Raw genomic sequence first — 55,103 nt, forward strand, 5'->3', positions numbered from 1 at the left:
TTCCGTGGTCGTGATGACCGTGCGCCGTTCCGTGGTGGCGATGACCGTCGTCCTTCGCGCGATGGTGACCGTCCCTTCCGTGGTCGTGATGACCGTGCGCCGTTCCGTGGTGGCGATGACCGTCGTCCTTCGCGCGATGGTGACCGTCCCTTCCGTGGTCGTGATGACCGCGCGCCGTTCCGCGGGGGTGATGACCGTCGTCCGCAGCGTGATAGCGGTGACCGTCGTCCGTTCCGTGGCGGCGATGACCGTCGTCCGCCGCGTGATGGTGACCGTCGTGATGACCGCGCGCCGTTCCGTGGCGGCGATGACCGTCGTCCGCAGCGTGACGGCGGTGATCGTCGCCCGTTCCGTGGTGGTGATGACCGTCGTCCGCCGCGCGACGGTGACCGTCGTGATGACCGCGCGCCGTTCCGTGGTGGTGATGACCGTCGTCCGCAGCGTGACGGTGACGAGCGTCGTCCGTTCCGTGGTGGTGATGACCGTCGTCCGCAGCGTGACGGCGCAGACCGCCGTCCGTTCCGTGGTGGCGACGACCGCCCCCGCCGTGACGACGACCGCGGCGACCGCTCCCGCTTCGGCGACGGCTCCCGGCACGCCGGCGCTCGCTTCGGCGAGGCCGCCCGCGACGACTGGGAGGACCGGGACCCGTACGGCACCCGCTCCGTCCGTCCGCGCCACGACGACCCCGAGATCGACGAGAGCGTCTCGGCGCGCGACCTCGACCCGGCAGCCCGCGCAGAGCTCAAGACGCTCAGCAAGGACAACGCGGACTGGGTCGCGAAGCACCTCGTCATGGCGGCGCTGCTCGTCGACGAGGACCCGGAGACGGCGAACCTCCACGCCCTGAGCGCCGCTCGTCGTGCCGGCCGTGTCGCGGTGGTCCGGGAGACCGCGGCCATCACCGCGTACCGCACGGGCGACTTCGCGACGGCGCTCCGCGAACTGCGCACGTACCGCCGCATCTCCGGCAAGAACGACCAGCTGCCGATGATGGTCGACTGCGAGCGGGGTCTCGGCCGCCCGGAGCGCGCGCTCGAGCTCGGCCGGTCGATCGACCGTGCTGCGCTGGACACGGCGGTGCAGGTGGAGCTGGCGATCGCGATGTCCGGCGCACGGATCGACCTGGGCAACCCGACGGCGGCGCTCGGTGAGCTCGAGATCCCCCAGCTCGACCCGACGACGGCGTACAGCTGGTCGCCGGCCCTCTACAGTGCTTACGCGGCCACGCTCGAGGAGCTCGGCCGCCAGGACGAGGCCGACGAGTGGTGGGCGCGGGTCGACCGGGCCGCCGCCGCCCTGGCCGAGATCGCCGACGAGAACGCATGGGAGACTGTCGATGTGGTCGAGGAAGAAGTCGAAGGACACGACGAGCACGACGCCGTCGTCGGTGACGAGTCCGTCGCCGGTTACGAGCACGGAGCCGGAGCGCTCGACGACACCGACCAGCTCGGCGACGACGTCGACCCCGACGACGACCTCGGCGAGATCGACGACGACAACCCCCGCGACGTCGACGGCTCAGCAGCCGACTGACGTCCCGAAGCCGCCGAGGGACGGTGTGGACGTCGTCCTCACCGACCTCGACGGCGTCGTGTACCGCGGGCGGAACGCGATCCCGCACGCGGTCGAGGCGCTCACGCGCGCGTCGCTGACGGCTCGGGTCGGCTACATCACGAACAACGCCTCCCGCCGTCCGTCTGACGTCGCCGAACACCTGCAGGGCTACGGGCTCGAGGTCTCGGTGGACGATGTCGTGACCTCGTCGCAGGCGGGTGTCCGTCTGCTCGAGACACTTGTGCCGGCCGGGTCCACCGTGCTGGTCACCGGCGGCCTCGGGCTGACGAGCATCGTCGAGCAGGCGGGCTTCACCGTGACGACGAGCGCCGACGATGCTCCGGCAGCGGTCATCCAGGGGTTCTCGCCGGACCTCGGGTGGACGCACCTGGCGGAGGCCTCGTTCGCCCTCGCCGACCCGGACGTGCCGTGGGTCGCGACGAACATGGACTGGTCGATCCCGGTGGAGCGTGGGATCGCGCCCGGCAACGGCACGCTCGTGTCCGCGGTGCACCAGGCCGTCGGGCGGATGCCGGTGGTGGCCGGCAAGCCGGAACGTCCGATCTTCGACGCCGCGATCGCCCGGTTCGGCGGGGAGCACCCGCTGTTCATCGGTGACCGCCTCGACACGGACATCAAGGGTGCGAACGACGCGGGCATCCCGAGCGTGCTCGTGCTGACGGGGATCGACCAGGCGAAGCAGGTGCTCGCGGCGGACCAGCGCTCGCGGCCGACCTACGTCCTGCAGGACCTCCGCGGACTGTCCGAGCCGTACCCGGTGACGGTGCGGCGTCAGGACGCGGACGGCACCCGGTACGTGTCGGTCGGCGACGCCACGGTGGCGATGCACGGGCACGTCGTCCGGGTGCTCGACAACGGCTCCCCGATCGACCTGCTCCGGGCGGGCGCGGCGCTCATCTGGGAGTCCGGGCTGGCGATCTACGGCCTCGACGTCGACCCGAAGCTGTACGGCGGCGAGTAGCGTGACCGACGTGCCCCACCCGCAGCAGCAGCCCGAGCCGCAGCGGCGCGAGCACCCGACGCCGCAGCCCGAGCCGCAGCAGGTGGACGACTTCGCGGCCCGCACGGCGGCAGCCGAGGCCCTGCCCCTGCCCGAGCGAGCCGATGCCTTCGCCGCGCTGCACGACGACCTGCGCACCCGACTCGAGGGCGGTCAGGCGCCGCAGGGACACAGCTCGGGTCGCGCTGCCGGTGCCTCGCAGGTGTGGGGGAGCGCACGCGGCGACGGCGGCACCGGTGCCTGAGCACGACGCGCACCGACCGGTCCGCCTGGACGCCCTGCTCGCCGCCCGCGGGCTCGTGCGCTCACGGACCGCCGCGGCGAAGCTGGTCCAGGCCGGCCGTGTGTCGGTGGACGGGACGGCCGTCGTGAAGCCCTCGGCCCCGGTCGCCCCGGACGCCGAGCTCGTCGTCGACACCGAGGACGAGTGGGTGTCGCGTGCGGCCCGGAAGCTCGTGCGTGCCCTCGAGGTCTTCGACGTCGACCCGAGCGGGCGCGTGGTGCTCGACGTGGGCGCCAGCACCGGAGGGTTCACGCAGGTGCTGCTCCACCACGGTGCCGCCCGCGTGGTCGCCCTCGACGTCGGGCACGGCCAGCTCGACCCGGTGATCGCGATCGACGAGCGGGTGCGTGTCGTCGAGGGGTGCAACGCCCGCGACCTCACCCCCGACACCTACACGGCACTCGACGACGCAGCACCCCGCACGAGCCTGGTCGTCGGTGACCTCTCCTTCATCTCCTTGCGCATCGTCCTCCCCGTGCTGGCGGACGCCGTGCCCGCCGACGACTTCGTGCTGCTCGTGAAGCCGCAGTTCGAGGTCGGTCGGGGCGGCGTGCGCGAGGGCATCGTGCGCGACCCCGCGCTCCGGAACGACGCGCTCATGAACGTGCTCTGGTCGGCGTGGGACGCGGGCCTCGGCACCGTCGGCCTCGCCGCGTCGCCCATCGTCGGGACGCACGGCAACCACGAGTACCTCGCGCACTTCCAGCGTCGTGTCGGGGGTCATCCGGCAGGATGGGGGAACCCGACAGCGTGGATCGATCGGGCCACCGAACTCACCGAAGGGGCTGCATGAGCGACGACGACCGGCACATCCTGCTCGTCTCCCACACGGGGCGACAGGACTCCATCGACGCCGCCGTCGAGGTCTGCGACCTGCTCCACGCCGCCGGACTCACCCCGGTGATGCCGTTCGACGAGTACGCCGACGTCCGGCGGGCCGAGGCGTCCGTCGGCCAGGTCCACATCCTGGGCGTCGACGTGCAGGCCGACCAGCTCGAGATCGTCATCGTCCTCGGCGGCGACGGCACGATCCTCCGTGCCGCCGAGCTGGTGCGCGGGACGGGCGCCCCGATCGTCGGCGTCAACCTGGGACACGTCGGGTTCCTCGCCGAGAGCGAGCGCGACGGGCTGCGCGCCACGGTCGAGCGTGCACTGACGGGGGACTACAAGGTCGAGGAGCGCGTGACGCTGCAGGTCGACGTGGTCGTCGGGCACGAGGTCGTCTACTCGTCGTGGGCACTGAACGAGGCCACGATCGAGAAGGCCTCGCGCGAGCGCATGCTCGAGGTCGTGACCGAGGTCGACGGCCGTCCGCTGTCGTCGTTCGGCTGCGACGGCGTCGTCGTGGCCACCCCGACCGGGTCCACGGCCTACTCGTTCTCCGGCGGCGGCCCGATCGTCTGGCCGGACGTCGACGCCCTGCTCATGGTGCCGCTCAGCGCGCACGCCCTGTTCTCGCGACCGATCGTCGTCGGGCCGGACTGCACGCTCGCGATCGAGGTCCTCCGACGCACGAGCGGCGTCGGTGTCCTGTGGTGCGACGGCCGTCGGACCCACGACCTGCCGCCGGGTGCCCGGGTCGAGGTCCGTCGTTCGCAGGACCCCGTCCGGGTCGCACGTCTGAAGGACGCACCCTTCACCGACCGTCTGGTCGCCAAGTTCCAACTGCCCGTCGCCGGGTGGCGCGGCCCGGCGACCGAGGACGACGCATGATCGAGGAGATCGTCATCTCCGACCTCGGCGTGATCGGCGAGACCACGCTCGAGCTCGGGCCCGGCTTCACCGTCGTCACCGGCGAGACCGGTGCCGGCAAGACCATGATCGTGACGGCGCTCGGGCTGCTGCTCGGTGCCCGGGCGGACGCCGGCTCGGTGCGCCGGGGTGCGTCGAGCGCGGTGGTCGAGGGACGCTGGCACGTGCCGGACCACGCCGCCGTCGCCGAGCGTGTCGAGGACGCGGGCGGAACCGTCGAGGACGGCGAGCTGATCCTCACCCGCACGGTCTCCGCCGAGGGCCGCAGCAGGGCGACGGTCGGTGGTCGCAGTGCGCCGGTCGCGGTGCTCGGCGAGCTCGCTGACCAGCTGGTGACCGTGCACGGGCAGTCGGACCAGATCCGCCTGACGTCGGCCTCGGCGCAGCGTGCAGCCCTCGACGGCTTCGGCGGCAAGGGGGTGCAGCGGGCACTGGACGCCTACGTCGCCGCCTACGACACCTGGCAGGCGCACACCGGCGAGCTGGAGACGCTCGTGCGCGACCGCGACGACCGGGTCGCCGAGGCCGAGCGGATCCGTGCCGCGTCGGACGAGATCGAGTCGGTCGACCCGCAGCCCGGCGAGGACGTCGAGCTCGCCGAGCGCGCCGAACGCCTCGGCAACCTCGAGGAGCTCCGGCTGGCCGCCGGTACCGCCCACGAGGCCCTGTCGAGCGAATCGCTCGACGGCGTCGCCGACGTGGTCGGCCTGGTCGAGGCGGCACGTCGGGCCGTCGAGCGCGTCGCCGGCTCGGACCCGGCCCTGCAGCCCGTGCTCGAGCAGCTGACCGAACTCGGGATCCAGGCCTCGGACGCGTCCGCCGGCCTGTCCAGCTACCTCGGCTCGCTCGAGCCCGACGCCGGCCACGACCTCGAGCTCGTCAACGAGCGTCGGGCGCTCCTGGCCGGCCTGACGCGCAAGTACGGCGAGACCGTCGACGACGTGATCGCCTACGGCCAGCGTGCGAGCGACCGGCTCCTGGAGCTCGACGGCGACGACGACCGCATCGTCGCGCTGCAGCAGGCGGTCGAGCAGGACGAGCAGGCCCTCGCACAGGCGGCCGCAGCGCTCACGGCGGCCCGGACCAAGGCGGCCGGCGACCTGGCGAAGCGTGTCACCGCCGAGCTGCGGACGCTGGCGATGGCCGGAGCGACGCTCGTCGTCGAGGTCACCGACGGCGGCGAGTACCGTCGGCACGGGCGTGACCAGGTCGCGATCCTGCTCCAGCCGCACTCCGGCACCGACCCGCGTCCGATCGGCAAGGGCGCGTCCGGTGGTGAGCTGTCCCGCGTGATGCTCGCGATCGAGGTCGTCACGGCGGGCAGCACGACCGTCCCGACCTTCGTCTTCGACGAGGTCGACGCCGGTGTCGGCGGCGCGGCGGCGATCGAGATCGGGCGGCGGCTCGCGAAGCTCGCCGAACGCACGCAGGTCATCGTCGTCACGCACCTCGCACAGGTCGCCGCCTTCGCGAACAACCACCTCAACGTCGTCAAGGACGCCAGCGGCGCCGTGACCTCGTCGAGCGTGCGGCGGCTCGAGGGCGAGGACCGGCTCCAGGAGATGGCGCGCCTGCTCTCCGGCCTGGGCGACAGCGCGAGCGGCATCGAGCACGCACGAGAGCTCCTCGACGTCGCCGGCCAGCGCGCCTAGCCGAGGGTCCGGCCTGGAGGCACGCCCCACCTCCGCCCCGCAGCATCGCCCGCAACACGCAACGGAGGCGGCTGCTCGCAGCGGTACAACGCTGCGCACCGTCGCCGACGTTGCGTTCCGCGGAAACGGGGGACGGCGCGGGGACGGCGGGGGTGACCGACCGGCGGGCGCAACGCCCGCGGCGAACGCAGGTCGCGCCTCCCGGCAGTTCTGACGTACGATGGAACCCCGTGGCGGACACTCTCAGCGGCGGAACCAATTCTTCGACCTCGACCCCGAAGGTCACGAAGCAGATCTTCGTGACCGGCGGGGTCGTCTCGTCCCTCGGCAAGGGCCTGACAGCGGCCAGCCTCGGCAACCTGCTCACGGCGCGCGGCCTCAAGGTCGTCATGCAGAAGCTCGACCCGTACCTCAACGTGGACCCGGGCACCATGAACCCGTTCCAGCACGGCGAGGTCTTCGTGACCGACGACGGCGCCGAGACGGACCTCGACATCGGGCACTACGAGCGCTTCCTCGACATCAACCTGTCGCAGGCGGCGAACGTCACGACCGGACAGGTCTACTCGACCGTGATCGCCAAGGAGCGGCGCGGCGAGTACCTCGGCGACACGGTCCAGGTCATCCCGCACATCACCGACGAGATCAAGCGCCGGATGCGCGAGCAGGCCGAGAACGACCCGCAGCCCGACGTGATCATCACCGAGGTCGGCGGCACGGTCGGCGACATCGAGTCGCAGCCCTTCATCGAGTCCGCGCGCCAGGTCCGTCACGAGCTCGGCCGCAACAACGTGTTCTTCGTGCACGTGTCGCTCGTGCCGTTCATGAGCGCCTCGGGTGAGCAGAAGACCAAGCCGACGCAGCACTCCGTCGCCGCGCTCCGCTCGATCGGCATCCAGCCGGACGCGCTCGTGCTCCGCTCGGACCGCCCGGTGTCGGAGTCGAACAAGCGCAAGATCGCCCTGATGTGCGACGTCGACGAGGACGCCGTGGTGAACGCGGTGGACGTCCCGTCGATCTACGACCTCCCGACGCTGCTGCACGATCAGGGCCTCGACCAGGTCATCATCGACGCGCTGAAGCTCGACGCGCACGACGTCGACTGGTCCGCGTGGAACCCCGTCCTCGACGCGGTGCACGAGCCGAAGAAGCACGTCACCATCGCGCTCGTCGGCAAGTACATCGACCTGCCGGACGCCTACCTGTCCGTCACCGAGGCCCTCCGTGCGGGCGGCTTCGCCCACAACGCGAAGGTCACGCTGAAGTGGGTCGTGTCCGACGACTGCACGACGCCCGAGGGTGCCGCGAAGCAGCTCGGCGACGTCGACGGCATCTGCGTGCCCGGCGGGTTCGGCGTGCGCGGCATCGAGGGCAAGCTCGGCGCGCTCCGCTTCGCGCGTGAGCAGGGCATCCCGACGCTCGGCCTGTGCCTCGGCCTGCAGTGCATGGTCATCGAGTACGCACGCCACGAGGCCGGCCTGACCGACGCGTCGAGCACCGAGTTCGACCCGGAGACCTCGACGCCGGTCATCGCGACGATGGCGGAGCAGGTCGACATCATCGCCGGTGGCGACATGGGCGGCACGATGCGCCTCGGCCTCTACCCGGCGCACTTCACCGACGGGTCGCTCGCGGCCGAGCTGTACGGTGCGTCCGAGGCATCGGAGCGTCACCGTCACCGCTACGAGGTGAACAACACCTACCGCCAGCAGATCGCGGACGCCGGCCTGGTGTTCTCGGGCACCTCGCCCGACGGCACCCTGGTCGAGTACGTCGAGCTGCCGCGCGACGTGCACCCGTTCTACATCGCCACGCAGGCGCACCCGGAGCTGCGCTCGCGTCCGACGAACGCGCACCCGCTGTTCGCCGGGCTGGTGGACGCGGCGATCGCGCGGCACGAGGCGTCCAGCCTGTTCGACCCGGCCGAGGAGTCGGCGGAGGTCGTCGCGTAACGCGACCGGACGGCTGACGGGAGGCGCGGTGCCAGCTGGCACCGCGCCTCCCGTCCGTCCCGGGAAGGGCTGACGGGGGTGCGTGCCAGGATGGGCAGGTGACTGACGCTGACGCTCCGATCGCCGACGAACACGCCTCGTACGAGGTCACCGACTCCACCGTCGTGTACGAGGGAGCGGTCTGGGACGTCCGCCGTGACCACGTCGACTACGACGGGCACGACATGGTGCGTGAGTACATCGACCACACCGGGGCCGTCGCCGTGTTCGCGGAGGACGACGAGGGCCGCGTCCTCGTCATCCAGCAGTACCGGCACCCGGTGCAGCTGCGCGACTGGGAGCTGCCGGCCGGCCTGCTCGACCACGAGGGCGAGGACCACCTGACCGCCGCGCAGCGGGAGCTCGGCGAAGAGGCCGACCTCGAGGCGGACCACTGGGAGCCCCTCGTCCGGTACAACACCTCGTCCGGCGGCAGTGACGAGTTCATCCAGGTCTACCGGGCCCGTGGGGTCCGCGCGACGGCCTCGGCGTTCGAGCGTGAGGCGGAGGAAGCCGACATCGTGACGCGGTGGGTGCCGCGTGCCGAGCTCGTCGAGGGCATCCTGGCCGGGCGCCTGCGGAACTCGGCGCTCGTGGTCGCGACCCTCGCGGTCGACGCGATCGAGCGGGGCGCGGGCGAGCGGAGCACGACGGCGTGACCGCCGACAGCGGGCTCGGTGCCCTGCTGCGGGACGGGCACTGGACGCACGAGCCCGTCGCCGTCGAACCCGTCGTCGACCGCGCTGCACTGCTCGTGACAGCGGAGGAGGGCAGCGACGCCTGGCGGACGACCTCGTACGGGTTCGTCCACGACTCGGAGCATGCGCTCCTCCGACCCACCGACCGCGCGTTCGCCGTGGAGGTCTCGTTCGTCCTGGACTTCGCGGAACAGTTCGACCAGGCCGGGGTGTTCCTGCGGGTCGACGAGCAGGAGTGGGTGAAGGCGGGCGTGGAGTTCTCCGACGGGCTGCCGCAGGTCGGAGCCGTCGTGACGCACGGCACGTCCGACTGGTCCGTCGCACCCGTGCCGTCCTGGACCGGGCGGGTCGTGACGGTTCGGGCGAGCCGGTCCGGTGACGCCGTGACGATCCGGGCCTGGGCCGACGGCGAGGAGCCTCGGCTGGTGCGGGTCGCACACCTCGACCCGGACGCCGTCGTGTCAGCCGGCCTGTTCTGCGCCGCACCCACCCGGGCCGGGCTCACGGTGACCTTCACCGCCTGCCGCGTCGGCGAGCCGGACGCCGGGCTGCACTGACGACCTCCGCAGGGCGGTCCCGCACTAGTTTTGTGGGGTGATCCCGCTCGACCGTGCCACCGACACCTACCTGCGGCACGTCGCCGTCGAGCGTGGGCTCTCGCAGCACACGGTCGCCGCCTACCGACGGGACCTCGCCGTCTTCGCGGAGTGGCTCGCCTCGACGCCGGCGGTCGACTCCGCGGGCGCGGACCGGGCCGGGGGAGCGGAGGCGCTGACGGACGTCGCACGCCTCGCCCGCGCGGACGTCGCCGGGTTCGTCACGCACCTGACCTCGCGCCCGGAGCAGCCGCTCGCGCCCCGGTCGGTGGCCCGGATGCTCAGCTCGGTGCGGTCCTTCACCGCGTTCGCCGCAGCCGAGGGCTGGCTACCGCTCGACCCCGGCACCGCCGTCCGTCCGCCGAAGGCACCGTCGCGACTGCCGAAGGCGATCTCGGTGCACGACATGGAGCGGCTGCTCGGCGCCGCGGGCACCGCGGACGACGACCCCGTGCAACTGCGGGATCGGGCGCTCCTGGAGCTGCTCTACGCCACGGGGGCGCGCATCTCCGAGGCGGTGGGGCTGTCGGTGGACGACGTCACCACGCTGTCCGACCCGGAGGACGACGCGGGCGACGGGCTCGCGGTCGTGAAGGTCACCGGCAAGGGGAACAAGCAGCGCATCGTGCCGCTCGGCAGCTTCGCGCGGGCCGCGGTCGACGCGTACCTCGTGCGGGCGCGGCCCGTGTTCGCGGCGCGTGGGGCGTCGACCCCGGCGCTGTTCCTCGGGGCACGCGGCGCCCGGCTGTCGCGGCAGAGCGCCTGGCTCGTGATCCAGGCGGCGGCGGAGCGGGCCGGGATGGCTTCGCACGTGTCACCGCACACCTTCCGGCACTCGTTCGCGACGCACCTGCTCGAGGGCGGCGCGGACGTGCGCGTCGTGCAGGAGCTGCTCGGGCACGCGAGCGTCGCGACGACGCAGATCTACACGCTCGTCACGGCGGACATGCTGCGCGACGTGTACCAGACGGCGCACCCGCGGGCGCGGCGGTAGCGGCCGCCGGGCTCAGAACAGGTGGAACTGTGCCGACGCGGCGACCACGCCCGTGGCGACCGCGACCACGAGTGCGCTCGCCGCAGCGCTCCGCCAGAGCACCCGCCAGCCGCCGGTCGCGCCGGGACGGACGATCGCGAGGACGCCCGTGACGACGGCCAGCGTGCTCGCGATGCCGACGGGGTTCCACACGACTGACACGGCCGCGAGCAGGACCGCGACGAGCGCCGCCGCCCCGACCCGCTGCACGGAACCGCCGGACGCCCAGGACCCGGTGCGGACCGATGCGCCCTCGACGGAGAACGACGGCCCGGCCGGTGCGACGACGACCGGTGCGACGGGCTCCTGCCGTGCCGGGAGCACCCGCGTCGCCCCGCCCCACGCGTGGCCGTCCCACCACCGGAGGCGGTGGGCGTCCTGGGGGTCCGGGAACCAGCCGGCGGCCGGCAGCGTCACGGGGTGCTCCTCGAGGGTGCGGTGGATGGTGCACGTCCACGCTACGCAGCCGGGAGGCACGGCCACAGTCCCACAGCGGGTGTCGGCAACAAGGGGGACCGGCCGCACCTGCGCTACGGTCGGTCGGTGATCACCGCCGACGCCGAGACCCTGTCCGCCTTCTGGGCCGCCCGCCGCGACGAGGCACCGGAGCTGCCCGAGACCGTGCCGGAGGCGTGGGCGTTCGGCGCGACGCCGGACCACGCGGACGGCCTGCTCGACCTGGTGCTCCGCGGCATCAAGGACGGCACGGCGTCGTCGATGTGGGACTACGAGGCGACGGGTGACGCGCTGCCCGAGGTCGGCGAGCTCAGCGTCATCCTCGACGGGCGGGGCGAGCCCCGAGCCGTGATCGAGACGACGGACCTGCGGGTCGTCCCGTTCGACCAGGTCGGCGAGGAGCACGCCCGCGCCGAGGGTGAAGGTGACCGCACCCTCGCGTACTGGCGCGCAGCGCACGAGCGCTACTGGCGTGAGCACTCCGAGAACCCGCGCGGGTTCGAACCGGACATGCCCGTCCTGTGCGAGCGCTTCCGCCTGCTGTGGCCGAGACCCTCGGCGAGCTAGTTCCATGCCCTCGAGCGGCTCCTGTGTCGGCGCTTGTGCGGACACCCGTCTTGGGGTCGCCACGCTGCAATTATGAAGCCATGCTGTAGGGCATGGAGTCGACGACGATCTACCGAACTGAACCGATGGCTACAAGAGCGCTCGGCGCGGAAATTCGGCACGATCACGGTCGTTTCGTTGCTCTCTTGGAGCGGGTGAGCGGCCTGCAACTCGATGCATTCAAATCGGTCGACTGCGAGGTTCGAAGGCTGGTCGAGAGCGACGAGAAGAAGCGGAAGTCTGTTCGTATCGATGTCGAGCTCCAGTTCGGGACCCAAGGTGCGGGAAATACGCGTCTGGTGGGAATCGAGGCGAAGCTCGACCACGAGTTGACCCCGACCCAGGTCGACGAGCAACTGTCGGCCCTAGGCAAGGAGGGGGCGTTGTTCGTCCTCGTCCCACGGAAGAGTCTTGCTCCCGCATGGCTCGAGCAGCGCGAGCGTGTGTGGCGGATCGACTGGGAAGAAACGATTGCCTGCTTCGCGGAACCGCGTTTGCGTTTGGAGGACATCAACGGCGAGGGTCGGCTCCTCAAGACCACTGCGGAGGCTTGGCTGACAGCGTTGCATCTTGACGAACGGCTTGAGGACTGGGACGTAGAGGTACGACGCGGAGGCAGTGGGATGCCATCGGTCGTGTTCGAATCGAAGGCCCTGCCGGATGGCAAGTGCATCCGGGGCCAAATTCAGGTCGTTGGCCGCAGGATGCCTGATCACGAGGATGACATCAGGTTCGAGGGTTTCCTCGGAATCTCCGTGAACGGAACGGACAAAACGGACTTCCCGTACTTCAGACGGGCAGCCACGCCTCCCGCGTGGATCGGGCATCTCGAACGGCTCCACACATCTGTACTCGAGGGTAGCCACGACATCGCCCAGTTCAGTCAGCGCGCCCCGGGGGGTAGCAAGAAGGACCGAGGCAAGTGGAAAGCGGGACTTATCGAGCGGTTCATGAAGAAGCGATCGTGGCTGGCGAAGGGCTACACGGACTGGTCGCTCGGCCCGAAGACTGTCGACCACACGAAGGAACAACTTCCGGGACTTGCCGACCTGATCGTACGAGTTGCACGCGGTTGGGAATCGGCCGAACGGGCCGCTTGATCAGAACGCGGGGACGGGCGCCGCGTCGACCTCGTCCATGACGGCCCTCGTCGCTGCGAGCAGCCGGGCGTTGAACTCGACGCCGAGCTGGTTCGGCACGGTGACGAGCACGGTGTCGGCAGCGCGGACCGCGGCGTCGGCGGCGAGCTCGGCCACGAGCTGCTCCGGCTCCCCGATGTACGAGCGACCGAAGCGGGCGAGCCCGCCGTCGAGGTGCCCGACCTGGTCCTGCCCCTCGACCTGCGCCCGCACGCCGAAGTAGTGCCGCGACTCGTCGTCGGTGATCGGGATGATGCTGCGCGACACCGAGACGCGCGGCGTCCGCTCCCAGCCCATCTCGCTCCACGTCGTCCGGAAGCGCTCGATCTGCTCGGCCTGCAGCTGGTCGAACGGCACGCCGGTGTCCTCGGTGAGCAGGGTCGACGACATGAGGTTCATGCCCTGCTCGGCCGTCCACTCGGCGGTCGCGCGGGTCCCGGCACCCCACCAGATCCGGTCGGGCAGCGTGTCCGAAAGCGGGGACACCGACAGCGACCCTGCCGATCCGGTCATCTGCGGGTTCGCGTGCGCCATCGGCTCGCCGGCGATCGCGCGGCGGAACACGTCGGTGTGGGAGCGTGCCATGTCGCCGCCGTTGGTGTCGTGCGCCTCGGGCACGTAGCCGAACTGCTGGTACCCGGCGAGGGCGGTCTCGGGTGACCCCCGCGAGACGCCGAGCTGCAGTCGGCCGCCGGAGATGAGGTCGGTGGCCGCGGCTTCCTCGGCCATGTAGAGCGGGTTCTCGTACCGCATGTCGATCACGCCGGTGCCGATCTCGATGCGGCTGGTCCGGGCGGCGATCGCCGAGAGCAGGGGGAACGGCGCGGCCTGCTGCGGAGCGAAGTGGTGCACGCGGAAGTACGCGCCGTCGACGCCCGCCTCCTCGGCTGCGACGGCGAGGTCGATCGCCTGCACGAGGGCCTCGCGGCCGCTGCGGACCCGGGAGCCCGGCACGTCGCGCCAGTGCCCGAAGGACAGGAACCCGATCTTCGTCATACCGATGCGAACGCATGCTGCTGCGGCTGCATTCCGACACGACTACGGTCGTCGGCATGGACGATCCCCGCACCGCGCTGACCGACGAACGGCGGCGCAACGAGCGGCTGCTCGCCGACGTCGAGCGCAGCATGCGGGACGTCAGCGATGCGCGCCAGGACGCCAACTCGGACGACGAGCACGACCCCGAGGGCGCGACGCTCGCTTGGGAACGCGGCTCGCTCGGAGCGGTCCGGGACGCTGCTCGGGAGCGCATCCGCCTGGTCGACGCCGCGCTCGCGCGGCTCGACGCGGGTACCTACGGGCGGTGCGCCGTCGGCGGCGAACCCATCCCGGAGGCCCGTCTCGCCGCGGTCCCGTGGGCCGCGACGTGCGTCCCTCACGCGTGACGAGCCTCCAGGCCGGCGCGGACCGCTGACGGGGCTGCGGCCGGCGCGACACGGCCCCGTCTGCGCGAGACGGCGCGGGGCGCGTGAGACGCCGCCACTTCTGACGCCGTCTCGGCACGAGCGCGGCGTCTCGACGGAACGAGGGCGCCTGCAGATCGAGGCCCGTGACGGCCGGGAGGCGCGGCGCACCCCCGCCGGTGCCGCTCACGTCGCGTGGACCGGTTGCGCCGCCGTTTCCCAGCCGCGCGCCCTAGGTTGCCGCCATGGACGACACCCACGAGCGACCCGACGCGGTCGTGCGTGCCGACACCACGGCTCCCGAGACCGACGCCGACGACCGGCACCACCGCTTCCGGTGGTTCCGTCGGATGCGCGCGTGGATCCACGCGCGGCCGGGTGTGCACCTCTTCTACAAGGTGCTCGTCGGGATCGTCGGCGGGCTCGTCGTGGTGATCGGGCTCATCCTCGTGCCGCTGCCCGGCCCGGGGTGGCTCGTGGTGTTCATCGGCCTGACGATCCTGGCCAGTGAGTTCCACTTCTTCCACCGCATCATCACGTGGCTGCGTGCGCAGCTGCACCGCTTCTGGGACTGGGCGAAGGCGCACGGGCCGCAGTGGCTGCGGAAGGCCGCCGACCGCGGCAAGGCCGACGTCGACGCGGCGCACGCCGATGCGCACCGCAGCACCGGGGTCCGCGCGCAGCGACCGAACCGGGCGCGACCCGGTCACTGACCTCGAGCTGACACCAGCCCCGGGCGGCCCTAGTCGGCGGTGCGGACGGAGCCCGTCGCCGTGCGCTCGACGGCCTCGGCGGCACGCTCCTCGACCCCGGCCGCGCTGCGCGACGCGAGCTGCAGCACGAGGGCGATCGCCGCGGCGAGGACGATGAACGCGCCGTAGCCGGCGAGCACGGGGACGAAGCCGAACGCCGGCTCGACGAGGCCCGCGACGACGGCCGGCACGCCGAACGCCAGGTAGCTGACGATGTAGACCGACGACAGCAGCCCGGCGCGGTGCGTGGGGGCGGCGGTCGCGAGCAGCATCCGCAGCGGCGCCTGGAAACCCGCGCCGAAGCCGACGCCGGCGATCGCACTGCCGACGACGAGCCCGGGCAGCGAGTGCGCGAAGACGAACGACACGGTGACGACCGGACCGACGATGAGCGCGACGAGTCCGAGGAACAGGCTCCGGCGCGTGTCGAGGCGCTGGATCGCGAGCCCCGTGAGTCCGCCGACGCCGGTGACGACCGCGATCAGGGCCCCGGCCGCGAAGTGGTCGTGGATGCCGAACACCGCACCGAGGGCCGACGGCACGAGCGACAGGAACAGCCCGCCCAGCGCCCAGCTCGCGACGAGGGCACCGGCGACGCCGCGGAACAGCGCGCGTGACGCCCGGGGCACGGACACGGTCGGGCGGAGGGAGCGGAGTGCGCCCGGTCGGCGGGTGACCCGCTCGGGCACGACGACCAGGGCGGCGACGAGCAGCAGCAGGAGCGCGCCGAAGAGCACGTAGACGAGCTGCTCCGGTGCCGGACCCCACTCGACCAGGGCGCCGCTCGACACCGCGCCGGTGGCCAGGGCGAAGGGCGGGACCGCACCGTTCAGGACGCCGGCGAGCGACGGGAAGCGCTCGAGCGAGTTGTCGATGAGCGCCGCGCCGAGGGCCCCGATGAGCAGCCCGACCGCGACGCCCTGCACGATCCGGTCGACCACGAGGGCCGTGAACCCGTCGGCACCGGTGAACAGCACGAGCGACACGACGAGCAGCAACCCGCCGGCGACGAGCACGGGCTTCCGGCCGACGTGGTCCGACAGCCGACCGGCCACGAGCATGGTGACGAGGAGCCCGGCGACGTAGATCGCGAACACCCCCGTGAGCATGAGCGGTGTGAGGTCCCACTCGGCGGCGTAGACGGGGTAGATCGGGGACGGCACGGAGGACGAGGCCATCGCGACGAAGAGCATGGCGGCGAGGATCCAGAACCCCGCGACTCCGCGTGCTGACTGCATGGTGGTGCCTTCCCGTCGGATCGACTGCTGTACGACAGCATTCGTACAGCAGTCCATCAGTACGACGCAAGTCGTACTGTCCGGTCGGCGGTGCTACCGTCGTCGCATGCCCGCCGCGCCCGTGGACTCCGTCGTCACCCCAGAACGCCTGCCGCAGCCGACCGTCGCCGAGCTGGACCTGCCCGTCGTGCTCGACGCACTGAGCGACCCGATCCGGCTCACGATCCTGCACCGCTACCTGGTGGACGCGGCCGGCGGCGTCCGCAGCTGCGGCTGGGTCGGGGTCGACCGACCGAAGTCGACGCTGACGCACCACTTCCGTGTCCTGCGCGAGGCCGGCCTGCTCGAGCAGCACCAGGAGGGACTGACGCGCTCGAGCCGGGTCCGGATCGAGGACGTGCAGCAGCGCTTCCCGGGGCTGCTCGACCTGGTGGCCGCGTGGCAGGTCCCCGCTTCCGTCATGCGCGAGGAGGTCCCCGCGTGACCGGGCGGGCGCGGGCAGCAGCGGCACACGAGCTCCCCACGATCACGACCGACCCCGCGGTGACGACGGCGCTCGCCGCGGACCTCGACGCAGCGGGCTTCACCGTCGAGCGCATCGACGCACTCTGGGGCACCGAGGTGGCCGCGTCGCTGCACCGGGGCTCGCGGGTCGCCGCGCTCCGGGCGCTCGCCGCGCGGGACACCACGCCGCTGACCACCCTCGCGACACTGTTCGTGCTCGGCCTGCCGGTCGACCGGAGCGACGCCGAGCGGGCGTTCCCGTCCGCCGGGCTCGACCGGGTCCTGGCCGCGGGGCTCCTGCGCACCGACGCCGGCACCGACCGCGACGAGATCGACGACTCCGGGCTACCGGACACCGAGCACCGACGGGTCCACCCGACCGTCGACCTGCGGCCCTACGCCTTCGTCGACGACCAGGGCGCCGGCAGCTGGTGGATCGTCTCGGACCTCGGGGAGCTCGCGCTCGGCACCGCACTCGGCGAAGAGCACGTGCTCGGCATCGGTGGCGCGTCCACCACGCTCTCCGGGCTCCAGGTCCCGGTGCCGGTCCGCCGGGTGCTCGACCTCGGGACCGGGTGCGGGATCCAGGCCATGCACGCCCGTCGCTTCGCGGAGCAGGTCGTCGCCACGGACATCTCCCGCCGGGCGCTCGACATCGCCCGGTTCAACGCGGCGCTCAACGGCATCGACGGCATCGAGTTCCGGCTCGGGTCGCTCTACGAGCCGGTCGCGGGGGAGCGCTTCGACCGGATCGTGTCGAACCCGCCGTTCGTCATCACGCCGCGTCGCGACGACGTGCCCTCCTACGAGTACCGTGACGGCGGCATGGTCGGCGACGCGCTCGTCGAGACCGTGCTCCGAGGGCTCGCCGACCACCTCGAGCCCGGAGGCACCGCGCAGCTGCTCGGCAACTGGGAGTACCGCTGGGGCGTCGACGGGCTCGACCGGGTGCGCTCGTGGTTCGCGGACGCCGAGGACCTCGACCTGTGGGTCGTCGAACGGGAGCGCGAGGACCCTCCGGCCTACGCCGAGACCTGGATCCGCGACGGCGGCACCAAGCCCGGCACCGAGGCGTTCGACCGGCTCGTGGACGCCTGGCTCGACGACTTCGCCACGCGTCGGGTCACCGGCGTCGGCTTCGGGTACGTGGTCGTCCGGCGCGCGTCGGCCACGGACGCCGGTCGGCCGGGAGGCACGGCTCGCCTCCGCCGCGCCGAGCGGGTCGCCGAGGCGCTCGGTTCCAACCCCGTGGGGCTCGGCGCGACGGTCGCGCGGGTGCTCGACGCCGCCGAGTGGCTCGGCGCGCACGACGACGGGGCCCTCTCCGCCGCACACCTGCGGGTCGCCGGTGACGTCACCGAGGAACGGCACTACTGGCCCGGGAACGACGACCCGACGGTGATCACCCTCGTGCAGGGCGGCGGCTTCGGCCGACGCGTGGACGCGGACACGGCGCTCGCCGCGTTCGTGGGTGCCTGCGACGGGGAGCTGTCGGTCGCGGCCATCGTCGGCGCCATCGCGCAGATCACCGGCGTCGACGAGCGCGCGCTCGCGGCAGACCTGCTGCCGCGCGTGCGCGACCTGGTGCTGGACGGCCTGCTGCTCGCACCGACGTCCTGAGGCCGCCCCGCGCCTCCCGTCCGGTCAGTGCGAGCGGTGGTTCCGCCAGGTGTGCTCGGGGGCGTAGCCGAGGAGCTCGCGGGCCTTCTCGCTCGAGAGCAGGGAGCTCGTGCCGTCGATGTCCGTGCGGCGCTCGATGTCCGGCACGAAGCGCTCGACGAGCTCGATCGTCGGGGCGTCCATCACCGTGTCGGGGCTCGCGATGACGAACGCCTCGAACCCGGTCAGCTCGGCCTCGAGGGACTTCCGCACCGCCTGCGCTCCGTCGCGTGAGTCGATGTACGACCACAGGTTGAAGGTCTTGGCCTCGGGGGAGGCGTCCCAGGGGAACGACGGGTAGTCGGTCTCGTCCATCACGTTCGAGAAGCGCAGCCCGATCATCTTGAGCTCCGGGTCCCAGCGGGTGAAGTGGCGGGCCATCTCCTCCTCCACCGCCTTGCCGAGCGAGTACGAGGACTGCGGGCGGACCGCGAACTCCTCGTCGACGGGCAGGTACGGCGGGTGGTGCTCGCCCATCGGGATGCCGAGCAGGGTCTCGCTCGACGCCCACACCACGTTCCCGATGCGAGCGACGCGGGCGGCGTGGAAGACGTTGATCGACGCGGTGACGTTGTTCGTGATGAGCGCGACGTCGGGCACCTGACCCGGCGCGGGCACGGCGGCGAGGTGCACCACGGCGTCGACCCGGTCGTAGCGGTCGTCGATGCCGGTGAGCGCGCCGAGCACCTGGCCGTAGTCGCTCAGGTCGATGCGGACGAAGGGCACCCGCTCGGGCTTGTCGGGGGAGGGCACCCGGTCGAGCAGGACCACGTCGTACCCGTGCTCGTCGAGGTCGCGGACGACCGCCCGTCCGAGCTTGCCGCTGCCTCCGGTCACCACAACACGCGTCATCGCGTCACTCCACATCGTCGTCGGACGGCCTGGTCGGCCGGAGCCCATCCTGCCGTGCGCGCCTGCACCGGGACCAGGCACTGGTGGTACCTGTCCGAGCGGCGCGGCCCGGTACGGCTCCTCGATGTCGGGCGTCGGCCGCAGGGTGCCGTCAGGCCGAGGCGGGCGTGACGGACTGGGCGACCGCGAGCCGCGCGACGAGCTCGACGTGCTCGGCCATGTCCCGCGACGGGTCGTACAGCCACTGGATCTGCATGCCGTCCGAGATCGCCAGGAGCACGCTCGCCAGCTGCTCGGTGTCCACGTCGGTGCGGAGCCGCCCGTCCTGCTGCATCGCGCGGAAGTCCCGTGCGAAGTCGCCCCGGCTGCGCTCGTAGCGTTCGCGGAAGTACTCGTGCGCGGGGTGCTCGGCGTCGGTCGCGGCGGCGGCGGACAGGTTCACGAACATCTGCACGAGGCCGGGGACCTCGGTGTTGTGCCGGACGATCGCCGCGAGGAACGCGCCGGGGTCCTCGGCCGCGGTACCCCAGTCGTGCGCCAGGTCGACCTCGTCGCGACGCCGGAGGATCTCCACCCAGAGGTCGTCCTTCGAGTCGAAGTAGTGCAGCAGCCCGGCCTGGGTGAGACCGACCGCGTCGGCGATGTCCTTGATGCTCGTGCGCCGGAACCCCTGCCGTGCGACGAGGTCGAGCGCGACCGTGAGGATCTCCTCGCGCTTCGCGATCCCCTTCGCGTACGAACCCCGTCGTGCCATGGCGCGAGCGTACAGCGCGATACCGGCCCGAGAAACCTACTCGCGATAGGTTTTGCCTGCTACGCTGACGCCAGCCGCCGACGAAGGCGCGCGGAGGTCATGCCCCGGCGCCCGTCGCACAACGAAGGGACCGACCATCGTGACCACCGTGGACGACACCACCCGCGCCTCCCGTCCGACCGCCGCGTCGCCGCTGGCCGAGCGCATCGACGCGCTCCTCGGGCAGCTGACGACCGAGGAGAAGGTCCAGCTCCTGACCGGACGCGACTTCTGGACGACCTGGCCGGTCGAGAAGATCGGGCTGCGCCGGATCCTGATGTCCGATGGCCCCTCCGGCGTTCGCGGCGAGGTCTGGGACGAGCGCGACCCGTCGCTCAACCTGCCGTCCGCCACCGCGCTGTCGGCGAGCTGGGACCGGGCGATCGCGAAGCGCTACGGCGCCGCGGCGGCGGTCGAGGCGCGTCGCAAGGGCGTCGACGTCGTGCTCGGTCCGACCATCAACCTGCACCGCTCCCCGCTCGGCGGCCGACACTTCGAGGCGTTCAGCGAGGACCCGGTGCTCACCGGGGACCTCGCGGCGTCGTACGTCGACGGCGTGCAGGAGAACGGCGTCGCCGCGACCCCGAAGCACTACGTCGCCAACGACTACGAGACCGACCGCTTCACCGCCTCGACCGAGGTGTCGGACCGTGCCCTCCGCGAGCTGTACCTGCTCGCGTTCGAGAAGGCCGTGACCGAGGCGCACGCCTGGGCGGTCATGTCGTCCTACAACGCGATCAACGGCGTCACCGCGTCCGAGAACGACCTGCTCGAGACCCCGCTCAACTCGGAGTGGGGCTTCGACGGCATCGTCGTGTCCGACTGGACCGGCGTCCGCTCGGTCGACGCGGCGAAGGCGTCGCAGGACGTCGCGATGCCCGGCCCGAACCAGTGGTGGAGCGAGGGGCCGCTGCTGCAGGCGGTCGAGTCGGGCGAGGTCCCGGTGGAGGCGATCGACCGCAAGGTCCGGCGCATCCTGACCCTGGCTGCCCGCGTCGGCGCGCTCGAGGGCTTCGAGCCCGTCGCGGCCGAGCCCGTGCACGTCGAGGACGGCGTCGCGTTCGTCCGCGAGGCCGAGGCCGAGGGCACCGTCCTGGTGCGCAACACCGGGATCCTGCCGCTCGACGCCGCCGCGGCGTCGCGGATCGCGCTCCTCGGGCACAACGCCGACCAGGCCCGCACCCAGGGCGGCGGATCGGCGACGGTGGTGCCGGAGCACGTCGTCACGCCCATCGAGGGCATCCGCGCGGCCTTCCCCGGCGCAACGGTGGACTACGCCATCGGTGCCGTCGTGCAGGAGGGCATCGCCGAGTTCCCGCTGTCGACCATCACGAACCCCGCGACCGGCGAGCCCGGAGCGCGGGTGGCGTTCGTCAAGGACGGCGAGGAGCTCTTCGTCGAGGACCGCCGTGCCACCGCCCTGTTCTGGTTCGGCGGCGACGCCCCGATCCGGGAGTCCGACCGACTCGACGTCACCACGACCTACACGGCCGAGACGACGGGCACCGTGCGGATCGGCATCGGCGCCGCCGGCCGTTCGCGCATGTGGGTCGACGGTGACCTCCTGCTCGACGAGACCGTCCCCGTCGAGGGCGACCAGCTCGGCGCGGCGTTCCTCAACCCGCCCGCGCGTTCTGTGCCGGTGTCGGTCGAGGCGGGGCAGCAGCTCGCGATCCGGATCGAGCACGACATCGTGCAGGACGACGCGCTCGGCGGTGTGCTCGCCTACCAGTTCGGCACCGAGCCGAGCGACGCCGACCCCGCGGCGCTGATCGAGGCCGCGGTCGCCACGGCCCGCGACGCCGACGTGGCGATCGTCGTCGTCGGCACGAACAGCAAGGTCGAGTCCGAGGGCTACGACCGCTCGTCGCTCGCACTGCCCGGCCACCAGGACGACCTGGTCCGTGCCGTCGCCGCCGCGAACCCGAACACGATCGTCGTGGTGAACTCCGGTTCGCCGGTCGAGATGCCCTGGCGTGACGACGTCGCCGCGGTGCTCCTGACCTGGTTCGGCGGACAGGAGTACGGCAACGCGCTCGCCGACGTCCTGACCGGAGCCGCGGAGCCCGGTGGTCGCCTGCCCACCACGTGGCCGGTCATCCTCGCCGACGTCCCGGTGCAGGACGTCACGCCGGTCGACGGCAAGGTCGCGTACGACGAGGGCGTGCACGTCGGCTACCGCGCCTGGCTGCGCGCGGGCACCGAGCCCGCCTACCCCTTCGGGCACGGCCTCGGCTACACCACGTGGACGATCGACGGCGTCTCCGCGTCGCCGACCGTGACCGAGGGCGACACCGCGATCGTCACCGCGACCGTCGCGAACACGGGTGACCGCGCCGGGAAGCACGTCGTGCAGGTCTACGCCTCGCGTGCGGAGTCGTCGGTGGACCGTCCGGTGCGGTGGCTCGTCGGGTTCGCGCCCGTCCGGCTCGGCGCGGGGGAGTCCACCGAGGTGTCGGTCGAGGTCCCGGCGCGTGCCTTCGCGCACTGGGACGGAGCCTGGCGGTACGAGCCGGGGACGTTCGAGCTCCACGTCGGTGCGTCGGTCGTCGACCTCGCGGGTTCGGCGACCCTCGAACTGGAGTGAGCCGATTTCCGCACGCGCGCGGGTTCATTCAGTAACATGAACCCGCGCCAGTCGGCTGGTTACCGTCGGCGCGCGCACCACCGAGGGCTCGTCGTGTGAGCGAAGCGGCCTCCTGATCCGGTCGTGGAGCCCCTTCGAGCCCGGTGCGTCCAGAATGCGTCCCCGCGTCCGCGCGGGGGCGCATTCGTCGTTCCGGGGACAAAGGTCTGCGGGCGGGCCTCCCCGCTCCTGACCAGGGGTTGTCGCGGGTAGCTGACGGTCCGTCAATATCCGCGCAGCGATGATGACAAATCCTTCGAGAAGTGAAAGAGTGGGGCCACCATCCCGTGCGGATCAGGGACGAGATGGTCATCCGGACCGGGGCTCGTCGGACCTCACCAACCCGACTCGAGCCCCGGCCGGATGCCCCCTCGCCACGTGGCCGATCGCCGGTGGAGCGTCAGCCCAGGCGCGGGACGACCTCTTCCGCGACGATCCGCAGGATGCGCTCGTGCGCGGCGGCGTCACCGTTCGCCGGCAGGGTGATCACGAGCTCGTCGGTCGCCTGCACGGCCGGGTCCGCCGCCAACGTGTCCACGATCTCGTCCACGCCGCCCGACACGATCCTGCTGAAGCGGAACGGGGGACCGCTCAGGGGGCGGCCCTCGTCGTCCATCCCGCTCGCGTAGCCGGTGAGGAACTCCTCGTGCACCCGGCGGTCGTGCTCGTCGAGCAGCGGCACGACGATCCGACCGACGGCGACGCGCGGCGTCCGGCCCGGGTGCTCGCCGGCTGCCTGCAGCTCGGCGAACCGGTCACGGTAGGCGGCGAGCTGGTCGGCCTGTGCGCGCGCGAACGGGGCGCCCGTGTCCTCGGTGTTGAGCGTCGAACAGTGCAGCAGCAGGCCCTTCTCGGCCGTGCGGACCGCCGTGCCCGTGCTCCCGCCACCCCACCAGACACGGTCACGCAGGCCCGGGGACAACGGCTGCAGCGCCAGGTCCGCGCCGGCCGGGATGCTCTCGTAGCCCTTCCCCGCGGTGCCGAGCGGTTCGCCCTGCAGGACCTCGAGCAGCCGGGCAGCCCGGGCCTCGGCCTCGTCGCGGAAGCTGCGCTCGGACGCGCCGAACACCGGGTCGAGGATCGGACCGTAGCCGGCGATCCCGGTGCTGATGCCGAGCTGCACCCGACCGTCGCTGAGCAGGTCGACCGTGCTGGCGTCCTCGGCGAGACGGATCGGGTCCTCGTAGCGCATGCCGAGGACGGCGGTGCCGAACCCGATGGTGCTGGTGCGCTGCGCGGCGGCAGCGAAGAAGGTCATGGGGCTGGTGAGGAACGGCTCGAAGTGGCGACCGCGCACCCAGCCGGTGCCGTAGCCGAGCGACTCGGCCGTCTCGAACAGGCGCAGGCCGTCCTCCAGCGCGGCGGCCGCACCGGCGGTGCCGCCGTGGTTGGGGACGAAGGAGAGGAAGCCGAGTTCGCGCACGCCCCGAGTCTATGCGCGTGCATTCAATCGCGACAGGGCGGCGGACGGGAGGCTCGTGGCGGGCTCGCCACGAGCCTCCAGCCCGTCTCCGGGTCACCACCCACCTGGGAGGATGGACACATGACCGACGTCACCACCACCCCGCCGCTCCTCGCCGCCCTGCCGGCGGCGGTCCACGGCGTCGTCGACCCCGACGCGGTCTACCAGGCCTTCGCCGACTGGGCCGAAGCCGGCGGGCGACCGCTCTACCCGGCGCAGGACGAAGCGCTCATCGAGCTCGTCTCCGGGGCGAACGTCGTCCTCAGCACGCCGACCGGCACGGGCAAGTCGCTCGTGGCGGCCGGAGCGCACTTCGCTGCGCTCGCCGAGGGCAAGCGCAGCTGGTACACGGCGCCGATCAAGGCCCTCGTCTCCGAGAAGTTCTTCCAGCTCGTCGACCTGTTCGGCGCGCAGAACGTCGGCATGGTGACCGGTGACTCGAGCGTCAACGCGGACGCCCCGATCATCTGCTGCACGGCCGAGATCCTCGCGAACACCGCGCTCCGCCAGGGCCCCGCCGCCGAGGTCGACGTCGTCGTGATGGACGAGTTCCACTTCTACGGCGACCCCGACCGCGGCTGGGCGTGGCAGGTGCCGCTGCTCGTGCTCGAGCGCGCGCAGTTCCTGCTCATGTCCGCCACGCTCGGCGACGTCGCCACCATCGCCGACGACCTGTCGCGCCGGACCGGACGGCCGACCGCCCGGGTGACCGGGGTCTCGCGGCCGGTGCCGCTGGACTACGAGTACGTCATGACGCCGGTGCAGGAGACCGTCGAACGGCTGCTCGAGGAGGGCAAGGCGCCGGTCTACATCGTGCACTTCGCCCAGGCTGCGGCGCTCGAGCGGGCGCAGGCGCTGATGTCCGCCAAGGTCGCCAGCCGCGAACGACGGGACGCGATCGCCGAGGCCATCGCCGGGTTCCGGTTCAGCGCCGGGTTCGGGCAGACCCTGTCCCGGCTGATCCGGACCGGCATCGGGGTGCACCACGCGGGCATGCTGCCGAAGTACCGGCGGCTCGTCGAACAGCTGGCCCAGCGCGGTCTGCTGCCGGTGATCTGCGGGACGGACACCCTGGGCGTGGGCATCAACGTGCCGATCCGGTCCGTGCTGCTGACCGGGCTGACGAAGTTCGACGGCACGAAGATGCGACAGCTCTCCGCCCGCGAGTTCCACCAGATCGCCGGACGAGCCGGTCGCGCGGGCTACGACACCGAGGGTGACGTCGTCGCCGAGGCGCCCGAGCACGACATCGAGAACGCCCGGGCCGTCGCCAAGGCCGGGGACGACCCGAAGAAGAAGAACAAGGTCAAGAAGAAGAAGGCTCCCGAGGGGTTCGTCTCCTGGGGGCCGGCGTCGTTCGACCGGCTCATCGCCGCGGAGCCCGAGCCGATGGTGTCGCGGATGCGGATCACGCACGCGATGGTGCTCGCGGTCGTCGCCCGCGGGGGAGACGCCTTCGCCGACGTCCGGTCGCTCGTGTTCGAGAACCACGAGCCGCGCTCCCGGCAGCTCGCGATGGCCCGACGCGCCCTGTCGATCGCTCGCACGCTCATCAACGCCCGCGTGATCGAGAAGGTCGACGGGCAGTACCGGATGACCGTCGACCTGCCCGTGAACTTCGCGCTCAACCAGCCGCTGTCGCCGTTCGCACTCGCCGCCTTCGAACTGCTCGACCCGGAGTCCCCGACGTACGCGCTCGACATGGTGTCGATCGTCGAGGCGACCCTGGACGACCCGCGCGCGATCCTCGCGCAGCAGCAGTTCAAGGAGCGTGGCGAGGAGGTCGCCCGCATGAAGCGCGAGGGGATCGAGTACGAGGAGCGGATGGAGCTGCTCGAGGAGGTCACCTGGCCGAAGCCGCTGGACGAACTGCTGACGGCCGCGTACGAGGCCTACGCGGCCGAGCAACCGTGGGTGCTCGACTTCACGCTGTCACCCAAGGCCGTGGTGCGCGACATGTACGAGCGGGCGATGACCTTCGGCGACTTCGTGCGGTTCTACCAGCTGACCCGCTCCGAGGGGCTCGTCCTCCGGTACCTCTCCGACGCCTACCGGACCATGCGCCAGACCATCTCCGAGGAACAGCGCACGCCCGAGCTCGACGACCTGATCGAGTGGCTCGGCGAGGTCGTGCGGCAGACCGACTCCTCGCTCGTCGACGAGTGGGAGGCGCTGGTCAACGGCTCCGTCGCGGAGGCGGCCGCCGAACACGACGAGATCGCGCCGCCGCAGCCCGCGCGGCTCACCGGCAACCCGAGGGCGTTCCGGGTGCTCGTGCGGAACGCCCTGTTCCAGCGGGTGCTGCTCGCCGCGGCCGACGACGTCGCCGGGCTCGCCGCGCTCGACGGCGCCGCGGGCTTCGGGCAGGACGAGTGGGACGCCGTGCTCGAGGAGTACTACGAGGAGCACGACACGATCGGGACCGACGGCGACGCCCGGTCGATGGCGTACCTGGTGCTCGACGAGCACGGGTCGGGACGGACCTGGAGGGCGCGGCAGATCTTCGCCGACCCCGAGGGCGACAAGGACTTCGGGTTCTCGGCGACGATCGACCTGGACGCCTCCGACGAGACCGGTGAGGCCGTCGTGCGGGTCACGGAGATCGGCCGGTTCGACGGCTGGGCCGAGGTCGACGTCGACTGATGCCGGCCTCGCTCGGCGGTCACACGGAACCTCGCCGCCGCGGTCCGGGTACCTTCGACGCCAGCCCCGGACACCCGGGACGGGGCACCACGGAAGGACCCGTCATGCGCATCGGATCGAGCATCGCCCTGATCGTCATCGGAGCGATCGTCGCCTTCGCGGTCGACTACCAGATCGCCGGCATCGACCTGCGCCTGATCGGCTACATCCTGATGGCCGCCGGCGTCGTGCTGCTCATCATCAGCCTGGCGGTCGGGTTCGGCGGGCGTCGGACCACGACCACCACCCGGTCGGGCGTCGACCCGGCGTCGGGGGAGCAGATCACCCGGCAGGACCGCCGCGACGGCACCTACTGAGCGCACGTCCTGAGCGGACGACCACGGGCCCGGGCGAGGACATCGCCCGGGCCCGTCGTCGTGCGGCCCGTCGTCGCGCGGCCCGACAGGGCGTGCGGCTCGTCAGAACAGGGTGGCGGGCGGTTCGACCTGCACCGGCTCCGGAGCGGGCGGCACGACGGTGTCCGGCCAACCCGGTCCCGTCGGCACCTCGGTGTGATTCTGGAAGGCGGTCGCAGCGCCGCGGGCACGGACGTCAGCGGCCTCGTTCATCTCGTGACCGACGTGCCCGCGGACCCACTCGAAGGTGACCTTGCGGCCCTGCAGCTCGGCGTCGAGCTCCTTGATGATCTCGACGTTCAGCACGGGCTTGCCGTCGGCCTTCCGCCAGCCCTTGCGCTTCCACCCGGCGAGCCACTCGGTGCACGCCTTGATCGCGTACTGGCTGTCGCAGAGGATGTGCAGCGGCTCGCCGGTGTCCTTCGTGGCGCGGAGCAGCTGGAGCACGGCCGTCAGCTCACCGATGTTGTTCGTCGCCCGCGGCCACCCACCGGCTGCCCAGCGGTCGTCGTCGACGTACCAGGCCCAACCGGCCGGTCCGGGGTTGCCGAGGGCGGAGCCGTCTGCGGCGGCGACGATGGTCACGATGTGGCCTCCTGGGTGGTGCGGGGTGCGGATCGAGCGTAACGGACCCGCATCCGGCTCCGTGTCAGCGCGAGGCCGGGTCCAGGTTGATCCAGGAGCCGGCGAGCACCCACCCCTGGCCGTTCGTCTGCATGCTGGGATTGAGCCACCGCAGTTGGGACACGGTGATGCCGAAGCGCTCGGCGATCGTCGTCTGGTCGTCGCCCTCGTTGACCCGGTAGGCGACCGGAGTACCGGTCGTCCCACGGAGCGTCTCGTCGTCGGCGTCGAACGCGTATCCGTACGCCCCCGGGCGAGCCGTGCCGAGCGTGACGTGCAGGTCGGGCTCCGGGTTCGGGATCGACCACGACAGCGTGCCCACGGCCAGCACCTTGTGGACCCACGGCCGGTTGCTGTCGCCGCCGTCGGACTGGTCCGGCACCAGCACGACCGTGTGGAGCCAGTCCGGGTACGGTCCGGCGTCCGCCAGGCTGACGGTCGCGGGCGGCTGCCCGTCGGCCGCCCAGCGGGTGTCGGCCACCGCTCGGCTGTCCCCGCCGTCGCCGTACTGCGCCGTGCGCCGGAACTGCACCCCCATCGGCTGCGGCTGCGTGGTGCGGTAGTCCGACAGTTGCGCGTCGAAGGTGCCGTGGTCGTTCGCGACGACCCGGACGTGGATCGACGTGTCGCCGGTCTTCGACACCGCGTCGGTCTCCGCGACCACCGTGCCCGCCGGGACCGCCTGCGCCGCGGCGACGGGCTGAGCGGTGTCGCCCGAACCGTCGACGGGCCCCGGCGCCGCGGAGGCGCTCGGCGCAGCGTGCCCGGTCGGCTTCGGCAGCGGGGCGTCGTCGCCGAACAGCGAGCACCCCGTCAGCAGCAGCGCGCTCATCCCCACCAGTGCGACGGCCGCCGCGCCCCGTGCCCTCGTCCGATCCCTCGTCCGCCCCATCGTCCGGCCCCCTTCGTCGCGACGACGGTACCCGAGCGGGAACCGGATCACGCCCGTCGTGACCGAACCGGTACCAGGAGCCGCGGCCTACTGTGCGGGGCATGAGCGACAGCATCCCGAACGTGCCCGGCCCCGACGAGTCCGACGACCGTGCTCGGAACGACGAACTCCGTGACGCGGCGCACAGCGACGACGTCGACGGGGTGAGCGACCGCGAGCAGCGTGCTGCCGACACGTCCTACAGCCCGTCGAGCGAGCGGGAGACGGTCGCCTCGCAGACGCAGCAGCGCGACGACGCGGACCTCGAGGCAGACGGCATCGACCCGTCCCGCGTGGTGGCGGCACCGGGGACCGGCGGCGCGGACGACGCCGGCGACGTCGAGCCCGAGCCGGGCGACCTGCACCTGCCGTGGCAGTCGGAGGAGGACCGCCAGGGCTAGGAGCGCCCGAGCGGCGTCAGGACACCGCGTCCGGGTGCGACCCGGTCCGCTGTCCGTTCTCGAGCCCGTCGATCGCCGCCAGGTCCTCGGCGGTCAGCGTGAACCCGTCGACGTCGAGGTTCGACCGGATGCGCGACGGCGTCACCGACTTCGGCAGCACGACGACCCCCTGCTGCACGTTCCACCGTACGAGCACCTGCGCCACGCTCACCCCGTGGGACTCCGCGATGCGGGTCAGCACCGGGTCGTCGACGAGCCGGCCGCGTCCGAGCGGTGACCACGCCGCGGTCCGGATGTCGTGCTCCTCGTGGAACGCCATCAGCTCGTGCTGCGGCAGCCACGGGTGCCGCTCGACCTGGTTGACGGCCGGCACCTCCCCGGTCTCGTCGACCACGCGCTGCAGGTGCGGCACCTGGAAGTTCGAGACACCGACGCTCCGCGCGCGCCCTTGCTCGCGCAGCTCGACGAGCGTCCGCCACGTCTCGACGTACCGGTCGTTCGCCGCCGCCGGCCAGTGGATCAGGTACAGGTCCACGGTCTCGAGCCCGAGCCGGTCGAGGCTCGCGTCGAACGCGCGCAGGGTCGCGTCGCGCCCCTGGTGGTCGTTCCACACCTTCGTGGTCACGAACACGTCGTCGCGGTCCGGCCGGGAGGCACGGATCGCCTTCCCGACGCCCCGCTCGTTGCCGTACATCTCGGCCGTGTCGACGTGGCGGTACCCGGCGTCGAGCGCGGTCGCGACAGCGGTCTCCGCCCCGGCGTCGTCGACCTTGTAGACGCCGAACCCGATCGCGGGGATCGACCGGCCGTCGCGGAGGGGGAAGGAGGTGACCATGCACCCATCCTGCCCACCGAGGCGGGGGTGCGTCGTGCCTCCCGGCCGTCAGCTCGGGAGCGTGACCGGCTCGGTGTCGGGGAGAGGGCTCGCGTCGCGGCCGCGCAGGTCGGGCAGCCACCGCTTCGTCACGAGCGGCAGCACGACCCCCGCCGCTGCCATGACCGCCCCGACGGTCATGCCTCCGGTCGGGCCGTTCGCGTCGATGAGGAAGCCGGCGACAGCGGAACCGCCGGCCGCACCGATGAGCTGGCCGGTCCCCATCCAGCCGTAGGCCTCGGCCGTGTCGGAGAACTTCACCGTCGCGGACACCGAGCCGAACATGACCGCGAGGGCGGGCGCGATGCCGGCACCCGCGATCACGAGGGCCAGGCAGAGCCACCAGAAGTCGGTGCCGCCGACCGCCAGCGCGAGGCCGACGAACACGATCGACATGCGGGCCCACAGCGTGTTCTTCGAGATCGGTCGGTGCCCGAGCGCGAGACCGCCGGCGAGCGACCCGACGGCGAAGACCGCGAGGACGATGCCGGCGTTCGGGCTGCCCTCGCCGAAGACGCTCGTGACGCTGGCCTCGACCGCGGAGCACGCACCGATCAGCAGCAGGCCGGTCAGGGTCGCGACGATCACCGACGGGCGCTTCAGCACGACGCCGAACGCACGCTTCGAGCGGGGGATGCGCACCCGGCCGAGCTCGGGGGAGGCGATGAACCACACCCCGCCCACGACCAGGAACACCATCGCGACGACGATGGCCTGGACGGTGCCGACCTGCGTCGCGACGAACGTGGTGATGACCGGGCCGGCGACCCAGATGAGCTCCTGCGCACTGGCGTCGAGCGAGAACAGCGGGGTGAGCTGCGACGAGGTCACCATCTTCGGGTAGATGGTGCGCACCGCCGGCTGCACGGGCGGGACCGCCAGGCCGCCGAGGAACCCGACGACGACGTAGCCCCAGAGCGGCATCGAGACGAACGCGATCACGACCATGCTCGCCAGGGCGACGGCGCTCGTCAGGATCAGCACCGGGCGCATGCCCCAGCTGCCCATCCACCGGCTCGTGAGCGGGCCGGCGATCGCCTGGCCGATGCTCGTCGTCGCGAGGACGAGGCCCGCCGCGCCGTAGGAGTGGAACACGTGCTCGACGTGCAGCAGGTACGCGAGCGACAGCATGCCGAACGGGAAGCGCGCGGTGAGCTGCGCTGCGATGACGCGACCGACTCCGGGGGTCTTCAGCAGGGGTCCGTAGGCGCTCACGGGACGAGCGTACCGACCGGACGGATCGTGCCGTCACCCGTCCGGGGGTGCTGTGGACAGACGGGCTGCTCGCCGTGCTCGGAGGACGCTCCCGCGACACGCCGACGCGCCGATTCCACACATGTGGATCGACGCTGTCCACGGGTGTGGGGAAGTGTCGGTGGTCGGCCGCAGACTGGCGGAATCACGGGCCTCCCCGAGGTGTTCACATTGTGGAGGGGCTTGTGGAGAACTACACGGCTGTAACACTTCCTCTTGTGGTCGGTGACGCAGCCAGCCACTAGATGTAGTGTGGATGCCATCGCAGCGGCCCCTCCCGGACTCGTCTGCGCACAGGCATCAGCACCACCCTCCACAGCACGAAACACCCAGCAAGAACCAGGGGAGATCATGGCCGTCACCGTCTACACCAAGCCGTCCTGCGTCCAGTGCACCGCGACGTACCGCGCGCTCGACAACAAGGGCATCCAGTACGAGGTGCTCGACGTCTCCGCCGACGAAGCCGCACTCGAGCACGTCAAGTCGCTCGGCTACATGCAGGCTCCCGTCGTCGTGACCGACGACGACCACTGGTCGGGCTTCCGTCCCGACAAGATCGCGACGCTCAGCGCCGAACTCGCGTGAGCTGCGCGGGTCCCGTCACCGGGACCCGCGCCTCCGCCGGCCTGGAGGCGCCCAGCACCTCCCTCAGGCCGCCCCCGATCTGCTGTCCGCACCTCTCACAAGGAGCGCGCACATGAGTCGCCTCGTCTACTTCTCGAGCGTGTCCGGCTACACGGCCCGCTTCGTCGAGAAGCTCGGCCGTGAGGCGGACCGCATCCCGCTCTTCCCGAGCGACCCGTTCCTCCATGCGGACGAGCCGTACGTGCTCGTGCTGCCCACCTACGGTGGCGGCAACGGTCAGGGCGCGGTGCCCAAGCAGGTCATCAAGTTCCTCAACGACGAACGCAACCGCTCGCTCATCCGCGGCGTGATCGTCGGAGGGAACACGAACTTCGGCGAGGCCTACGGTCTCGCCGGGGACGTCATCGCCGAGAAGTGCGGCGTCCCGCTCTTGTACCGCTTCGAACTCTTCGGAACGCCTGACGACGTGCAGGCGGTCAACTCAGGATTGGATGCATTTTGGACGCAGCAGTTGCAGACGTCGATCTGACGTCGCCGCAGACGGGGATGGACTACCACTCCCTCAACGCGATGCTCAACCTCTACGACGCGGACGGGAACATCCAGTTCGACAAGGATCGTGAGGCTGCCAAGCAGTTCTTCCTGCAGCACGTCAACCAGAACACCGTCTTCTTCCACAACCTGAAGGAGCGGCTCGACTACCTGGTCGAGAACGAGTACTACGAAGCCGCGACGATCGAGCAGTACTCGCTCGACTTCATCCAGCAGCTCAACGACCTGGCGTACTCGAAGAAGTTCCGGTTCCAGACGTTCCTGGGTGCGTTCAAGTACTACACGAGCTACACGCTCAAGACGTTCGACGGCAAGCGCTACCTCGAGCGCTTCGAGGACCGCGTCGTGATGACCGCCCTCGGCCTGGCGCAGGGCAACGAGCAGCTCGCGATCGACCTCGTCGAGGAGATCATCGCCGGCCGCTTCCAGCCCGCGACCCCGACGTTCCTCAACACCGCGAAGGCCCAGCGCGGCGAGCTCGTCTCGTGCTTCCTCCTCCGCATCGAGGACAACATGGAGTCGATCTCGCGCGGCATCAACTCCTCGCTGCAGCTCTCGAAGCGCGGCGGCGGCGTGGCCCTGCTCCTCTCGAACATCCGCGAGGCCGGCGCCCCGATCAAGCAGATCGAGAACCAGTCCTCGGGCATCATCCCCGTGATGAAGCTGCTGGAAGACTCCTTCTCGTACGCCAACCAGCTCGGCGCGCGTCAGGGTGCCGGTGCCGTCTACCTGTCGGCGCACCACCCCGACATCATGAAGTTCCTCGACACCAAGCGCGAGAACGCGGACGAGAAGATCCGCATCAAGACGCTGTCGCTCGGTGTCGTCGTGCCGGACATCACGTTCGAGCTCGCGAAGAACAACGAGGACATGTACCTGTTCTCGCCGTACGACGTCGAGAAGGTCTACGGGATGCCCTTCGGCGACGTCCCGATCTCCGAGAACTACCGTGCGATGGTCGACGACTCGCGCATCAAGAAGACGAAGATCAAGGCGCGTGACTTCTTCACGACCATCGCCGAGATCCAGTTCGAGTCGGGCTACCCGTACATCGTGTTCGAGGACACGGTGAACAAGGCCAACCCGATCAAGGGTCGGATCAACATGTCCAACCTGTGCTCGGAGATCCTGCAGGTCAACACCCCGACGACCTTCAACGAGGACCTCTCCTACAAGGAGATCGGCAAGGACATCTCCTGCAACCTCGGGTCGCTGAACATCGCGCTGACGATGGACTCGCCGGACTTCGGCAAGACCATCGAGACGGCGATCCGCGGTCTGACCTCGGTCTCGCAGATGTCGCACATCTCGTCGGTGCGCTCCGTCGAGGACGGCAACGACAAGTCGCACGCCATCGGCCTCGGCCAGATGAACCTGCACGGCTACCTCGCTCGTGAGCGCGTCTTCTACGGCTCCGAAGAGGGCATCGACTTCACGAACATCTACTTCTACACGGTGCTGTTCCACGCCCTGCGCGCCTCGAACAACATCGCGATCGAGACGGGGGAGACGTTCGACGGCTTCCGCGACTCGAAGTACGCGTCGGGTGAGTTCTTCGACAAGTACACCGACCAGGAGTGGACCCCGGCGACCGAGCGCGTCCGCGAGCTCTTCGCGAACGCGAACGTGACCATCCCGACGCAGGACGACTGGAAGGCGCTGAAGGCGTCCGTCCAGGAGCACGGCATCTACAACCAGAACCTGCAGGCCGTCCCGCCGACCGGTTCGATCTCGTACATCAACCACTCGACGTCGTCGATCCACCCGATCGCGTCGAAGATCGAGATCCGCAAGGAAGGCAAGCTCGGTCGCGTCTACTACCCGGCGCCGTTCATGACGAACGACAACCTGGACTACTACCAGGACGCGTACGAGATCGGTGCCGAGAAGATCATCGACACCTACGCCGCTGCCACGCAGCACGTCGACCAGGGCCTGTCGCTGACGCTGTTCTTCAAGGACACCGCCACCACGCGCGACATCAACAAGGCCCAGATCTACGCATGGCGCAAGGGCATCAAGACGATCTACTACATCCGTCTGCGCCAGCTCGCCCTCGAGGGCACCGAGGTCGAGGGCTGCGTTTCGTGCATGCTGTGACGCCTTCGGCGTCGTGCATGCTGTAGCGCTGCCGCTCGCAGCCTGGAGGCGCGGGGCGGGCCCCGCCCCGCGCCTCCAGTCCGTCATCAGATCACCATCTCGAATCCGGAAGACAATCCCATGACCCTCACCGACCCGGTCCACGCCACGGGCAAGTCCATCCCGCTGATCAGCGCGGTCAGTGCCATCAACTGGAACCGCATCCAGGACGACAAGGACGTCGAGGTCTGGAACCGGCTGGTCAACAACTTCTGGCTGCCCGAGAAGGTGCCGCTGTCGAACGACGTGCAGTCGTGGAACACGCTCACGCCGGAGGAACAGCAGCTCACCATGCGGGTCTTCACCGGCCTGACGCTGCTCGACACCATCCAGGGCACCGTCGGCGCGATCAGCCTGATCCCCGACGCGATCACCCCGCACGAAGAGGCCGTCTACACGAACATCGCGTTCATGGAGTCGGTGCACGCGAAGAGCTACTCGTCGATCTTCTCGACGCTCGCCTCGACGCCCGAGATCGACGACGCCTTCCGCTGGTCCACGGAGAACCCGAACCTGCAGAAGAAGGCCCAGATCGTCCTCGACTACTACACGGGTGACGACCCCCTGAAGCGCAAGGTCGCCTCGACGTTGCTCGAGTCGTTCCTGTTCTACTCCGGCTTCTACCTGCCGATGTACTGGTCCTCGCGCGCGAAGCTCACCAACACCGCCGACCTGATCCGCCTGATCATCCGCGACGAAGCCGTCCACGGGTACTACATCGGGTACAAGTTCCAGAAGGCTCTCGAGGGCGCTTCCGAGGAGCGCAAGCAGGAGATCAAGGACTACACGTTCAACCTGCTCTTCGAGCTCTACGAGAACGAGGTGCAGTACACGCAGGACCTCTACGACGGTGTCGGGCTGACCGAGGACGTCAAGAAGTTCCTGCACTACAACGCCAACAAGGCGCTGATGAACCTGGGCTACGAACCGATGTTCCCCAAGGAGACGACGGACGTGAACCCGGCGATCCTGTCGGCGCTGTCGCCGAACGCGGACGAGAACCACGACTTCTTCTCGGGGTCGGGCTCCTCGTACGTCATCGGCAAGGCCGTCGTGACGGAGGACGAGGACTGGGACTTCTGATCCTGGTCTGTCTCGTGGGGGCGCCCCGCTGGCTTCGGCCGGCGGGGCGTTCTCGTTCTTACCGCGCAGCGAGCGTGTGCGGATGCCGCCCGCCGCCGAGAACGTTTCCGGACGGGTCAAATGAGACAGACGGTCACTGAGCGCGTCCCGCGTGCGATCGAGTCCGGTTCAGGACCGTCTGTCGGACACGGTGTGTGCTCCCCATCGCACCACTGCGCTTCTGGTGTCCGCCCTATCTGGTTGCAAAGGTGAGGTGTGTTCGAGCTGGTGAGACCGCGTGCGGAGTTGTTCCAGGAGTGGAGCGAAGCACATCGCGAGTGGGGTCCCGGGCTGCACGAAGACGGCTTCGGAATCACCTCGGACGATGAGGTGAACACGGTCGACGGCTTCCGCGACTGGGTCGCTCGGATCGAGCACGGCCCGACCGAGCTGTGGTGGATCGTCGAAGAGGGGGAAGTCCTCGGTGGGATCGCGCTCCGTGCTGCTGATGACGAGCGCGTGCAGAGCGTCGGTCACATCGGGTACGGGGTCCGGCCGTCCGCCCGCGGGCGAGGTGTCGCGACGTGGGCGCTCGGTGAAGTGTTGCTTCGCGCCGCTTCGCTGGGGATCGACCCCGTGGTGGCGTTCTGTCTCGAAGACAATGCGGGGTCGGTCGCGACGCTCGAACGCCACGGGGCGACGCTCGAAGCGGTCGAGCAGCACGGGACGGCGCGGGTGCGGCGCTACGCAATCCGCTCCGGAGTCCGCTTCGTTCACCGATCAACTGTCGGTACGGACTACTCGTAGGCTTGCTGGGTGATCGCGCGAGTTCTTGGTTCTGGTCGTCCGCTCGTCGCCCTCCACGGCTTCGGGGTGGACCACCGCATCATGCTGCCGCTGGCGGACGCGGTGCAGGGTCTGCCGTGGCGGCTGGTGTTCCTCGACCTGCCGTGGGCTGAAGCCGCCGCCGTGACCGCGACCGCGAAGAGCGCGGTCGACGTGGCCGCCGAGGTACTCGCCGACATCGACGACCACCTCGGCGACGAGCCCTTCGCCGTCATCGGGAACTCCTTCGGCGGCATGATCGCCCGACACGTCGCCCACGAACGCCGAGACCACGTCCTCGGCATCGCGACCCTGGCGGGTGTGGTGCATCCGGCACACGCAGACCGTGCTGTCCCCGAGCGCACCGTGCTGTACACCGAACCGTCCGTCCTCGAGGCCGCCGGTGATGCGCGAGCAGCGTTCGAGGAGGTCAGCGTCATCCAGGACGCCGCCGCGTTCAGAGCGTTCGAGCGGTACGTGCTGCCGGGTCTCCGTGGTGCCGACCCTGCTGTGATGGACCGTATCGCCGCCGACTACGCACTCGATGCCGTGCCGGAGGAGCGCCACCCGGAACCGTTCACCGCTCCGGCGCTGCACCTGTTCGGTCGGCAGGACGACGTCGTCGGCTACGAGGACGGGCTCGCACTCCGGGACCACTACCAGCGAGGGAGCTTCGTCGTCCTCGACGGTGCTGGACACAACGTGCACCTCGAACAACCCGGGATCACCGCCGCCCTGATCCGCGACTGGCTCGCACGCATCGACCGGTAGACGATCCCTTACCGGGACGCGATCGTGACTCAGAGCGAAGCCAGAAGGACGACACGGAGCGACGCTGCTCACAGCACGGGTCGATGAGCGTCTCGTGAACGACCGTCTGTGAACGGACACTCCCGATGTCACTAGTTGCCCATTGAGCAAACTTGCCCAATGGGCAAACATGTTCTAGTTTGGTGTCATGACAGACGAGGTTTCGCTCCGTGAGCAGAAGAAGGCAGCGATCCGTGACGCGTTGAGCGTGACCACCGTGCTGCTCGCCCGGGAGCGGGGACTCGACAACATCCGTGTCGAGGACATCGTCGGTCGAGTTGGAGTGTCGAGGCGGACGTTCGGGAACTACTTCTCGAGCAAGGAAGACGCGATCGCGGACCGCCACGTGCAACGCGTGCGCAGGGCAGCCGATGATCTGCTCCAGCGGCCACGCGAGGAGCCGTTGTGGACTGCCATCACGGAGGCGCTGCTCGCGCCGTACGAGACAGAAGCGACGACGACCCCGTCCCGCGAGGAGCAGAGCGGGCTGCTTGCAGTCCTCTCGACGCCGGGCATGCAGTCAGCCGTCGACCGAGGTGCTCGCGCAGCGAACGCTGTGTTCGCGGCCGCCGTCGCCGCTCGCTCAGACGCAGCACCGGAAGATCCCATTCCTGGTCTGGTGTCCGCCGCTGCGCTTTCGACCTTGTTGACAACGCTGGAGTCCTGGGCGGCGCGCCCGGAGCCGCACCCCCTCCAGCCGTCCCTCCGAGCTGCGTTCCAACTCCTCGGCGACGGTTTCGGCCGCCTCCGCTGACCCCTGATCCCACACTCTTCGTCAGAAGGAAGACCATCATGCACGACGTCGTCATCGTCGGAGGCGGCCCCGTGGGCATCTTCGTCGCCTGCGAGCTGAAGCTCGGGGGTGTGAACCCCCTCGTCCTCGAACGCCTCCCCGAGATCAACCAATGGGACAAGGCGCACGGCTTGACCGGGCAGGTCGTCCGACTACTGGATCACCGCGGCTTGTTCGAGCGGTGTGCCGGGAGGGCCGTCCCGGAGCCGGCTCCGGGCTTCTTCTTCGGAGCGCTGCCGTTGCCGCTCCACACGCTCGGCGACCGCAACCCGATGTACCTGCTCCACATCAACCAGCGCGACCTCGAGAGCGTGCTCAACGACCGCGCAGCAGAACTCGGCGTCGAGATCCGTCGCGGCGTCGAGATGCACTCCTTCACCCAACACGACGACTCCGTCACCGTCGACCTTGTCGACGTCGCGAGCGGAGCAGCGAGCACCGTGTCGGCGCAGTACCTCGTTGGTAGTGACGGGGCGCGGAGCACTGTGCGGAAGCTCTCCGGTATCCGCTTCCCCGGCAACACCGACCACCACATCGTGGACCGCACAGTCCTGATCGCACCAACTGAGCAGCTGATGCCCGCCGGCCCCGGGAGAGTGCACGTTGCGGGTCTGGGAGTGATCGCGGACAGCTTCCACCGTACCGAAACCGGCGTCGTCACCATCGCCCTCCGTGACCCGGAGCACCCGCTGGTCTACACCGCGGAATGGGAGGACCAGCCTGACCGCAGCTTCCCCGGTGAGGGAGCAGCCATGACGTTGACCGAGATGGAGGACAGCCTCGAGCGCGTCCTCGGCGTCCGCCTCGACCTCCACGCGCCAGCCGACGGTGAGCCGACGTTGCTGCGTCGTCTGACCGGTCGGAACACCCGCGTCGCGGACCGCTACCGCGACCGGCGGATCTTCCTCCTCGGCGATGCCGCACACGTGCACTCCGCCGCCGGCGGGCCCGGCCTGAACCTCGCGCTGCAAGACGCGGCGAACCTCGCCTGGAAACTCGCCGCCAGCCTCCACGGCTGGGCCCCCGCGGGCTTGCTCGACACCTACGAGACAGAGCGCCGCCCGCTCGGGCAACGCGTCTTCATGCAGACCCAAGCGCAGACCGCGCTCATGGCGCCCGGCTCGGATGTCACAGCCCTCCGCGACCTCTTCGCCGAGATGCTCGCCGACACGACCACCGTGCAGCGCGTCGCAGATCTCCTCGCCGGCTCGGACGTCCGATACGACATGGGCCCCGCGGACCCCGACGGCACCACCGGATGGTTTGCACCGTCGACACAGGTCGAACTCGCCGACGGGACCCTCCGCAGGATCCCGGAACTGCTCCGCACCGCCCACGCCATCCTGCTCGACGCGACCGGCGGACTCCACCACGCCATCGCCCCGTGGAACGACCGCGTGGACTACGTGCCGCTGGCCGCAACGAACGAACAGACCTCGATGCTGATCCGACCCGACGGATTCATCGCCTGGTCCGACACCGACCCCGCCTCCCTCACAGAGGCACTTGCCGCATGGTTCGGAACACCCGAACACGGCTCTACCGGAACGGTGTGAAGCGTGAACCTCGACGTGATCGGAGCCGCGATCGTCTCGATCAGCGGCGCGCTCTTCGCGACCGCTTCGAGCTGGTGTCTGATCGGTCTCTGCCTCGGAACACGAACAAAGCCCGTGCTCCCAGCAGCTTCCAGGGCCCACCTGTTCACGTCGGCATCGACGATCTTCGCCGGGCTCGTGGTCCACATCATCGGCTTCTTCCCCGAAGCCTTCGTGCTCATCTACGCGGGTGCAACGTCAACGCTTGTCGCCGTCTTCGTCGCACGTACGACGGAACGCACTACTCCCCGCCGGGTCACGGGACCAGCACTACTCACGGCAAGCGGGATCGTCGCGCTCACCATCGGGCTACTCATCTGACAGCTGAACAGTCCCAGGGGGCGAAGGTACGTGCGCAAGGACGTGCCGTTCAGCGTCCTCACCTACACCCGTCTCTCCGCGGAGCGAGTTCCGCCTCGTCGTCGTCCGGTAGCCGATGGCCTGGCGGACTCCCACTCAGTAATCGGGGTCCTGACGGTCCTGGTCCTGCCAAGGGAGCATCCGGCCAGCGACGAGCGACAGGACCCCGCCGAACACGAACACGAGGGCGACAGCCCACCACGGGTTGCGTCGCTCTCGCTGTCCTTCATTGCTCATACGCTCACGGTAGCGAACCGCCATCGCCGTCCGATAGCCGACTGGCTACTGGGACGGCCCGCCGCCTTTCGTGCGACTACCCAGAACGCTCTCCACCATCCAGCACGCCAAACCCAACACGATCAGAGCGCCACCGATCCAGATCGCGGCGGAGCTACCGGCTTCGACGTTGCCGGCGATCACCGAACCACCTGTCAGTACGAAGAACAGCCCGACACCACCGATGACCGCGCTGAGCATCTTGGGCCGAGGTGATTCCTTCGACCGAGTGATGCCGAGGAATTAGAGAACGCGTCTCATGCGGCGAGCGTACGGCGTGCGACAGCCCGGTGACCGATGGTCAACCGGTGCGACGAAAGGCCTCAGCGTCGGCGGTTCCGGAGCGCAATCCGAAGCGCCTGTACGAAGAAGACGACAGCGGCGATGACGAGGATGCCGCCGAACAGCACACCGCTGGTCGCATCACCGAGGAGCTTGTGGCCTCCCTCGATCGGACGACCAGCGGACGCAGCCAGGAGCGGGATGCCAGCGGTACCCAGGCCGAGGAGCAGCAACACTGCACTTGCGATGAAACCACCCCGCGCCGACTGAGCTTTCGACGGCTCATCCTGTTCTGTCCTCACCCTTCGAGAGCCTGGCACGAAGCTCGCCAGCCGTCCGGTAGCCGATCGGCTAGCGAACGCGGATACGGCCCGACCGTCACCGCGTCCGATAGCCGATCGGCTACCTGGCGTTCTCTCGTCATGAGCTGAGTGCCGGTCGAGACTGCCCCCTGCGGACGCTCATCTCGTTGGAACGATTCGGGGTGGCCGGCGACCGGAATCTCGCGCGAGATCGCGGTCACCATGCGAGCTGCGTGTCGTCCTCGAAGACCGCACCGGTGGGGCCATTAGCAGGCAGGGTCGCGAGTCGCACCGCCACAGCGGCACCCTCATCGGGGGTTCGGGTGCCGCGGAAGTCGTTGAAGTCCGTGGCGACGTGGCCTGGGGCGGCGCCGTTGATCTTCAACGTGGTCGCCGCGAATTCGCGGGCGTAGTGCACCGTGATGGCGTTGAGCGCGGTCTTCGAACTCGAGTACACCATCGAGGGCTGCCCAACCCAGGCTCCCGCCTCGCCGATCGAACCGCGCTTGCTCGTCACGTTCACGATCCGAGGCGCCTCTGCCTTCGTCAGCAGCGGCAGGAACGCGGTGATCATCCGCACGACGCCGAACACGTTGACCTCGTACACGTTCTTGAAGTCGTCCACGTTCTCCTCGGTCGGCTTGGGAAGGTCCTCCAGTGGCCGGAACGTGAGCGTGTTCACGCCGGCATTGTTCACCAGGACGTCGAGCCGACCGAACTCGTCTGCAACCTCCGCGACGAGCGCGTCGATCTGGTCCTGATCCGTCACGTCGAGAACGACCGGACGCACGTCGCCTTCGACGGTGGTGGCGGCTGCCCGTCCGAGCTCCGTGCTCCGCGCGCCGAGGAGGACGGTGAAGCCTTCTCGCGCGAGTCCGCGGACGATGGCGATGCCGATGCCCTTGTTCCCGCCGGTGACGAGAGCGATCTTCTGCGCCTTGCTTGGTGTTGTCATGTCAACAGCATGCACCCACCGTGTTGATGCGTCAACATGTCATAGCTAGGCTTGCCGCGTGACCGCACCGCTGACCGAGCAGGAACAACGTCTCTGGCATGCCTGGAAGATCGCGGCTGACAAGGTCCGACAACGGGTGGCCGAAGACATCAAGGCCGGCTCGGGACTGTCCGATCAGGACTTCGGGATCGTGACCCGACTCGTCGAAGTTGGTGGCGGCGAGCTCCGCCAGAACGACCTCGGTGCGTCGCTACAGTGGGACCGCACCCGCCTTTCTCATCAACTCACACGGATGGAAAACCGGGGCCTCGTCAGCCGCAGCACGGTCGACGGCGGTGTGCTCGTGAGCATCACGGACGAGGGAGCGCGCCTCGTGCGTGTAGCCAGGCCCATCCACGCAGCCGCGGTCCGCACACACCTCCTGCAACGCACGGAGGGAGTCGACCCGGCCGTGCTGGTGCACGTCCTCGAAAAACTCGCACTCAACAGCACATCCGCACAGTCTCAATAGCCGATCCCCAACCGGACGCTCAACGCCCGCAACCCTGGACGGGGACGGACCCTACGCCGCTGCCTTCACGGCCCTTCCACGTCGTACACGTGGTCGGGGCGGAGGGGCAGGTGCCCCACGAGATCCCCCGGTTCATCCGGCGGGCGCAGCAGGTGGCGACTCGCTTCGATGCCCGCCGGCAGCGAAGGAGGGGGTTCCGCGTACGGCCGGAGAAGCTCGCGCACACCGTAGCCGCCCGCGTGACGCGCGACCGGCACCGCTCTGTCGCGACCGGCGTCACGATGGGAGGATCGCGCCGTGCCCCTGCGTGACCTCGCGATGCTCGATGATGCGACCTTCGACGTCGGCGACGCGCAGGTGGCCGACGGGCGGGTGGTGCTGCGCGGCTGGGCCGTCGAACACGGCACCAGCGCGGGGACAGCTCGTCTGCCGGTGACGCTGACGGTCCCCAACGCGGTCGACGTCTCCGCAGACTCCGTCGGTGGGGCCGGTGAGCTCGTGCTCGACCGGGTCGAGGTGACCCCGACGACCGTGACGCTCGTCGGCGTCGCCCCCGCCCGGATCGTCGTGACGACCTCCGCGCAGAGCCAGGCGCTGCTCGATGTGGGGACGACACCGATCGCGGTGCGTCGCTGGGGGCGCTGGCGGCCCTGGGGCGCGGGCGCACCGGTGGTCCTCGACCACCGGTACGCCGTCAAGCGGCTGCGGACCACGGCCTGTCCGGAGTGCGAGCACCCGTGGGCTGAACACTCGATGGACCCGGACGAACCGCTGACGATGTGCAGCGAGTGCGCCCACGAGCACGGTCACGGTCAGCCATCCACGGGGGCGACGGTCTGTTTCGCTCGGGTCCCTCGCGGTCTGGTGGAGCCTCGGTCAGCAGTGCTGCGCACTCCTCCGAGCGACGACCGACCGGTCGATCGGGGAGGGCCCGCGACGTCAAGCACCGGCGGGTTGTTCCGTCCGACGATCTCGAGCTTGCGGGAAGCGAATGCGGCTCTCGCCTTCGGGATGGTCTCGACCGACGAGGTGAGCGCCCTCGCGGCTGAGCTCGTGGCGTCAGGACACGACGGTGACGCGCTCGTCGCACTCGCTTCCCTGTACTCCGGCGCCGCCACCTCCGACGCGGTCGAGCTCGGTCAGGCGGCACTCGTCGAGGCAGGGGTGCGCCCCGTGGACCTCACGGGTGACGACGTGCCGCTCCTCGCGCTGCGTGTCGCGAGTCACCGGTTCCTCCTCGGGCACTGGACGCTCCGCACCTTCGCGTCCTGGGTGCACCGGGAGATCGGCCACGAGGGGCCCCAGGGTGCAGAGCAGCTCGCACTCGTCGACGACGAGCTCGATGAACTCGACGAACGAGGCGCCGGGCCCGGTCCTTCGTTCCGTCGAGCGGTCGAACGGCTCGCCGTCGACTACATCGAACTGACCGAGGAGACGGCGCATCCGTCTCGGTCCTGACCGTCGGCCCGGAACCCGGCCGACCCGTGGATCAGGCGATGCTGCTGCCGCCGTCGACGAGGAGCTCGCTCCCCGTCATCCCCGAGCTCTGGTCGGACACGAGGAAGAGCACCGTGGCGGCGACCTCCTCGGGACGGAGGAGTCGACCGAACGGCATCCCGCTCGCCATCTGCTGGAGCATCGCGTCCGGGCTGCCCGTGGCGAGGCCCGCGAGACCCAGCGTCTCCGTCGGCCCGGGGACGACGGTGTTGATCCGGACGCCGCGCGGTGCGAGCTCGGCCGCCCAAGTGCGGGTGAGAGTTGCGATCGCTGCCTTCGACGCCCCGTACAGGCCGAACGACGGCTCGGTGCCGGACGCCGCCGTCGAACCGGTGACGACGACGGCCGAGCCCTCGCGCAGGAACGGCAGCGCGCCCTGCACGGTGAGGGTGGTCCCGCGGACGTTGGTGCCGAACGTCGCCTCGAAGTCCTCGGCGGTGACGGCGTCCAGTGCCTTGAACTCCCCGCCGCCGGCGTTCGCGTGGACGGCGTCCAGACCGCGACCACGTTCGGCGACCGCGGCGAAGACCGTCGCGATGTCAGTCGGCTGGGCAGCGTCCGCCCGGATCGGCGTGACGTCGTGGCCGAACTCGTCGTGCAGTGCGTCGAGCGCCTCCTGCCGCCGGCCGGTGACGAAGACGTGGGCTCCTTCGGCGACGAAGCGGCGTACGACCGCGAGTCCGATGCCCGACGTCCCGCCCGTAACGAGTGCGGTCTTGCCCTGCAGTGTTCGCGTCATGATGACCTCCTGGACATGTTGTTGACTGCTTGGTCCAGAACGGTACGCCGTGCTTGACTGATCAGTCAACAACGACTTCTGAGGAGTCCGCATGCCCCGACCGCGCAAGTTCGACGAGGCCGACGTGGTCGAGCGCGCCCGGCGCACGTTCGCGGAGTCCGGGTTCGACGGCACGTCGCTCGACGACCTGCTCGCGGCGACGGGGCTCGGTCGGCAGAGCCTGTACAACACGTTCGGCGGCAAGAAGGAACTCTTCATGCGCGCGTTCCTCAGCGACACCGCCGACGCCGTCGAGGTCGTGCAGTCCGTCCTGCGGAGCGCCGAGCACCCGATCGCGCGGATCCGGACGCAGCTGGTCTCCGCTGCGGTCGAGCACGGGGCGGCGCAGGCTCCGCCGTCACTGCTGCTCCGCGCGGCGGTGGAGCTGTCGGCTCGGGATCCCGAGGTGGCCGCCACCGTGACCGAGGCCTTCGACACCATCCGCGCTGGCTACACGGCCTGCATCGTGGACGCGCAGGCGGCCGGCGAGGTCGAGGCGGACGCCGACGCCGAGGCGCTCGGCACCTACTTCTGCGCGGTCATCGAGGGGATGGGGGCGATCGGACGCGTCGGGACCTCACGAGCGGCGCTCCTGCAGGTGGGGATCGCGAGCCTCGCGGCACTGCCGATCACACCGCTCGGTGCAGAACACCTCGGAACCGCGGACGGTCCCTGGGACTGATCGACGCCCGGTACCAGGGTGACGCGCGGCGACGTGAGCGGCGGGACGGAACGCCACCGCGCCTCCCATCCGGACCTGGAGGCGCGCATCCTGCAGGCGCGACGGCACCCGCCCGTCGCATGGAACATCACCATTGCGACGATGAAGCCGGTCCTCGCCACGATGCAATCACCGCAGTCGGGCGTTCCGATCCATCAGGCCGGTTCCCTCGAGGATCAGCGGCACGGACGGCAAGCCTGCGTTAGCTTCGAGTGAGATGACACCGTATCTACGGGGGACACAACGGTGACCGGATCGACAGACCTGACCGCGTACGCGCTGCCGGACTTGACGTCCTTGCTCTCGGGACGTACGACGTGGATGGGAGGGCCGTGTCGAAGGGCGACGACGGAACCGCCGTGGTCGAGTACACGGCAACGAACGAGACCACGCTCGGCTCGGCCCTGCGGATCCCCGAGCTCGACCACGACGCGGTGAACCGAGCCGCTGGGAGACCACAGGCCGTTCTCGCGGGTGACGGAGCGGTTCACGTGGAAGGAGAAGGTGAAGTGGTGGCGAAACATCCGGCGGGCATCGCGACGTCGATCGCGGTGCTGACGCTGTTGATGACCGGTTGCGCCGTCACGGCACAGCCCGAGCCGGAGGACTACACCGGCACCTGGGTGCTCGAGGGAGCGGACGGTGATCGAGCGACGGAGTTCACCGTGTCGGCGGACCGGACGTACACAGCGCGCAACATCCCGATCGACCTCGCGTGCCGAACCGGCACCGCTGCGACGAGCCCTCCGGGTTGTGCGAACGGCGACTCGGCGAGCTTCTCCGGACGATGGAAGGTGGCCGACGGCAACTCGACCGGCATCCGGTTCTACTTCGATGACCACTTCGTGCGCCAGGGCTACCCGACCAACGGAGCACTCGGTTTCTACAGCGGATCACTCGATGTGCCTCGTCCCGACTACCTCTTCGTCCGTTCGTCGTCGGACTGACCGAAAGCTTCTCCCACAGCCCGACCGGTCCGCCGAGGCGACCCCGTCATCACGGGAGCGGCCGGACGGACCGCTGGCGCGCCTCCAGTCCGGATCTGGAGGCGCGCATCCCGCGGGCGCGACGGCACCCGCCCGTCGCGTGGTTGCGTGGTTGCGTGCTGAGCCGGCTACGCGAGCCACCCGTACAGCAGGAGTGCGATCGCGGCGCCGGGGACCATCGCGATGATCGCGACCGGGGCGGCCCACAGCTGGTGCACCCACGGGTGGCCGCCCGGCTTCGTGGCCGCCATCGCCGCGAACGAGGACGCGGACACCAGCACGGCCCACGCGGCCGTCATGCTGACTATCGCCATGGCGTGGGCGCCGGCGCCGACCAGCGGGAGGGCGAGTGGAAGGACGAACATCGCCGCCGCGACGATGAACCCGGCCCGGGCCGTGACCCGGAACGCCTTCCGTGGGCTGTTCATCTGGGCGATGGTGCGCTGGTCGTCCACGGGGTGCCCTCGGTCAGGACTGTTCGCTGAGGGAAGCCACCAGGGAGCCGAAGCCGACGAGTTCCGCGGCGCTCAGGCCAGCCCCGACGACGCCGATCACCGCACCGCGGGTGGCGTCCCTCCGCTGCCGCTTCCGATCACGCGTGCCGGTGACGACGGCGCAGATGCCGAAGACGACGGCGGCGAGGACCCAGAGCTGCAGCAACACCACGGCGTAGCCCATGAAGGCGGCGTGCAGCAGGATGTACAGGACCACGCTGACGACGATCACGGCTGGTCCGGACACCGCGAGCCACCCCAGCTGCCATGCCGTCGATCGTTCCCGGACGTCGTCGCTCATCGGTTCCCCCCTCGTGTTCCCCTGCAGGTCAGGGTACTGGCGTCGAGCGGATGAACCGTTGTCCGGTCCGGGCTGGCCTACCCACGCGCCGCTTCAGCGGACGTGCTCCCACGACGACAGCACCGTCCAGTCCTGCGGGTCGAAGGTGAACGAACTGCCCATCGCGGGCTGATCGAGTGCGCGGCTGATGCGCTCGCGTCGGAGGCTCGCCAGCAGGAGCGCGCCGACCCCGCCGTGGGCGATGAACGCGATGCCCCGCTCGGGCGTCTGCGCCGCGATGCGTCGGACCGCGCGCTCGACACGGCTCTGGGCGTCGATCGCACGTTCCCAGCCGCGGACGGACCGCTGCGGTTCGGCGAAGAACGCGTCGACGGTCGGTTCGAACTCGCTCGGGTCGAGGTAGCCGGTCGCGCTGCGGTCCATCTCACCGAGGTCCTCGTCGACCTCGAACTCCGTGCCCCACTGCCCGGCGATGATCTCAGCGGTGTCCAGGGCCTTCCGCTCGCTGCTGCTGACCATGCGGAGGGGATGGGGGAACAGTGCCGCGATGCGTGCTGCACGGTCACGTCCGGCCGGTGACAGACCCCAGTCCTGGATCCAGACGGCTGGGTCGACGATCACCTCGGGATGGGACACCCACGTGCACAGCATCATCCGACCGTACCGGCGTCGTCAGTGTCCCCCCCGTTCGAGACGGGCGACGGGGTCGCGGGGGGAGCCATCGGGGTGAGAACCGTCGCCTCCAGCCTCGGGCAACGCTCGTCGTACGGCGCGGTGGGCGGCCGGGATGGACAGGAGTGCTCCACCGACGAGGAGACCAGCGGCGACGAGGACGGCGGCAGGTGTGTGGAGCGCTGGAACTCCGATGCTGATCGCGCACCACGCCGTCACGAGGAGGCCGGAGATGATCGTCGGGCGCAGCGCTGCACGATGGCCGATCCGCCAGGCCGCCTCGCTGGACATCGTGACCGACGTCCGGACGCCGGCGAGGCTGTTCCGTGGCAGGGAGCCGTTGGCGGCCCGCCACGTCAGCCACGTGACCAGCGCAGCCGCCCCGATCTCGAGGGCCATCGGGAACACCACCGCACCGTCCATGCCGACGACGCTAGCGCCCCCGGCGGAGAACAGCGAAGTATCAGTGTCACCTACGTGTCGTCGAGCCCGGCACGGTCTCAGCCGGCCTCTGTCCGGACGCGTACCTGCGCCGCACCGTCGGTGTTCCAGCGGAACAGCACGAGGTGCCAGAGGCCCGGGCGCTTCCTCGACGGATCGATGAGGCCGTCGGCGCCGAGTGCCGCCAGGCGGTCTCGGACCTGCCACGAGGCCGGGACGCCACCGTCGGCGACGACCTGCTGCCACGGAGCGGTCGCGTCCTCGAGGTCGACCCCGGCTTCGGAACGAGCGGCCGGGTCGCGGAGGTCGACGATCCGGGACGCCACCACGTCCACCTCGACGATCACCGGCTCGCTGGCGCGCGTGTCCGGATGCGCCACCAGTGCGGCCTCCACACCCTCGACGGACGAGCTGAGGTACAGCGTGGGCTCGTCAGCCCGGGAGTACCGGCCTGCGGACCGTGACCCTGCGATGGCGGATGCGCGGAATCGCGGGTCCACCGCGCGGAAGAAGGTGCCGCGCACCTCCGGTGCGAAGATGTCTCGGTCGTCGCTCACAAGAGCATCCTGGTGCGGCTCACGCCGGCGGCGTCGCTCCCGCGCCCTCGGTGTCGTCAGCGCCCGCCGGACCGGTACCGGCCTGGTCGAGGTTCTCGTGCGGGTCGCCCATGTCGCCGGTCGCCTTGCCTGCCGGGGACAGCCCGAAGTGCTTGCTGACGGCATTCGCCTGGGTGTCGGTCAAGGCGTTCCCGGCTCCTGGGGAAGGGGCATCCTTGATCGCGCTCTTCGAGTAGCCGACGTGCAGGTCGGTGCCGTCGAACGTGGCGTCCTCGACCGGGACGAGCACGGTGTGACCCCCGAGGAGTCCGGTCGCGACGCTGACGAACGCGGCACTGCCGTCCTCGGCGGAGGGGAAGACCTGCGCGACCTTGCCGACGGATGCGCCGTCGCGGTCCTTGACGGTCGCGTTCTCGATCTCGTGGATCTTCGCCTTGGTGATCATGTGCGTAGTCAACGCCCCCGGCCTGATGTGAGTGTGTCAGTCTTCCTGCCCGGTCCGGTCCTCGCGCCGGAGATCAGCGTCGGTCGGAGGGTGGCGCGGTGCCCGGTCTGCCAGGCCTCGTCGCTCGACATGGTGACCGGCGTCCGGACGCCGGCCAGATCGTTCCGGCTGAGCGTCCCGTTCGCGGCCCGCTACGTCAGCCACGTCACGAGGTCCGCTGCACCCATCTCGAGGGCGAGCACGATCACCATTGCTCCCGCCACGGCCGCGGCGCTAACCTGCCGGAACATGAACGGTGAACTTCCGCGCAGGCACCGGCAAGCGGGAGCAAGACGGCCGACGGATGGCGAACCGTGCGCGAGCCGGCAGGGCCCTACGCTGAGGGGTCGCTGCTCGCGGGTAGACGAGCCCCGTGAGTGTCGGGTCGGTGTCGCGGAGAAACGAGTGAAGGGTACCGACAACACGCTCGGTCACCGGGAGGAAGGTCACCTATTCGCCTGAGTCGCGTCAGGATGAGGGGTCAGTGGAAGGAGCGGCGGACGGCAGACGCGTCGTGTCCTGGTGCTCGTACGCGTATTGCTCGTCATTCAGCGAATCAGCGTCGCCTTGCGCGCAAGGCGTCTGCGCTTGGATGCTCGACCCGTACTCCGTGATTCCGATCTCCACGAAGAAGCCGTCGTTGAAGACTCCGCCGGCCGGGTAGCGGAGCTGCAGTCCGGGTGCATCACCGCCGATCGTGCTCCGTGTCGGCTCCCAACCATTGTCCTTCCATGCAGCCTCGATCCGGTCGATGATCCGCGTTCGGTCGTCGGCGCTCGCGCCCGGACCTAGTCGGGTGATGCCCCACTGCGCCCCGGAGGTCCCGCACGCTGACGCGCCGGAGTCCGACGCCTCCCACTCGCCCGGGACCATCGACTGGGTCGACTCAATCCGCTCGTTCAGGTCGTCCCATGCGGCCTTCGCGCTCGTCGCGCTCGGCTCCGATCGGGCGGAAGGTTGGTTCACGTTCGGCTCCTCGTTTGGGCGGCTGTTCGAACATCCGGTGATCATCAGCACTGCTACCCCGGTAGCACCGAGGATGAGCAGGGAGCGGGCCACTGTTCTCATGGAATCCGTTTCCCGCCAGGGGTGTACCCGAGGCTCGTGTAGGCCGTATTGCGAAGTGACGAAGTTCCGCGGTCGAGGTAACCCAGTTCTGCAGGCTCCTGACGAGCCAGGGCAGCTTCGGTCGCCGGCGTTGCTGAGTGCCCGTCCGAGCCAGGGTATGCATCGCCATCGACGCGTTCGTCATTGGACGAGAAGGTCCGCGCTCCCCATTCGGAGTCTGCCGGGTTCAGGGGGTGGTCGCTGGGCACGTTGAACAGCGTGGACCGAGTCCAGGCTGAGCCGGAGGTGCTCGGCTGGTCTCCATGGCCGGCCGCCATGCCACTCTCGACCGACCCGCGCCCGAGGTTCGCGATGTAGTCGGCTCTGGACTGGCTGGTCCAGACATGCCCCTGTGGAACGTCGAGAGCGGAAGCATTGGGCACGCTCTTGTCAATTCCCGCAGAGGCGAGGAGCGTGACGTTCGATACGGGCGTCTTCGCCGTCGCCATCGTGGCTGTCGTAGTCCCGTACGAGTGCGCGACGACGGACAGATGCTGACCGCCCGACCACGAGCGAGTGTCGGAGATACCGGAGAGGAAGTCGCTGAGCCTCACGGCGCCGGCCTTGGCCTTGTCGGAGGACATGACTTGCATACTCGGTGGCATTGCTGGGGTGTCGTACCCCATCCAGGCAACCGTCGCGACGTTCGGATCGGTGTGGACCTGGGCAGCCGCGGAACGCTGCGCGTCGTACAGGTTCTGGGCGCCGCCGGTCCAGCCGCGCATGCTGTCTGCAACGGTGTTCCCCATCCCCGGCACGGCGACCGTGACGCGGGACGCTGTGTCCATGTCGCCGATCGCGATCGCGGCCAGCGGAGGTTGCCCGAGTACGAGCGACACGATCGTTCGCGGTGTCAGCGCAGACCCGTCATGAAGGGCTTGCTGCAGTGAAGTGAGGGCGCCGATCTCCTCAGCAAGGCGGGCGTACTCCGCTTGCTCAGCTGAGTCGAGTGGTTCGCCGCGGCCGACGCGTCCGGTCAGGGCGGCGTACCGTGAGCGTGCCTTGGGCAGTTCCGCTTCGAGAGTGTGACGGTTCGCCCTTCCCCGATCCGCGTACCGCACGCCCTCGAGGTTGCCGATCAGCGTCGAAGCGCCGAACACGAGAGCATCGCGTTCCTCCGCGCTGAGGCTGCCCCACCATGATCGCACTTCAGGGGCCTTCGGCGGGTGCTTGCTGACGTACTGGCGCTCTGCCGGATGATCGCGCATCCACCGCTCGATCGCCTCACGGCCTTTCGCTGCGAGCTGCGCCAGCAGCGGCAGGTAGGCGGCGTCCACGAAGCCTTGGACAGCGGCACTGAAATCGACGAGCGGTCGAAAGAGTGGCGCACTGAACCCCGTCGCGACCATCGGTCCAGTGAGCGGACCGGCCGCAGTGTGACGTTGAAGCGCCTGTGCGAGATCGTCCTGAGCGCTCTGCCAATGACTTGTCAGGCGAGATGTGCGGCGGTGCAGGTCATCGTTCTGCGCCTGGTACTCCGCGGGGACATCATCATTCGATGACGTCGCCGCGACACGGTTGCGGAGTTCCTCGATGTCCGCCAGGAGCCTCTTGCGGGAGCGCCTCAGTGTGGTGAGGTCGTCGGCGAAGGTATCTAGTGCCGTCACGACAGCGGAACTGGTCTGCGCCAGAGCTGCCGTGCGGTTCGAGAGGGGGTGCAGTGCGAGCGGGAGCGAGTCAGTGGCGCCAGGAGAACTGAGGACACGGCCGATGCCGCTCCAAGCGCGTTGCGCCGACGCGCTGGCGCGAGCGATGTCTGATGTCGAATCTCGTAGCGACCGGGCGGCGCTGGAGACAGTGTCGGGCAATGCGTCTATCCGCGGAAGATCGCCGACATTGATGAGTCGATCAGTCACGCGAGACCCTCGTCCCGGCCTGCGCGGTGCTCGTCTCCGCCTCCATCGTCTCGTCCCCCTCGGCGAAGGCGCGCATGGCGCCGTTTGCGGCCGTCAGTGCTTCGGACACCACCGTCACTGCGGCACGACCGTCATCCTGATGGTCACGCGCGAATCCCGCGGCGGCGGCGGCTGCCGTCGTGCTGGTGAGCGAGTGGACCACGTCGCCGAGTGCGGACTCGAAGCGTGACGCCGCCGATTGAACCTGCTCACCAGAATGCGCGGTGCTGGTCACCACATCCTGCGCGCCGACGACATCGATCTTCCACCCCTGAGTCACGCGTCCCCCCTCGATCGTGCACACAAGCATAAGCACGTCGAGACGGAGAGCAGCTCAACGTGAGGCCCTGGGGTTCTGTCGGCGCCTGCTGAGGCAGCCATCCAAAGAACGGTCCTTCACCGCCGAGTAATCCTTGCAGCAGCCGAGAGCTGTGGTCGCACGCTTGCACGAACGGAGCGAACTATTGGAGTGCTTTTTGTGACTCCGAGCGACAGCGCCCGGGGCTGGCTGCCTGGCTGCCTGACCAGCGCAGGCGGGGACACGGCGGTCGGCTCGCCCCGTTGCTGAGGCGAGCCGTCCTGCGGAGCAGGGGGACTACCGCGCTGCCGGCACCGCGACGTTCGCGAGCTCGGCCCGCACGATGTCCGCACCCGCGGACAGCGCACCGAGCTTCTGCAGGGCCGCCCCGCGCGCCAGCGGCGCCATGCCGCAGTTGGTGCTCGGGATGAGCTTGTCGGCATCGACGTGGTCGAGGGCCCGGCGGAGGACCGCGGCGACCTCCTCGGGCGTCTCGACCTGCTCGGTGGCGACGTCGATCGCGCCGAGCATGACCTTCTTGCCGCGGATGAGCTCGACGAGTTCGAGCGGGACGTGTGAGTGTATGCACTCGAGTGAGACGATGTCGATCGAGGACTGCTGCAGGAGCGGGAAGGACCGTTCGTACTGCCGCCACTCGGCGCCGAGGGTCTCCTTCCACCTGTTGTTCGCCTCGATGCCGTAGCCGTAGCAGATGTGCACGGCGGTCTCGACGCGCAGACCCTCTGTGGCGCGCTCGAGCGCGGCGACGCCCCAGTCCTGCACCTCGTCGTGGAACACGGTGAAGGCCGGCTCGTCGAACTGGATGACGTCGACGCCGGCGTCCTGCAGCTCGAGTGCCTCCTGGTTGAGGATCGTGGCGAACTCCCACGCCAGCTTCTCGCGGCTCTTGTAGTGCTGGTCGGAGAGGGTGTCGATCATGGTCATCGGGCCGGGGAGCGCCCACTTGATCGGCCGATCGGTCTGAGCCCTCAGGAATGCAGCGTCGTCGACGAACACCGGCTTCGGGCGGCTGACGGCACCGACGACCGTGGGCACCGCGGCGTCGTAGCGGTCTCGGATGCGCACGGTCTCCTTGCGCTCCTGGTCGATGCCGTCGAGGTGCTCGATGAAGGTGGTGACGAAGTGCTGGCGGGTCTGCTCGCCGTCGCTGACGATGTCGATGCCGTTGCGCTCCTGCTCGTGGACGGCGGAGCGGAGCGCGTCCTGCTTGCCCTCGACGAGGGCGTCACCCTCGAGCAGCCAGGGGGACCAGAGTCGCTCGGGCTCGGCGAGCCAGGAGGGCTTCGGCAGGCTGCCGACGATCGCGGTGGGGAGGAGCGTGCTCATGCGCGTGGAGATCCAGTCGGTCAGTGGGCGAGGGCGGCGGGTGCGGCGGGAAGAGCGTGGCCGGTGAGGGTGGTCTGCTCGGCGAGCCAGCGGTCGAGGAAGTCGCGGTGCGGTGTGACGAGGTGCTCCTCGGTCCAGCGGCCCTGCGTGACGCCGAGCCGGCTGCGTTCCTCGCGGTCGTAGGCGATGCCGGTCGACGTCCAGTCGTCGTGGTCGAGCGTCGGGCGGAAGGTGCTCGGAGCGGTCTCGTTCGCGTTGTAGATCTCCGGGCGGTAGATCTTCTGGAACGTCTCCATGGTGGCGATCGTGCCGATCAGCTGGAGGTCCGAGTAGTCGCTGACGACGTCGCCGCGCGAGTAGAAGGCGAGCGGTGCCTTCGAGCCCGGCGGCATGAAGTACCGGACCTGCATGCCCATCCGTCCGAAGTAGTCGTCGGTGAGCGAGGAGTGCTCGTGCTCGTACTCCGCGCCGAGGACGGGGTGGACGAAGCCGGTCTGTCGGTAGGTCTGGCTCGTCGAGACGCTGATGCAGACGACCGGCTCCGCGTCGAACTCCGACCGGAAGGCGTCCGACCGCAGGAAGTGCTGGAAGAGCTGCCCGTGCAGCAGCCCGAAGTCGGCGGGGAGCGAGGCCGCCGACGGCAGGCGGACGGCGAAGTCGTGGTCGCGGAGGTACGACGAGAAGTTGTTGCCGACGATGCCCTGGTGGCGCTCGCCGGAGTGCTGGTCGACGATCGTCACGTCGAGCACCTCGATCAGGGGGAAGCGCTCGACCTGTCCGCCGTCCTCGAAGTGCATCGTCACCGACACGATGTCGAGTTCGATCCGGTAGCGGTCACCGTCCGGGTCCCCGGCGAGGTCGTTGCACCGCGCGTCGATGAGCGCGAGGGCGTTGCGGAGGTTCTGCTGGCGGTGCGCACCGCGGGCCAGGTTCGCGAAGTTCGTCGTCAGACGGGAGCTCTCGGCGGGCGAGTAGTCCTCGTCGAAGCGTGTCCTGCTGATGCTGAAGGTGATGTCGTTCGTCATGGTCCGCAGTCCGGTCGTCGAGCGCCCGCGGGCACCGTGGGAAGAGTCCTCCGATCATGACGGGAGGCGCGGGTCATCAGGTAATACCGAGACGCTATGCAGTCGCATAGCCTGTTCCTATGGCTCGGGTCTCGAACGACATCACCCTGCAGCAGCTGCGGTACTTCATCGAGGTCGCCTCCGAAGGATCGATCAGCGCGGCCGCAGACCTGCTCTACGTCTCGCAGCCGACCATGTCGGCTGCGATGAAGGACCTGG

At 70.0% G+C, this 55,103-nt stretch carries 62 protein-coding genes and 1 pseudogene (1 of these 63 running past the window's edge); 35 read left to right on the forward strand and 28 right to left on the reverse strand.

The genetic code is table 11. The features are described from left to right. A partial coding sequence (locus ABIC52_RS11570; protein WP_354027386.1) for a hypothetical protein occupies positions 1-597 on the reverse strand: 597 nt, incomplete at its 3' end. Positions 598-795: 198 nt separating this feature from the next. Between ABIC52_RS11570 and ABIC52_RS11575 the strand changes: the two genes are divergently transcribed. The 10 genes from ABIC52_RS11575 to ABIC52_RS11620 all read left to right on the forward strand — a co-directional run bounded on the left by ABIC52_RS11575 (position 796) and on the right by ABIC52_RS11620 (position 10,544). Continuing rightward, positions 796-1,536, forward strand: coding sequence for a tetratricopeptide repeat protein (locus tag ABIC52_RS11575; RefSeq protein WP_354027387.1), 741 nt, complete (start codon positions 796-798; stop codon positions 1,534-1,536). Between the two features lie 25 nt (positions 1,537-1,561). Continuing rightward, positions 1,562-2,539 carry an HAD-IIA family hydrolase gene (locus tag ABIC52_RS11580; RefSeq protein WP_354027388.1) on the forward strand — a complete coding sequence of 326 codons (978 nt, stop codon included), beginning with the start codon at positions 1,562-1,564 and terminating at the stop codon, positions 2,537-2,539. A 10-nt stretch (positions 2,540-2,549) separates the two neighbouring features. Then, a complete protein-coding gene (locus ABIC52_RS11585; protein WP_354027389.1) occupies positions 2,550-2,822 on the forward strand; it encodes a hypothetical protein in 273 nt (90 codons plus the stop codon). Next, on the forward strand, positions 2,815-3,654 hold the full coding sequence (locus tag ABIC52_RS11590; protein WP_354027390.1) for a TlyA family RNA methyltransferase: 840 nt from the start codon (positions 2,815-2,817) through the stop codon (positions 3,652-3,654). The genes ABIC52_RS11585 and ABIC52_RS11590 overlap by 8 nt, the downstream gene beginning before the upstream one ends. After that, the gene (locus tag ABIC52_RS11595) at positions 3,651-4,574 is read left to right on the forward strand and encodes an NAD kinase (RefSeq protein ID WP_126892157.1); all 924 of its coding nucleotides are present in this window, start codon (positions 3,651-3,653) and stop codon (positions 4,572-4,574) included. Before ABIC52_RS11590 ends, ABIC52_RS11595 begins: the two co-directional genes overlap by 4 nt. Further along, positions 4,571-6,265: a DNA repair protein RecN gene (gene recN, locus ABIC52_RS11600; protein ID WP_354027391.1), complete on the forward strand. Its 1,695-nt coding sequence runs from the start codon at positions 4,571-4,573 to the stop codon at positions 6,263-6,265. Before ABIC52_RS11595 ends, recN begins: the two co-directional genes overlap by 4 nt. Before the next feature lie 230 nt (positions 6,266-6,495). Further along, complete coding sequence (pyrG, locus tag ABIC52_RS11605; RefSeq protein WP_126892155.1) at positions 6,496-8,217, forward strand: CTP synthase; 1,722 nt, start codon at positions 6,496-6,498, stop codon at positions 8,215-8,217. Positions 8,218-8,315: 98 nt separating this feature from the next. Next, on the forward strand, positions 8,316-8,915 hold the full coding sequence (locus tag ABIC52_RS11610; RefSeq protein ID WP_342342918.1) for an NUDIX domain-containing protein: 600 nt from the start codon (positions 8,316-8,318) through the stop codon (positions 8,913-8,915). Then, positions 8,912-9,511: a DUF1349 domain-containing protein gene (locus tag ABIC52_RS11615; RefSeq protein WP_126892154.1), complete on the forward strand. Its 600-nt coding sequence runs from the start codon at positions 8,912-8,914 to the stop codon at positions 9,509-9,511. Before ABIC52_RS11610 ends, ABIC52_RS11615 begins: the two co-directional genes overlap by 4 nt. 40 nt (positions 9,512-9,551) lie before the next feature. Continuing rightward, positions 9,552-10,544, forward strand: coding sequence for a site-specific tyrosine recombinase XerD (locus ABIC52_RS11620; RefSeq protein ID WP_354027442.1), 993 nt, complete (start codon positions 9,552-9,554; stop codon positions 10,542-10,544). A 12-nt stretch (positions 10,545-10,556) separates the two neighbouring features. Here ABIC52_RS11620 and ABIC52_RS11625 read toward each other — a convergent pair whose 3' ends face one another. Next, complete coding sequence (locus ABIC52_RS11625; protein WP_161972659.1) at positions 10,557-11,000, reverse strand: DUF2510 domain-containing protein; 444 nt, start codon at positions 10,998-11,000, stop codon at positions 10,557-10,559. A 129-nt stretch (positions 11,001-11,129) separates the two neighbouring features. Here ABIC52_RS11625 and ABIC52_RS11630 point away from each other — a divergent pair, with 129 nt between their 5' ends. Together ABIC52_RS11630 and ABIC52_RS11635 are read left to right on the forward strand one after the other, a co-directional pair. Next, a complete protein-coding gene (locus ABIC52_RS11630; RefSeq protein ID WP_354027443.1) occupies positions 11,130-11,606 on the forward strand; it encodes an ASCH domain-containing protein in 477 nt (158 codons plus the stop codon). A gap of 92 nt (positions 11,607-11,698) precedes the next feature. Then, the gene (locus ABIC52_RS11635; RefSeq protein WP_354027392.1) at positions 11,699-12,745 is read left to right on the forward strand and encodes a hypothetical protein; all 1,047 of its coding nucleotides are present in this window, start codon (positions 11,699-11,701) and stop codon (positions 12,743-12,745) included. Here ABIC52_RS11635 and ABIC52_RS11640 read toward each other — a convergent pair whose 3' ends face one another. After that, on the reverse strand, positions 12,746-13,780 hold the full coding sequence (locus ABIC52_RS11640; protein ID WP_435526076.1) for an LLM class flavin-dependent oxidoreductase: 1,035 nt from the start codon (positions 13,778-13,780) through the stop codon (positions 12,746-12,748). It lies immediately after the preceding gene. A 56-nt stretch (positions 13,781-13,836) separates the two neighbouring features. Between ABIC52_RS11640 and ABIC52_RS11645 the strand changes: the two genes are divergently transcribed. Both ABIC52_RS11645 and ABIC52_RS11650 read left to right on the forward strand, forming a co-directional pair. Beyond that, on the forward strand, positions 13,837-14,169 hold the full coding sequence (locus ABIC52_RS11645; protein WP_209824058.1) for a TraR/DksA family transcriptional regulator: 333 nt from the start codon (positions 13,837-13,839) through the stop codon (positions 14,167-14,169). 263 nt (positions 14,170-14,432) lie between these two features. Then, on the forward strand, positions 14,433-14,900 hold the full coding sequence (locus tag ABIC52_RS11650; protein WP_238638083.1) for a TIGR02611 family protein: 468 nt from the start codon (positions 14,433-14,435) through the stop codon (positions 14,898-14,900). A gap of 29 nt (positions 14,901-14,929) precedes the next feature. On the opposite strand, the gene ABIC52_RS11655 is transcribed toward ABIC52_RS11650, so the two are convergent. Beyond that, on the reverse strand, positions 14,930-16,177 hold the full coding sequence (locus ABIC52_RS11655) for an MFS transporter (protein ID WP_209680113.1): 1,248 nt from the start codon (positions 16,175-16,177) through the stop codon (positions 14,930-14,932). 106 nt (positions 16,178-16,283) lie between these two features. Here ABIC52_RS11655 and ABIC52_RS11660 point away from each other — a divergent pair, with 106 nt between their 5' ends. Further along, positions 16,284-16,661 carry an ArsR/SmtB family transcription factor gene (locus ABIC52_RS11660; RefSeq protein ID WP_209824056.1) on the forward strand — a complete coding sequence of 126 codons (378 nt, stop codon included), beginning with the start codon at positions 16,284-16,286 and terminating at the stop codon, positions 16,659-16,661. After that, entirely contained in the window at positions 16,658-18,301 is a 1,644-nt protein-coding gene (locus ABIC52_RS11665) for a DUF7059 domain-containing protein (protein ID WP_354027393.1), read from the forward strand. Before ABIC52_RS11660 ends, ABIC52_RS11665 begins: the two co-directional genes overlap by 4 nt. 24 nt (positions 18,302-18,325) lie before the next feature. Here ABIC52_RS11665 and ABIC52_RS11670 read toward each other — a convergent pair whose 3' ends face one another. Together ABIC52_RS11670 and ABIC52_RS11675 are read right to left on the reverse strand one after the other, a co-directional pair. Further along, positions 18,326-19,192 carry an NAD-dependent epimerase/dehydratase family protein gene (locus tag ABIC52_RS11670; RefSeq protein ID WP_354027394.1) on the reverse strand — a complete coding sequence of 289 codons (867 nt, stop codon included), beginning with the start codon at positions 19,190-19,192 and terminating at the stop codon, positions 18,326-18,328. 151 nt (positions 19,193-19,343) lie between these two features. After that, a complete protein-coding gene (locus tag ABIC52_RS11675; protein ID WP_126890659.1) occupies positions 19,344-19,946 on the reverse strand; it encodes a TetR/AcrR family transcriptional regulator in 603 nt (200 codons plus the stop codon). Between the two features lie 139 nt (positions 19,947-20,085). Here ABIC52_RS11675 and ABIC52_RS11680 point away from each other — a divergent pair, with 139 nt between their 5' ends. Then, the gene (locus ABIC52_RS11680) at positions 20,086-22,572 is read left to right on the forward strand and encodes a beta-glucosidase family protein (protein WP_354027395.1); all 2,487 of its coding nucleotides are present in this window, start codon (positions 20,086-20,088) and stop codon (positions 22,570-22,572) included. A gap of 439 nt (positions 22,573-23,011) precedes the next feature. Here ABIC52_RS11680 and ABIC52_RS11685 read toward each other — a convergent pair whose 3' ends face one another. After that, positions 23,012-24,034 (reverse strand): LLM class flavin-dependent oxidoreductase, encoded by a 1,023-nt coding sequence (locus ABIC52_RS11685; RefSeq protein ID WP_126890657.1) that lies wholly within the window; start codon positions 24,032-24,034, stop codon positions 23,012-23,014. A gap of 120 nt (positions 24,035-24,154) precedes the next feature. Between ABIC52_RS11685 and ABIC52_RS11690 the strand changes: the two genes are divergently transcribed. Next, positions 24,155-26,716: a DEAD/DEAH box helicase gene (locus ABIC52_RS11690; protein ID WP_354027396.1), complete on the forward strand. Its 2,562-nt coding sequence runs from the start codon at positions 24,155-24,157 to the stop codon at positions 26,714-26,716. 104 nt (positions 26,717-26,820) lie between these two features. After that, complete coding sequence (locus ABIC52_RS11695) at positions 26,821-27,072, forward strand: DUF6458 family protein (RefSeq protein WP_066656348.1); 252 nt, start codon at positions 26,821-26,823, stop codon at positions 27,070-27,072. Between the two features lie 102 nt (positions 27,073-27,174). Here ABIC52_RS11695 and ABIC52_RS11700 read toward each other — a convergent pair whose 3' ends face one another. Together ABIC52_RS11700 and ABIC52_RS11705 are read right to left on the reverse strand one after the other, a co-directional pair. Continuing rightward, positions 27,175-27,696 carry a ribonuclease H family protein gene (locus tag ABIC52_RS11700; RefSeq protein ID WP_126890654.1) on the reverse strand — a complete coding sequence of 174 codons (522 nt, stop codon included), beginning with the start codon at positions 27,694-27,696 and terminating at the stop codon, positions 27,175-27,177. Between the two features lie 64 nt (positions 27,697-27,760). Further along, entirely contained in the window at positions 27,761-28,567 is an 807-nt protein-coding gene (locus ABIC52_RS11705; protein ID WP_354027397.1) for a LysM peptidoglycan-binding domain-containing protein, read from the reverse strand. Positions 28,568-28,728: 161 nt separating this feature from the next. Here ABIC52_RS11705 and ABIC52_RS11710 point away from each other — a divergent pair, with 161 nt between their 5' ends. Beyond that, positions 28,729-29,067, forward strand: a complete 339-nt coding sequence (locus ABIC52_RS11710; RefSeq protein ID WP_126890652.1) for a hypothetical protein — start codon at positions 28,729-28,731, stop codon at positions 29,065-29,067. Positions 29,068-29,083: 16 nt separating this feature from the next. Here ABIC52_RS11710 and ABIC52_RS11715 read toward each other — a convergent pair whose 3' ends face one another. Together ABIC52_RS11715 and ABIC52_RS11720 are read right to left on the reverse strand one after the other, a co-directional pair. Continuing rightward, complete coding sequence (locus ABIC52_RS11715) at positions 29,084-29,902, reverse strand: aldo/keto reductase (protein ID WP_354027398.1); 819 nt, start codon at positions 29,900-29,902, stop codon at positions 29,084-29,086. Positions 29,903-29,950: 48 nt separating this feature from the next. Next, complete coding sequence (locus ABIC52_RS11720; RefSeq protein WP_126890650.1) at positions 29,951-31,156, reverse strand: MFS transporter; 1,206 nt, start codon at positions 31,154-31,156, stop codon at positions 29,951-29,953. 390 nt (positions 31,157-31,546) lie between these two features. On the opposite strand from ABIC52_RS11720, the gene nrdH reads away from it, so the two are divergent. The 9 genes from nrdH (at position 31,547) to ABIC52_RS11765 (ending at position 39,877) form a co-directional block, all read left to right on the forward strand. After that, the gene (nrdH, locus tag ABIC52_RS11725; protein ID WP_058727719.1) at positions 31,547-31,780 is read left to right on the forward strand and encodes a glutaredoxin-like protein NrdH; all 234 of its coding nucleotides are present in this window, start codon (positions 31,547-31,549) and stop codon (positions 31,778-31,780) included. A 112-nt stretch (positions 31,781-31,892) separates the two neighbouring features. Then, positions 31,893-32,309: a class Ib ribonucleoside-diphosphate reductase assembly flavoprotein NrdI gene (gene nrdI / locus ABIC52_RS11730; RefSeq protein ID WP_354027399.1), complete on the forward strand. Its 417-nt coding sequence runs from the start codon at positions 31,893-31,895 to the stop codon at positions 32,307-32,309. A gap of 17 nt (positions 32,310-32,326) precedes the next feature. After that, entirely contained in the window at positions 32,327-34,432 is a 2,106-nt protein-coding gene (gene nrdE / locus ABIC52_RS11735) for a class 1b ribonucleoside-diphosphate reductase subunit alpha (protein WP_354027400.1), read from the forward strand. A 120-nt stretch (positions 34,433-34,552) separates the two neighbouring features. Then, positions 34,553-35,554 (forward strand): class 1b ribonucleoside-diphosphate reductase subunit beta, encoded by a 1,002-nt coding sequence (gene nrdF, locus ABIC52_RS11740; protein WP_354027401.1) that lies wholly within the window; start codon positions 34,553-34,555, stop codon positions 35,552-35,554. A gap of 255 nt (positions 35,555-35,809) precedes the next feature. Further along, positions 35,810-36,340, forward strand: coding sequence for a GNAT family N-acetyltransferase (locus tag ABIC52_RS11745; protein WP_354027402.1), 531 nt, complete (start codon positions 35,810-35,812; stop codon positions 36,338-36,340). Positions 36,341-36,349: 9 nt separating this feature from the next. Continuing rightward, on the forward strand, positions 36,350-37,129 hold the full coding sequence (locus ABIC52_RS11750; protein ID WP_354027403.1) for an alpha/beta fold hydrolase: 780 nt from the start codon (positions 36,350-36,352) through the stop codon (positions 37,127-37,129). Between the two features lie 187 nt (positions 37,130-37,316). Then, on the forward strand, positions 37,317-37,922 hold the full coding sequence (locus ABIC52_RS11755; RefSeq protein ID WP_354027404.1) for a TetR/AcrR family transcriptional regulator: 606 nt from the start codon (positions 37,317-37,319) through the stop codon (positions 37,920-37,922). 38 nt (positions 37,923-37,960) lie between these two features. Next, on the forward strand, positions 37,961-39,517 hold the full coding sequence (locus ABIC52_RS11760) for an FAD-dependent monooxygenase (protein WP_354027405.1): 1,557 nt from the start codon (positions 37,961-37,963) through the stop codon (positions 39,515-39,517). A 3-nt stretch (positions 39,518-39,520) separates the two neighbouring features. Then, positions 39,521-39,877, forward strand: a complete 357-nt coding sequence (locus ABIC52_RS11765) for a hypothetical protein (protein WP_354027406.1) — start codon at positions 39,521-39,523, stop codon at positions 39,875-39,877. Positions 39,878-40,012: 135 nt separating this feature from the next. Here the strand turns inward: ABIC52_RS11765 and ABIC52_RS11770 are convergent, their stop codons facing one another. The 4 genes from ABIC52_RS11770 to ABIC52_RS11785 all read right to left on the reverse strand — a co-directional run bounded on the left by ABIC52_RS11770 (position 40,013) and on the right by ABIC52_RS11785 (position 41,731). After that, positions 40,013-40,153, reverse strand: a complete 141-nt coding sequence (locus ABIC52_RS11770; protein ID WP_354027407.1) for a hypothetical protein — start codon at positions 40,151-40,153, stop codon at positions 40,013-40,015. Positions 40,154-40,198: 45 nt separating this feature from the next. Continuing rightward, positions 40,199-40,393: a hypothetical protein gene (locus ABIC52_RS11775; protein WP_209824045.1), complete on the reverse strand. Its 195-nt coding sequence runs from the start codon at positions 40,391-40,393 to the stop codon at positions 40,199-40,201. A 122-nt stretch (positions 40,394-40,515) separates the two neighbouring features. Beyond that, the gene (locus tag ABIC52_RS11780) at positions 40,516-40,776 is read right to left on the reverse strand and encodes a hypothetical protein (protein ID WP_209824044.1); all 261 of its coding nucleotides are present in this window, start codon (positions 40,774-40,776) and stop codon (positions 40,516-40,518) included. A gap of 217 nt (positions 40,777-40,993) precedes the next feature. After that, a complete protein-coding gene (locus ABIC52_RS11785) occupies positions 40,994-41,731 on the reverse strand; it encodes an SDR family NAD(P)-dependent oxidoreductase (protein WP_209824043.1) in 738 nt (245 codons plus the stop codon). Positions 41,732-41,789: 58 nt separating this feature from the next. On the opposite strand from ABIC52_RS11785, the gene ABIC52_RS11790 reads away from it, so the two are divergent. Both ABIC52_RS11790 and ABIC52_RS11795 read left to right on the forward strand, forming a co-directional pair. Next, positions 41,790-42,242 (forward strand): MarR family winged helix-turn-helix transcriptional regulator, encoded by a 453-nt coding sequence (locus ABIC52_RS11790; protein ID WP_209824042.1) that lies wholly within the window; start codon positions 41,790-41,792, stop codon positions 42,240-42,242. Positions 42,243-42,539: 297 nt separating this feature from the next. Beyond that, positions 42,540-43,700, forward strand: coding sequence for a hypothetical protein (locus ABIC52_RS11795; RefSeq protein ID WP_354027408.1), 1,161 nt, complete (start codon positions 42,540-42,542; stop codon positions 43,698-43,700). Positions 43,701-43,731: 31 nt separating this feature from the next. Here the strand turns inward: ABIC52_RS11795 and ABIC52_RS11800 are convergent, their stop codons facing one another. Next, a complete protein-coding gene (locus ABIC52_RS11800) occupies positions 43,732-44,478 on the reverse strand; it encodes an SDR family NAD(P)-dependent oxidoreductase (RefSeq protein WP_354027409.1) in 747 nt (248 codons plus the stop codon). Between the two features lie 91 nt (positions 44,479-44,569). On the opposite strand from ABIC52_RS11800, the gene ABIC52_RS11805 reads away from it, so the two are divergent. The 3 genes from ABIC52_RS11805 (at position 44,570) to ABIC52_RS11815 (ending at position 46,185) form a co-directional block, all read left to right on the forward strand. Beyond that, positions 44,570-45,199 carry a TetR/AcrR family transcriptional regulator gene (locus ABIC52_RS11805; protein WP_326496808.1) on the forward strand — a complete coding sequence of 210 codons (630 nt, stop codon included), beginning with the start codon at positions 44,570-44,572 and terminating at the stop codon, positions 45,197-45,199. Positions 45,200-45,232: 33 nt separating this feature from the next. Continuing rightward, positions 45,233-45,454 (forward strand): hypothetical protein, encoded by a 222-nt coding sequence (locus ABIC52_RS11810; RefSeq protein WP_354027410.1) that lies wholly within the window; start codon positions 45,233-45,235, stop codon positions 45,452-45,454. A 116-nt stretch (positions 45,455-45,570) separates the two neighbouring features. Next, a complete protein-coding gene (locus ABIC52_RS11815; RefSeq protein WP_354027411.1) occupies positions 45,571-46,185 on the forward strand; it encodes a hypothetical protein in 615 nt (204 codons plus the stop codon). A gap of 167 nt (positions 46,186-46,352) precedes the next feature. On the opposite strand, the gene ABIC52_RS11820 is transcribed toward ABIC52_RS11815, so the two are convergent. The 12 genes and pseudogenes from ABIC52_RS11820 to ABIC52_RS11875 all read right to left on the reverse strand — a co-directional run bounded on the left by ABIC52_RS11820 (position 46,353) and on the right by ABIC52_RS11875 (position 54,845). Continuing rightward, positions 46,353-46,652 carry a hypothetical protein gene (locus tag ABIC52_RS11820; protein ID WP_354027412.1) on the reverse strand — a complete coding sequence of 100 codons (300 nt, stop codon included), beginning with the start codon at positions 46,650-46,652 and terminating at the stop codon, positions 46,353-46,355. Positions 46,653-46,692: 40 nt separating this feature from the next. Beyond that, a complete protein-coding gene (locus ABIC52_RS11825) occupies positions 46,693-47,019 on the reverse strand; it encodes a hypothetical protein (protein ID WP_354027413.1) in 327 nt (108 codons plus the stop codon). Between the two features lie 93 nt (positions 47,020-47,112). After that, positions 47,113-47,640, reverse strand: a complete 528-nt coding sequence (locus ABIC52_RS11830; RefSeq protein ID WP_354027414.1) for a histidine phosphatase family protein — start codon at positions 47,638-47,640, stop codon at positions 47,113-47,115. Between the two features lie 51 nt (positions 47,641-47,691). Then, entirely contained in the window at positions 47,692-48,114 is a 423-nt protein-coding gene (locus ABIC52_RS11835) for an SdpI family protein (protein ID WP_354027415.1), read from the reverse strand. A 77-nt stretch (positions 48,115-48,191) separates the two neighbouring features. Then, positions 48,192-48,689, reverse strand: coding sequence for an RES family NAD+ phosphorylase (locus ABIC52_RS11840; protein WP_354027416.1), 498 nt, complete (start codon positions 48,687-48,689; stop codon positions 48,192-48,194). 19 nt (positions 48,690-48,708) lie between these two features. After that, positions 48,709-49,134 (reverse strand): PRC-barrel domain-containing protein, encoded by a 426-nt coding sequence (locus ABIC52_RS11845; protein WP_354027417.1) that lies wholly within the window; start codon positions 49,132-49,134, stop codon positions 48,709-48,711. An 8-nt stretch (positions 49,135-49,142) separates the two neighbouring features. Continuing rightward, a pseudogene (locus ABIC52_RS11850) lies at positions 49,143-49,295 on the reverse strand (SdpI family protein); the annotation flags it as partial. A 346-nt stretch (positions 49,296-49,641) separates the two neighbouring features. Beyond that, positions 49,642-50,190, reverse strand: coding sequence for a hypothetical protein (locus ABIC52_RS11855; RefSeq protein ID WP_354027418.1), 549 nt, complete (start codon positions 50,188-50,190; stop codon positions 49,642-49,644). Positions 50,191-50,237: 47 nt separating this feature from the next. Beyond that, complete coding sequence (locus tag ABIC52_RS11860) at positions 50,238-52,136, reverse strand: alpha/beta hydrolase (RefSeq protein ID WP_354027419.1); 1,899 nt, start codon at positions 52,134-52,136, stop codon at positions 50,238-50,240. Beyond that, the gene (locus ABIC52_RS11865) at positions 52,129-52,455 is read right to left on the reverse strand and encodes a DUF6507 family protein (protein ID WP_354027420.1); all 327 of its coding nucleotides are present in this window, start codon (positions 52,453-52,455) and stop codon (positions 52,129-52,131) included. Before ABIC52_RS11865 ends, ABIC52_RS11860 begins: the two co-directional genes overlap by 8 nt. Before the next feature lie 315 nt (positions 52,456-52,770). Next, entirely contained in the window at positions 52,771-53,820 is a 1,050-nt protein-coding gene (locus ABIC52_RS11870; RefSeq protein ID WP_354027421.1) for a methionine synthase, read from the reverse strand. A gap of 20 nt (positions 53,821-53,840) precedes the next feature. After that, positions 53,841-54,845 (reverse strand): putative oxygenase MesX, encoded by a 1,005-nt coding sequence (locus ABIC52_RS11875; protein ID WP_354027422.1) that lies wholly within the window; start codon positions 54,843-54,845, stop codon positions 53,841-53,843. Between the two features lie 119 nt (positions 54,846-54,964). Between ABIC52_RS11875 and ABIC52_RS11880 the strand changes: the two genes are divergently transcribed. Next, on the forward strand, positions 54,965-55,103 hold the beginning of the coding sequence (locus ABIC52_RS11880) for a LysR family transcriptional regulator (protein ID WP_354027423.1). 803 nt of this gene lie beyond the right edge of the window; 139 of the gene's 942 nt are visible here — the first part of the coding sequence; its start codon is at positions 54,965-54,967; its stop codon lies beyond the right edge, outside the window.

The sequence above is a fragment of the Curtobacterium oceanosedimentum genome (genome assembly GCF_040545555.1).
GTDB lineage: Bacteria > Actinomycetota > Actinomycetes > Actinomycetales > Microbacteriaceae > Curtobacterium.

Excerpts from the sequence above, each read along its gene's own strand:
- ABIC52_RS11575 (WP_354027387.1), top strand. The coding sequence starts at position 796 with ATGGCGGCGCTGCTCGTCGACGAGGACCCGGAGACGGCGAACCTCCAC.
- ABIC52_RS11595 (WP_126892157.1), top strand. The coding sequence starts at position 3,651 with ATGAGCGACGACGACCGGCACATCCTGCTCGTCTCCCACACGGGGCGA.
- recN (WP_354027391.1), top strand. The coding sequence starts at position 4,571 with ATGATCGAGGAGATCGTCATCTCCGACCTCGGCGTGATCGGCGAGACC.
- ABIC52_RS11635 (WP_354027392.1), top strand. The coding sequence starts at position 11,699 with ATGGAGTCGACGACGATCTACCGAACTGAACCGATGGCTACAAGAGCG.
- ABIC52_RS11640 (WP_435526076.1), bottom strand. The coding sequence starts at position 13,780 with ATGACGAAGATCGGGTTCCTGTCCTTCGGGCACTGGCGCGACGTGCCG.
- ABIC52_RS11645 (WP_209824058.1), top strand. The coding sequence starts at position 13,837 with ATGGACGATCCCCGCACCGCGCTGACCGACGAACGGCGGCGCAACGAG.
- ABIC52_RS11650 (WP_238638083.1), top strand. The coding sequence starts at position 14,433 with ATGGACGACACCCACGAGCGACCCGACGCGGTCGTGCGTGCCGACACC.
- ABIC52_RS11655 (WP_209680113.1), bottom strand. The coding sequence starts at position 16,177 with ATGCAGTCAGCACGCGGAGTCGCGGGGTTCTGGATCCTCGCCGCCATG.
- ABIC52_RS11660 (WP_209824056.1), top strand. The coding sequence starts at position 16,284 with ATGCCCGCCGCGCCCGTGGACTCCGTCGTCACCCCAGAACGCCTGCCG.
- ABIC52_RS11670 (WP_354027394.1), bottom strand. The coding sequence starts at position 19,192 with ATGACGCGTGTTGTGGTGACCGGAGGCAGCGGCAAGCTCGGACGGGCG.
- ABIC52_RS11675 (WP_126890659.1), bottom strand. The coding sequence starts at position 19,946 with ATGGCACGACGGGGTTCGTACGCGAAGGGGATCGCGAAGCGCGAGGAG.
- ABIC52_RS11690 (WP_354027396.1), top strand. The coding sequence starts at position 24,155 with ATGACCGACGTCACCACCACCCCGCCGCTCCTCGCCGCCCTGCCGGCG.
- ABIC52_RS11695 (WP_066656348.1), top strand. The coding sequence starts at position 26,821 with ATGCGCATCGGATCGAGCATCGCCCTGATCGTCATCGGAGCGATCGTC.
- ABIC52_RS11705 (WP_354027397.1), bottom strand. The coding sequence starts at position 28,567 with ATGAGCGCGCTGCTGCTGACGGGGTGCTCGCTGTTCGGCGACGACGCC.
- ABIC52_RS11710 (WP_126890652.1), top strand. The coding sequence starts at position 28,729 with ATGAGCGACAGCATCCCGAACGTGCCCGGCCCCGACGAGTCCGACGAC.
- ABIC52_RS11715 (WP_354027398.1), bottom strand. The coding sequence starts at position 29,902 with ATGGTCACCTCCTTCCCCCTCCGCGACGGCCGGTCGATCCCCGCGATC.
- nrdH (WP_058727719.1), top strand. The coding sequence starts at position 31,547 with ATGGCCGTCACCGTCTACACCAAGCCGTCCTGCGTCCAGTGCACCGCG.
- nrdI (WP_354027399.1), top strand. The coding sequence starts at position 31,893 with ATGAGTCGCCTCGTCTACTTCTCGAGCGTGTCCGGCTACACGGCCCGC.
- nrdE (WP_354027400.1), top strand. The coding sequence starts at position 32,327 with ATGGACTACCACTCCCTCAACGCGATGCTCAACCTCTACGACGCGGAC.
- nrdF (WP_354027401.1), top strand. The coding sequence starts at position 34,553 with ATGACCCTCACCGACCCGGTCCACGCCACGGGCAAGTCCATCCCGCTG.
- ABIC52_RS11755 (WP_354027404.1), top strand. The coding sequence starts at position 37,317 with ATGACAGACGAGGTTTCGCTCCGTGAGCAGAAGAAGGCAGCGATCCGT.
- ABIC52_RS11760 (WP_354027405.1), top strand. The coding sequence starts at position 37,961 with ATGCACGACGTCGTCATCGTCGGAGGCGGCCCCGTGGGCATCTTCGTC.
- ABIC52_RS11770 (WP_354027407.1), bottom strand. The coding sequence starts at position 40,153 with ATGAGCAATGAAGGACAGCGAGAGCGACGCAACCCGTGGTGGGCTGTC.
- ABIC52_RS11775 (WP_209824045.1), bottom strand. The coding sequence starts at position 40,393 with ATGCTCAGCGCGGTCATCGGTGGTGTCGGGCTGTTCTTCGTACTGACA.
- ABIC52_RS11785 (WP_209824043.1), bottom strand. The coding sequence starts at position 41,731 with ATGACAACACCAAGCAAGGCGCAGAAGATCGCTCTCGTCACCGGCGGG.
- ABIC52_RS11800 (WP_354027409.1), bottom strand. The coding sequence starts at position 44,478 with ATGACGCGAACACTGCAGGGCAAGACCGCACTCGTTACGGGCGGGACG.
- ABIC52_RS11805 (WP_326496808.1), top strand. The coding sequence starts at position 44,570 with ATGCCCCGACCGCGCAAGTTCGACGAGGCCGACGTGGTCGAGCGCGCC.
- ABIC52_RS11820 (WP_354027412.1), bottom strand. The coding sequence starts at position 46,652 with ATGAACAGCCCACGGAAGGCGTTCCGGGTCACGGCCCGGGCCGGGTTC.
- ABIC52_RS11825 (WP_354027413.1), bottom strand. The coding sequence starts at position 47,019 with ATGAGCGACGACGTCCGGGAACGATCGACGGCATGGCAGCTGGGGTGG.
- ABIC52_RS11835 (WP_354027415.1), bottom strand. The coding sequence starts at position 48,114 with ATGGACGGTGCGGTGGTGTTCCCGATGGCCCTCGAGATCGGGGCGGCT.
- ABIC52_RS11845 (WP_354027417.1), bottom strand. The coding sequence starts at position 49,134 with ATGATCACCAAGGCGAAGATCCACGAGATCGAGAACGCGACCGTCAAG.
- ABIC52_RS11870 (WP_354027421.1), bottom strand. The coding sequence starts at position 53,820 with ATGAGCACGCTCCTCCCCACCGCGATCGTCGGCAGCCTGCCGAAGCCC.
- ABIC52_RS11875 (WP_354027422.1), bottom strand. The coding sequence starts at position 54,845 with ATGACGAACGACATCACCTTCAGCATCAGCAGGACACGCTTCGACGAG.